Origin of the sequence: Bradyrhizobium nanningense, assembly GCF_004114535.1 — a bacterium.
GTDB lineage: Bacteria > Pseudomonadota > Alphaproteobacteria > Rhizobiales > Xanthobacteraceae > Bradyrhizobium > Bradyrhizobium nanningense.
Map to the genome: position 1 here is coordinate 89,414 of NZ_LBJC01000082.1, position 55,486 is coordinate 144,899.

Here is a 55,486-nt window from a genome sequence, read left to right on the forward strand (position 1 = left end):
TCGGCAGCGGACCGCGCCTCGGTGTAGCACACCTCGGGCATGCCCCAGACCCTGTCGCTGAGGTCGATGAAACGCGCCTTGATCGTGTCGACGCCACGCCAGATGTCGCTGCGGTTATCCATGCTTCGATCCGTGATCCCTTGGTCAAACGAAGCGGCAATGGTTAGCAGCTTCACCGCACGGCGCCTAGCACCTCGCCGGACACCAGCCATGCGGCGCGTGCCGAATCGAGAGGCTCCCGCCGCCTACGCGCGAGGCGTTTCCGTGCCTTTCGAAGATTTCACGCGGCGTTCCCATGAATAGTTGGGAACGAGGCTTTCAAGACGGCCTCCCCCGGCCTAAATTATCCGTGCTTCGCGCCTCGCTCTGCAGCAATCTCGGAGCGATGCACTCAGCCAGGAGAGCTCCATGACCACCCTGACCGAATGGAGAGTGCCGCCGGCGAATCAGCCGCGTGCGAGCGACTACGGTTTCGATCTCGACCGCGCGCTCGCATCCGTCGTCGGCCTGCACGCCATCATCCCGCCGGACGCCTTCAGCGCCGAGACGCTGGGCACCGAACGCGCCGGCAACGGCGTCGTGATCGACGACGGGCTGGTGCTCACGATAGGGTATCTCATCACTGAGGCGGAGTCGGTCTGGCTGCATCGCGCCGACGGACGCGTGGTGGAGGGTCATGCGCTCGGCTTCGATTCCGAGACCGGCTTCGGGCTGGTGCAGGCGCTCGGCCAGCTCGACGTCGAGCCGCTGCCGCTCGGCTCGTCGGCGGCAACCCGGATCGGCGACCGCGTCATCGTCGGCGGCGCTGGCGGCCGCACGCGCTCGGTCGCAAGCCAGATCGTAGCCAAGCAGGAATTCGCCGGCTATTGGGAATATCTGCTGGACGAAGCCGTCTTCACCTATCCCGCACATCCGAACTGGGGCGGCACCGCGCTGCTCAACGAGCGCGGCGAGTTGATCGGCATCGGCTCGCTTCAGCTGGAGCGCGAACGCGACGGCAAGGCCGAGCATGTCAACATGATCGTGCCGATCGACCTGTTGAAGCCGATCCTGGAGGACTTGCGCAGGTTCGGCCGCGTCAACAAGCCGGCGCGGCCCTGGCTCGGGCTCTACTCGACCGAGATCGACAACCGCCTGGTGGTGATCGGGATCTCCGCCAACGGTCCGGCCGCGCGCGCCGAGATCAAGACCGGCGACGTCATCCTCGCCGTCGACGGCGACAAGGTCACGAGCCAGTCCGCCTTTTACAAGAAGATGTGGGCGCTCGGCGCCGCCGGTGTCGACGTGCCTCTGACCGTGCACCACGAAGGCGTCACCTTCGACGTCACGGTGGCCTCGACCGATCGCTTCAAGCTGTTGAAGGCGCCGAAGCTGCACTGACTCTCCGCTGAAGGAAGCCGCGATGAGCGAGGCCGTGATCGACGACATCGTGGCCGTGCTGCCGCCGCTGCTCAATGCGCTGGAAGCGCTCGGCTTCTTCGCCCGGCATCTGCACCCGCCGGCCTTTGCCTCCGTCATGAACAAGATCGGCACGCCGGACGCGGCGCTGCAGGCGGCACGCGCTGCGACCGGGGATTGGCCCGAGCAGTTCGCCGGCTTGCGCGCGCGACTGGATCGCGCCTGCGACGAGACGCTCGCCGCCTTTGCCGGCATCCGTGAGGTCGAACACGGCCATGGCGATCTCGTCGCGGTATTCCGCGCGCTGCGCCACCTGCCGCGCGCGCAGGAGGCGCTCTATCCGCTGGCGATGCAGTTTCCACCGGTCAGCAATTTCTTCCTCAACGCTGCCAATCGCGACAATGCCGACCTGTTGTCGCGGCTCGAAGGCGGCACGGGCGAGCACGCCGGCATCTTCCACGATCACAACGAACCCGGCAGTCGCGGCGGCTTCTCGGTCTATGTGCCCGAATATTACACGCCCGATCGCGCCCTGCCGTTGGTGATGGCTTTGCATGGCGGCAGCGGCAACGGACGCGGCTTTCTGTGGAGCTGGCTGCGCGATGCGCGCAGTCTTGGCGCGATCCTGGTGGCGCCGACCGCGACCGGCCCGACCTGGGCGCTGATGGGCGATGATGCCGATACGCCCAATCTCATCCGCATCCTCGAGACTGTACGCAGCCGCTGGGCCGTCGATGCTTCGCGCATGCTGCTGACCGGCATGAGCGACGGCGGCACCTTCTGTTATGTGAGCGGGCTCGACGGCGCTTCGCCGTTCACTCATCTCGCACCGGTCTCGGCAACCTTCCATCCGCTGATGGCGGAGATGGCGGACGCCACGCGCCTTCGAGGCCTGCCGATCTTCATCACCCACGGCAAGCTCGACTGGATGTTTCCCGTGCAGACCGCGCGCCAGACGCAGGCAGCGCTCGCAGCCGCCGGCGCTGATGTCACCTATCGCGAGATCGATGACCTCAGCCACACCTACCCGCGCGAGATCAACGCGGAGCTGATGCAGTGGCTGAATGCAGGATGAACGCCCCGTCCTTGTCCGCGCCGCACTGCCGGGGAACCATCATATCGGGCCAACGTTATTGCCTGTCACCGGAGGTTTCGCCATGCAGACTTTTTTCGGAATGATCCTGGGCGCGCTGCTGCTCGCGGGTAGCGTCTATGTCTATGACTCGATGCAGACGTCCTCGGTCGCCAATGGCGAGGTCGCGATCACCAATCGCACCATCGTGAACTGGGACGTGGCGAAAGCGGATTGGGATGCGTTGCGCGATCGCGCCCATAAGGACTGGGTCCGGATCTCGTCGAAGTAACCGACGCTCCATCATGAACAAGGCGCCGTCGCGGATCCGCGGCGGCGCCTTTGTGTTGGCTGCGATCAACGCCGCGCGTCAGTTCATCTTGGCCTTGCGGGCATCGGCAATGACCTGCTCGAACTCGGCCATGCTGAGCACGCCCGGCACGCGGTACTTGCCGACGATGAAAGACGGGGTGCCGTTGAAGCCGAAGGCTTCGGCCTGCTCGTTGTTGCGCTTGAGGAGCGCATCGATGTCGCTGCCACGGCCGGCAAGATCGCGCTTCAGCCGGTCGATGTCGACGCCGGCCGCGGCCAGCAGCTCGTTGATGCGCGGCTCGGTCAGGCGCGAGCTGACGCCCATCATCGCGTCATGGGCCTGGTGATACTTGTCCTGGAATTTTGCCGCGAGCGCGGCGCGGGCCGCAGTGACCGAGACCGGCCCGAGGATCGGCCAATCCTTCATCACCAGCCGCACCTTGCCGTCGTCCTGGACGACCTGGCGCAGCTCGGGCTCGAGCTTGCGGCAATAGGGGCAATTGTAATCGGACCATTCGACGATGGTGACGTTGCCATTGGGATTGCCGGCGACGGGCGTGTCGGGATCACGAAGCACCTTGGCTTCGGTCAGCACCTCGTCATCACCCGCGGCTGCCAGTGCCGAGGTGATGCGGCCTGCCGCGAGGGCGCCCGCCCCGATCAGCGTCAGCGCCGCGCGCCGCGTTGGCACAAAGCCCTTATTCCCAGATCCAGCCATATCTCGTCCCGTTTCGGTCCCATCTTCCCGAATACGGTTCGGGACCGGGAATTGTTACTGGTCATATAGAGTGTCGCGGCGGTGATGTCATCGCACCAGCAGCGTGACCGCCAGGGGGACCAGGAACGAGGTCACCAAGGCGTTCAGGCTCATGGCGATACCGGAAAAGACGCCGGCGATCTCGTCGACCTGGAAGGCGCGCGCGGTCCCGATGCCATGGGCGGCAAGGCCGGCCGCAAATCCGCGCGCCCGGTAATCGGTAACGCCGGTGCGGTTCATCAGCGGTGTCACGATGATGGCGCCCATGATGCCGGTGAGGATCACCGCCACCGCCGCCAGCGAGGGATCGGCATGCAGGGATTCGGCGATGCCCATGGCAACGCCGGCGGTGACCGATTTCGGCGCCAGCGACAGCACCACGTCGCGGGGAAGGCCGGCGAGCTCCGCCAACAGCACCACCGACACCACGGCCGTGACCGAGCCCGCAACCAGCGCCACCAGCATCGGGACGATGGAGGCGACCACACGCTTGCGGTTCTCGTACAGCGGCACGGCGAGTGCGACGGTCGCAGGCCCGAGCAGGAAATGCACGAACTGCGCGCCGGCAAAATAGGTCGTGTAGGACGTGCCGGTCAGCAGCAGGAACGCGCCAATGATCCACATCGCATGCAGCACGGGATTGGCCAGCGGATGGCGCCGCGTCGCCAGCGAGACCGCGTCGGTGGCCGCATAGACCAGCAGCGTCACGGTCAGCCAGAGCAGCGGCGACTGCGAGAGGTAGACCCAAAGCGAGAATGGATTGTCGCTCATCGCGCATCCTGTTGCTTCAACAGGCGGCTGACCAGTCGAAAGGCCAGCACGGTCGCGAGCAGCGTGACGACCACGGAGAGCGCGAGCACCAGAACGATGGCGATGCCGTGGGACGCAAGCAGATCGAGCTTCTGCACCACGCCGACGCCCGCCGGCACGAACAGCAGCGAGAGATGGGCCAGCAGACCCTTGCTTGCCGTCTCCACGCCGTCGTTGCCCAGCGGCCCGCGCGCAATCAACGCAACGCGGTCGCGCACGAGAAGCAGGACCAGGAGCAGCAACAGGCCGAGCACGGGGCCCGGCAACGGCAGGCCGAGGCCGCGCACGACGGCTTCGCCGATCAATTGGCACAGCAGGATGAGGCCGAGACTCGCAAGCATGACCGTCGCATGAAGGGATGGGCCGGCAGGCTTGTCAATCGCCGCTATGCGCCGGACGTGCCCGGCGCGGGCGACGTTGCCATGCGCGGAAGCATCGCCATCAACGTCCCGGTCATCGTGGCGATCAGCGTGATCTTGCCCTCATGCTCGGCAAACGCCCTGGCCTCGCAGAAGGTCAGCGTGCGGCCGGGCTTGACGACCTCGGCCTTGAAGACGAAGCGCTCGCCCCGCGCCGGGGCAAGCAGCGTGGTCTTGAATTCGACGGTGAGGATGTCCGCCTCGCGCGGCATCAGGGTGAAGGCGGCAACGCCGCAGGCATTGTCCAGTCCGGCGGTGATGATGCCGGCATGGATAAAACCGTTCTGCTGGGTGAATTCAGGCGAATGCAGCATCGCCAGCTCGACCTCGCCCGGTCCAAGGCGGACGATCACGATGCCGAGCGTACGCATCGCCGGCTGGCCATCGAACATGGCGACGGCCGCCGCCCGATAGCCCGGATTCTTCGGCTCGTACGCAGCCATGGCTCAGAGCTCGGCCGGCTCGGCGAGATGGCTCAAGGCGATCTCGCGGACGGCATCCGCGAACGGCGCCGATTTGCGCTGGCTTCGGTCCATGTGCACACCCGTGATCTCGCAAGTTGCGGCGATCTCGCCGGTCTCGGCGTTCGCCATGTCGTGCCGGAAGCGGATCGACCTGTCGCGGACCTCGAGCAGATGGCTGCGGATCTCGACGATGTCGCCGGCGAGCAGCTCGCGCCTGTAGGTGATGTTCTGCTGGACGGCGGCCATGCCTCGGCCGGAGGACCGTAAGTAGCTCGGCGTCAGCCCGAGGCGGGCGAACAGATTCCAGTTGGCCTCGTCGAACTTGCCGACATACCACATGATGTTCATGTGGCCGACGTGATCGCACTGCCACGGATAGACCGTGCCGCGATAGGTTGCCTCCTGCTCCATCGCCATTTTCTTCCGCCCTGGTTTGTCTTTCGATCTTGATACGGTAGCGTATCAAGTCCGGGAAGGGTTAGCAATACGGCACCGTATCAAGAGTCGGTGAGGCTTCCTTCATGAGCGACGGCAAGGGCGATGTCTGGGTCGAGGCGGGGTTTACCGAGCTCGCCCGCTCGGGGGTCGGGGGCGTCAGGGTCGAGGTGCTCGCCAAGAATCTCGGCGTCACCAAAGGCGGTTTCTACCGCCGCTTCGCCGACCGCGCCGCGCTGCTCGATGCCATGCTGCAACGCTGGCGGGAGGGGCGCTCAGCGTCGATCGCGCAGCAGACGCGCCTCGACGGCGAGGCGCCCCGCGAACGACTGAAGGCGGTGATCCAGCTCTATTCGGAGCGGCTCAATCCGGAAGCCATGGCGATCGAGCTCGCGATCCGCCAATGGGCCCGCTCGGACGAGAACGCCGCGGCGGCGGTGGCGGACGTCGACGCCGCGCGGCTCAAGCACGTGGCCGAGCTCTATCGCGCCACCGGGCTTGCGGCCGAGGAGGCCGACGCTCAGGCCTTCCTGTTCTATTGCTTCATCTTCGGCCAGAGCCTCTTGTTCGTCGAGCGCGGCCCGCGCAAACGGTCGCAACTGGTGGCGAAGTCGGCCGAGAAGCTGTTGGACTAGACAAAAAGGCCGGAGCGTTGCCCCGGCCTTCGCATTAGTTTGGAGCTCAGGCGGCGCCCTTCAGCTTCTTGGTGCATTCGCTGTAATAGCCGCCGCCCTTCTGGATCCACTTCAAGCCGCCATTGCCGTTGGTGGTCTTGTTGGCGTTGTACTGGTCGACGCAGGTGTGCATGCGCGCCTTGCCGGGGGTCTCCTTGGCATATTTCGGATCGACCGCGTTCGGATAGATCGCGGGACCGGCCGGCAGGGTCGGTGCGGCGGCGGGGGCCGCCTCCTTCTTCGCCTGTTTCGGCTCGGCGGGAGCGGCCGGAGCGGAGGGCGCAGCGGCCGGCGTCGCATCCGCGCCGCACTGGGCCTTGCGGAAGTCATTCCACTTCATGGTGCCGAGCGAGCCGTCCTTCTTGGCCGCCTGGTATTTTGCGCTGCACTCCTGCGAGGTCAGCGCCTGCGCTGGCGCCGACGCCGCCAACGCCGCAAATCCCGACAGTGCAATTGCGCACAGCCATTTTGATTGAATGGTCATTCTAGGTCTCCTCCTTGATCTTCTCCCGACGGGGAAGCGAAAATAACAATTGCTATCCTAGCGTGCCGGCCATTTGCGACAAGAAAGCGACGGCGCCTGCCGCCAAAATATAGTGAGCGCCTTGTCCGGATTATTCATGTCGCGTTCAGCAATGCGAGCCGACGTTCGCAACCCCGTGCAATTCTCGCAAGATGAGTGCAACACCATGACCCTCGCCTCTCGCCTCGCCGCCGTCGCCCTCGCCTCCCTGCTCGCCACCGGCGCTACCTTCGCGCAGACCGCCGCGCCGGCCGCCAAGACCGACACTGCTGCCACCACCGACAAGAAGGCAACGAAGGAGCGCACGGCCGAGTCGATCGAATGCTCCAAGCAGGCGGACGCCAAGGGGCTGAAGGGCAAGGAGCGCAAGAAATTCCGCCGGGAGTGCAAGAAGGAAGCGAAGGCCGGCACCGCCGCGCCCGCCGCCCCTGCCGCCGACAAGAAGTAATCCCGGCGCGATCCTCCGCACGCGTCAGGGAGAGGCGCACGCATTGCGGCATGACGAGCCTGCAATTGTGCGTCTCTCGCTGATTTGCGATAAGGTGGCGTGAAGCAAACCGCCGCCTCCCTACCGTTCGAATGGCCGAGCCGTGCCAGGCTCTTGAGCACGGCGGAGACGCTCGTCATCGGCACCGCCGGAGGCCTGGTGTTTCTCCTCGCCGGCCTTCCCGGCGGGCTGATCTCGGGCGCGATGATCGCGGTCGGGATTGCTGCCATCGCCGGCCGCCAATTGTCGCTGCCGCCGCTGCTGACCCAGACCGTGCTGGTGCTGCTCGGCATTTCGCTGGGCTCGGTGGTCTCGCGCCATCTGCTGCAGCAGGTCAGTGCCTATCCCCTCACCATCGGCCTGCTTGCGCTCGCGACCTTCTGCTCGACCTTCGGCTCCAGCTATTACCTCCAGCGCGTCCATGGCTGGGACCGCACCTCGGCCTTCCTCGCCGGCAGCCCCGGCGCGCTGTCGCAGATCACGATTCTGGCCGTCGAACGCGGCGCCGACCTGCCGGGCATCGCGGTGGTGCAGACCATGCGCGTCATCATCCTCACCGCAGCGCTGCCGATGGTGCTCGCGATCGCCGGCGTGGCCCCCTCCGCCGCGCCGTCGCTGACGACGACGATTGCCTCGCCGCTCGACCTCGTGGAGCTGGTCGCGGCTTCGCTGGCCATGGCGCTGTTGCTGCGGCTGATCAGGTTTCCGGCGAGCTGGATGTTCGGCGCCATGATCGCCTCCAGCGTGCTGCATGGCGCCGGCTGGGTCGAGGGCGGCCTGCCGAACTGGGTGCGCGGCGTGGCGCTGGTCGGGATCGGCGCATTGATCGGCAGCCGTTTCGCGCGGATGCGGATCAAGACGCTCGCCGGCCACATCAATGCAGCGCTGGGCTCGTTCGCGGTCGCGATCGCCGTCTCTGCCATTTTCGTCGGCATCGTCGCGCTCACCACGCAGGTCAAGTTCTCCGACGTCGTCGTCGCCTTCGCGCCGGGCGCGATGGATGCCATGCTGGCGCTGGCGCTGACGTTGCACATCGACCCGATCTTCGTCGGCGCCCATCATTTGTCGCGTTTCGTGTTCGTGACGATCGCAACGCCAGGCATCGTGCATCTGTTCGGGCGCACGCAAGACGATGTGGATGATTGATCGAGTGCGACTCGCGTCGCGAACTCCGCTCTCGTAGGGTGGACAAAGGCGCATGAGCGCCGTGCCCACCATGCTTCAGCGATGTCACTAAGAATGGTGGGCACGCTGCGCTTTGCCCACCCTACGGCTCCTCACCATGAGGATCAACGCTTCGCCGTCCGCACAAATCCCCACGCGGCGATCGCGGCCATCAGCAGCGAGATCAACACGTTGTAGCCGGCGAGCGAGAGGCCGAGAAAGCGCCACTGCACCTCGTCGCAACGCACCACCTTCACGGTGTCGAGCTTTGAAAAAAGATCGCCGGCATTGCCGAGGTTGACGACGGGACCGGTGCAGTCGGTCGGCCCTTTCCAGACCCCCCATTCGACCCCGGAGTGATAGGTGCCGAGGCCGGCATTGGCGAGCGTCGCCAGCGCAATGATCGCGAGCCCCGCCAACAGCAGCGGCCGCCGCGCGCCGCTTCGCGCCGCAAAAGCCGTGAGCGCACCAAGGGGAATCGCGAGGTAATAGGCGTAGCGCTGTTCGAGGCAGAGCGGACAGGGCAGGATCTCCAGCACGAGCTGGAAGAACCAGGCGCCCGCGATGGTCACGGCCGCGATCAGCGTGACGAGCAGCGAGGCCGTCAGCGCGGGACCGCCGGCAGCCGGCTTGAACGCAGGTATCGCGGCACTCTGGGTCGTCACGGCAGCCTCTTTCCGGTGGGTCGCGTCCTTAGGCTCTAGCCCCGGTCCATGCGGCTGTCGAGAACGGCGGACATCACTTTGGCGCGGGTTGACCCCGCTTTGTCCATGGCTATAGTCCGCCGGCTTCGCGACGCTCCCTTCAAGGGCCGACCGAGGGCCCCTGTGGCGGAACTGGTAGACGCGCTCGACTCAAAATCGAGTTCCGCAAGGAGTGCTGGTTCGATTCCGGCCAGGGGCACCATTCCAACGCTAACGGTCGCCGGGCGCCCGCGAGATACTTGCTGCGACATCAGGCCGGTTCTTCTCCAGCCAGGCCATAGCCTCCGAACCATCGACGACACACTCGAAGGTTTCCCAGGTTGGGTCCTCCAGCGATTCTGATTGCAGGCGCTGCGCGGCATACTCAACGAGGTCATGCAAGCGCGCATATCCTGGTCGGCCCTCGAGGGATTCCGCGATCGCGGCGCTGGACCAGCCTTGTCGGGCCAACTCGACAATGCTTGGCGCGCCAGCCGCACTGAACCATGGTGTGGCATCGAACTCGAGGCAGAGGACGTTGTCGGCGGTATGGCAGGTCGCGTGGATCATTGGGTCCCTTTCCGTCGTGCATCAACCCTTGACCAGGTCCCCCAGCAAATTGGCCGCCACCGTCAGCTTGGCGAGCGTCAGGCCGCTGGCCGCGATTTCCTCGACCGAGCGGCGGATGCGCGTCGCCTCAGGATGAGCCGCAAGCCAGTTGCCGGCGGCCTCTTGGCCGGACTCGCCGTTTGCCAGCATGTTGGCGACCAGTCTTCTTTCCGCGGCCGCGATCTGGTCGACGGCGCGATCGATCGCGAGACGTTCATAATTGTCGTTTACCGGCACGCTGCGCGCGGCGGCGATGATCCGATCGAGCCTGAAATCTGCCTCGGCGGCGAAGAAGGTCGTGGCGGCGTCACCGATGGCCCGGCTGGCGCCCTCCGCGACGGTGACGATATCCGGTGCGGAGACGAGCACGTCGAGATCGGCGAGCTCTGCGGCAAGTCCTGCTGGGACGCCGGCACCGATCAGATCCTGCCGCCGCTTGGTGCGCCCAGCCTGCAAGTCCTGCGGCAGGGTCTTGTCGAGCCCGGCGGCGACCTCCCGAATTCCGGGACCGAAGTGCGCGATCACGGCGTCCAGACCGGCCTTGAAATCAGCATTGCGCACGTACCACACCATGCGTGAGAGCAGGAGATCCTGGATCGTCGCGTAGAGGCCGAGTTGCAATTGCCCGTCGATGTGGGTGTCGAGTGCATCGATCGCGGCATTGAGCCGCTGAAGGCCGTAGGATTCATCGACCGCGACGAAGGCCATGACGATGGTGGCGACATCGGCATCGGTCTCGTCGGCCAGGCGCACGACACAGGCCGGGCCGCCCCGGTTGATCACGGCATTGGCGAGACTGGTGGCGATGATCTCCCGCCGCAACCGATGCAACTGCACCGCGGTAGGGAATTTCTCCTGCACCTGGCGCGGAAAATACTGGAATAGTTCGCGGGCGAGATAGGGATCGTCAGGCACGCCGGTCGCGAGCAGGTCGTCGTAGAGCGTCAGCTTGGCGTAAGCGAGCAACACGGCAAGCTCGGGCCGTGTCAGGAGCTGGCCGCGCCTGGTGCGCTCGGTGATCGCCGCATCGTCGGGCAAGAACTCCACGGCGCGGCTGAGCAGGCCGCGCTGCTCGAGCGATTGCATCAGGCGGGTGAGGGAGCCGGTCTCGGCCACGCCCTTCCGTTCGGCCAGCGAGAGCGCCAGCGTCTGAAGATAATTGTTGCGCAGCACGAGTGCGCCAACCTCCTCGGTCATCGCGGCGAGCAGGCTGTTACGGTCGCCAGGACTGAGGTGTCCCTCGCGCTCGGGGCGCGCCAGCGCGATCTTGATGTTGACCTCGACGTCGGACGTGTTCACGCCGGCCGAATTGTCGATGGCGTCGGTGTTGAGCTTGACGCCCTTCTGCGCCGCCTCGATACGGCCGCGCTGGGTGACGCCGAGATTGGCGCCTTCGCCGATCACCCGCGCACGGACATCGGCGCCCGCGATGCGGATCGGATCGTTGGCGCGGTCGCCGGCCTGATCATCGCTTTCCGAGGACGCGCGAATATAGGTGCCGATGCCGCCAAACCACAGGAGGTCCACGCGGGCCTTGAGGATCGCTGTCATCACCTCGAACGGCGTGGCCTGCGGCTTGTCGAGATCAAGCAGTGCGCGCACTTCCGGTGCAAGCGGGATCGCCTTGAGCGAGCGCGAGAACACGCCACCGCCTTGCGAGATCAGGGACTTGTCATAGTCCTGCCAGCTCGATCGCAGCAGGCCGAACAGGCGCTTGCGTTCGGCGAGGCTGATCGCCGGTTCAGGCGATGGATCGATGAAGATGTCGCGGTGATCGAACGCCGCGACGAGCTTCGTCGCCGGCGAGAGCAGCATGCCGTTACCGAAGACATCGCCCGACATGTCGCCGACGCCGGCAACCGTGAACGGCTTGGTCTGGATGTCGGTGCCAAACTCGCGGAAGTGACGCTTGACCGCCTCCCATGCGCCTCGTGCCGTGATTCCCATCTTCTTGTGGTCGTAGCCCTGGCTGCCGCCGGAGGCGAAGGCATCGCCGAGCCAATGGTGCTTCTCGGTCGAGATCGCGTTGGCGATGTCGGAGAAGGTGGCGGTGCCCTTGTCGGCTGCGACGACCAGGTAGGGGTCGTCACCGTCATGCCGCACGGTCGCGTCGGGCGGCACTATGGTGTCGCGGTCAAGATTGTCAGTGAGTTCGAGCAGCGTGCGAACGAAGATACGATAGGCTTCGGTACCTTCCGCCATGAAGTGGTCGCGACTCGAGGGCGACGGCAGGCGCTTGGGCACGAAGCCGCCCTTCGCGCCGACCGGCACGATCACGGCGTTCTTCACCTGTTGTGCCTTCACGAGGCCCAGGATCTCGGTACGGAAATCCTGCGGCCGGTCGGACCAGCGCAGACCGCCGCGCGCGACCTTGCCGAAGCGCAGATGAATGCCTTCGACGCGGGGCGAGTAGACGAAAATCTCGTACAGTGGTCGCGGAGCCGGCAGGGCCTCGATCTTGCGCGCGTCGAACTTGAAGGAGATCACCGGATGCGGGTGCCCGTCCTGACCGACCTGCCACAAATTGGTGCGGATGGTTGCCTGCACCAGATTGGTGAAGCGGCGCAGGATGCGGTCTTCATCGAGCGAGGCGACGGAATTGAGCTGCTCCTCGATCTCGGCGACGAGGGCCATCTCGCGCGACGAGCGCTCCGCAATCGTGAGTCCAAGGCGCGGATCGAGGCGGCCCTGGAACAGGGCAACGATGTTGGCGGTAATCGCGGCATTCTTGCGCAGTGTCTCCCACATATAGTCCTGGGTGAACGGAGCGCGGATCTGATGGAGGTAGCGCGACAGCGCGCGGATCGTCGATACTTCCCGCCAGCTCAGGGCTGTGCGCAGGATCAGTGCGTTGAATCCGTCGGATTCGGCGCGATCGCGGACCACCGCCATGATCGAGGCTTCCAGACGACGGTTGAATTCATCGTTGATTGCGATCGGCTTGCCGTCGCTGGTCTCGATTGTCATATCGTGCAGCCATGCCGGCGACTGCCAGGTGCGCGGCACGATCTGATAGGTGCGTTCGTTGACCACGTTCAGGCCGTGATTTTCAATCACCGGCACGCGATAGGATAGCGACAGCGGCGCGGCGTCCGAGAAGACCTTCAGGCCGAATCGTCTGGGATCGTCGTCCCCCTCGAGGCGGTAAACCGAAATCGTCACCGGTCTGGCTGAGGAGAGCTTTTCGATGGTGGCGATGTCGGCGATCGCCTGTTCGGCGCTGAATATCTCGGTGTAGCCGGCGGAAAAGGCCTGGGCATAACGGCTTGCGAGCATGCGCGCCCGCATGCCATCTGCAGACGCAGTCAGCGCGACCTTCAACTTGTCGGCCCATGTCTCGGCAATGGCGCTGATCCCGGCTTCGAGGGTCGGGCGTTCGACCACCGGAGTTTTACCTTCATATCGGCCGATGATGTAGTGGACGCGCGCAAGCGAACCTTCCGGGAAGGATACGTAGGAGGCCGACAGGGTCCCCTTGTAGACCTGCGACAGGAAGGCGCCGACGCGCGTGCGCACATCGGTGTCGTATTTGTCGCGCGGAATGAAGCAGAGGATGGAGACGAAGCGATCGAACTTGTCCACGCGTGCCAGCACCCGGACGCGGGGGCGCTCATAGAGGATCAGGATCTCCACGACGAAATTGTAGAGCGTGTCGACGTCGATCTGAAACAGATCGTCGCGCGGATAATCCTCGAGAATATGCGTCAGCGCCTTGCCCGAATGGCTGTTCGGGTCGAAGCCGGCACGCTGCAGCACCTGCACCACTTTGTGGCGGGCATAAGGGATTTGCTTGACCGAGCGGGTATAGGCGCCGGACGTGAACAGACCGACGAGGCGCAATTCCCCTTCGAGCCGGCCGTCGGGTGTGTAGAGCTTGATGCCCACGTAATCCATCCGGATGCGGCGATGAACGCGGCTGGAGACGTTGGCCTTGATGATGATGAGGAGGCTCGGCTCCCGCATGAACTCGCGAATTTCCGACGTCATCACCACCATTTCGCGACCGCGGCGCAGGACCTTCACCTCGGGATCGCGCAGGATGCCGAGGCCCTCACCGGTCGTGATGTCGTCCGACGCATCGCTGTCGGGCGAGAAACGATATTCGCGCACGCCCAGAAAGGTGAAATTGTCCAAGCACAGCCATTGCAGGAACTGGCTGGCTTCGGCGATCTCGTCGATCGGCAGCGGAGGCGGATCGGTCGCGAAGGTCTTGATCGCCCGCTCGATGCGGGCACGCATGGGCTTCCAGTCGGTGACGCAGGCGCGCACGTCATTCAACGTCATGGTCAGCTCATCAACCAGCTTTTGGCGGTCGGCGTCGACGTCCATGCGGGCGATGTGCAGATGAATGAGGCTTTCGCGGGCGCCCTTTGCTCCCTCTGGCAGGGCTTCGCCATGGAAGCGCATCAGCTTGCCTTGCTCGTCGCGCTCTACCGCGATGATCGGATGAGCGACCAGGGTGACCTCGATGCCCTGCTCGGCAAGCTCCGCCAGGGTGGAATCGAACAGGAACGGCATGTTGTCGTTGAGAATTTCGAGCACGGAGATCTCGCGGCCATCCGGCATCATCGGATTGACGATGCGAATATCGGCGTGACCCGCCGTGCGCCGCTGTACGTGTTCCCAGGCCTGCTCGGCCAGGAAGGCCAGCGAAGCGGCGTCGTGGTTGGCGAGATCCTCGCTATTGGTGTGGCCGAACAGGAGTTCGGCGAAAGTCCGGGGCGTGTTGCCTAGCTGCACGCTTCCCGCTGCATCGCGAATGAGGGTCGACCGGGCCTTGTCGTCGCGCCACGCTTCCATAACGTTCTCCATCTCTCGCAGCGTCCGATCGCAATCGCGATCATCTGCTTGCTTTTGGAGTTCATCACTTCGAGCGCCGTCATCTTGACCGCGATCCGGCGCCGCGAAATCTGCCCTCGGCACCTGATCTTACCACTCCGAGCGGTCAAGGCGCGCGGAGTCGTGGCGAAGAGCCCTACGACCGCCGCGTCGTCGGCGCCATGAGAAATCGTAAGTACATTCAATGACATACGAGTTCGCAGTTTTGTTTGGAGTGGCGCACCACGCTTCGCCCTTCGGGCTACGCGTGGCGCGGCCATCCTGGACCGAAGGGCGAAGCGTGTCCGCCGAAACCACGCGGAGCCGAAAAGGCGAAGCGTGTCCGGCGAAGCCTCTTGGCGAAGACGGACTGTCTCATCCAGGCCCGCTCCCCACCCTAGCCACACCCGCATCTCCACTGTATAAACCGGTAGCTTCTTCCGTCATTCGAAGGAGCTCATATGAACGACCTGCACGCGTGGCTTTCGCAGCAGCACCACGGTTTGCGGACCTTCCGGACCTTTCAGCAAAAGCTCGAGACGCTCGGCCGGCGCGATCCCGCCCAGCGCGGCCTGTGCCGCCTGCTCAGCGGCATCATCGGCAGCTATGTCGAGGCCTTTGATGAGGCTCCGCTGCCAGTCGAGGTCGCCGCCGGCGCTTATCACCGCCTGCTGACACTGGTCGAAAGCCTCGATCTGCAGGGCGATGCCTCGCGGCGCCTCGCCGACATCAACCGCGTGGCGACCTGCGACTTGTGGCGATGATTGGCAGGACGGCACTTTCACTTGTCAAATAGCAAGACGCGCTGCCACGCTCTCGCGGCGCCTGACGCCCGAGTCCTGAGCTTCTCTCGACGCCCCTTCCCAGGGAAAGGCGCAGGGAAGGCCGGGCGCCGGCTGGCACCCACGGTCCGCTGTGCGCAAATTGCGCGAAGATAGATGCACAGCGGCATACAGGGCAGCCCGGACATCCCGGCCTTTTCCCTGCGCAATGGTTTGACGGCTTATGGCGCGCTCTCCCCGGGGAGCGATGCACTATTGCCCCCGTCGCCTTGCGGATAATCGGTGCGCGTGCCCGGTCGGGCCGCTTCACCACCGCTAGCCTTGACGCACAGACCCCGGGCGTCAGGACCACACGCTTTTGCCGTACGCGGACCGCACCGGTCGTGTGCGCGCCGCCGATCCCTGCGGCCATCCTTCGAGACGCCCGCCGTTGGCGGGCCCTCAGGATGAGGATCGAGTGCGCGGCTCTGGTTCAACGACACCGATGCTGCTGAGCCTCATCCTAAGGAGACCGCGAAGCGGGCGTCTCGAAGGACGAGGCGTGTGCGCTGGTCGCCCAGCGGGCCATGCGTGGCCGCCCTGCCCGTACTGCCGCGAGGTGTTCGACTTCCTCGCGCCAATCCCTATATCCTGTTTAACCGATCTGATGCAGCGGACAGTTTGATGGCCAGGAGACGCACGACGGATACGGACGCCGACGACCTCCCCCGCTATTTCGTCTGGGTTCGGGGCCTCGAAGGCCCCGAGCCGCAGAAATGGATGGCGATGGATTTCGGCATCGGCGATTGGAAGCGGCCGCTCGTGCTGGCGTATCTGGAGTTGCCGGAAGACGAACGGCGTCTGTCGCTGTCGATGCTGGCCCGGCGCTATCCGCCGCCGCGGGATGACCTTTCGTGAGCCGGACTCAACGATTGGACTTCAATCTATTTGGAAAGCTGATAGGTCGTTTTCGTTGTTGATAGTAATCGTACGTCCGTCATCGAACAGGAAAACAACTTGGCTCCCGGTGGCGGTGGTCACCATCCTATAGTCATCAAGACGATGTCCGACAACGCCAGCGATGGCACCAACATCTACGTGAGGACATTCCCAGCCCTCGCTCGCGACGCTCCATGGGTGAGGCTGATTCTCCGATGGCCGCCAGATTATGACGCCGCAGTCGTAGACGAGCTTGTGCCAAACACCGGCGAAACAGGCGTGAACGACGTTGGCATTTGCTACGAGCTGTCCGTTGTGAGCAAACCCCTCACAGATGAATGCGTCCCAGAGCAACCCAGTTAATTCAGGTGCGCGACCAACGATCTCCATGCCGTCTTCCATTGCCCTTTGCTGCTCCGGGTCGCCTCAAATGGCGGCCTCCTTCTAAATCTCACAGGATCATCCCTGTCGCCTTCCGGTCCAACTCGGACGTCTGGTGAGCTGCCGCGATCAGCCGGTGTCCGAGGCAGAACGGACCTCTTACGCGCCCTGAGTGCAGCGCGAACGACGAGCACGCGCTCCAAATCCGGCGCAACTCACGCCTCTCTCTCGACGCCGACCTGGGACCGTGTCATTCCCGCCCCCATGATTATGGGTGTCACGGCATCTCCTCACAGGCTAAACTTGCTCTTGCGCTGCGGGGGACACGCGGGTGCGGGACCATGATCATGACCGAACAGGGCGAGACGGGTGAGATCATCACCATCCTCCTCGTCGAGGACGACGCGCCGACCTGCTGGCGGCTCCAGGATGCGCTGGTCAAGGCCGGCTACGAGGTGCGCAGCGCCGGCACGCTCGGCGAAGCCCGGTCCGCGCTTGCCGCCGGCGCGCCTCGCGTGCTGCTGACCGATCTGCGGCTGCCCGACGGCCACGGCATCGAGCTGATCCGCGAGATGAGGCAGCGCTTCCCCGACACCGAGATCATGGTGATCTCGGCGCTCGGAGACGAGGAAAGCGTGATCTCGGCGATCACGGTCGGCGCCACCGGGTATCTGCTCAAGGACGCCTTCCCCACCGACATCGCCACCACCGTGCGCGATCTGGTCGCCGGCCATTCGCCGATCTCGGCCTCGATCGCCCGCTTCATCGTGCGCAGAACGCAAGGCGCCGCGCAGAATTCGGCGGAGCCGCCGCCCGGCCCCGTGCTCAACACGGCCAGGCTGACCCCGCGCGAGATCGACATCCTCTGGGGCATCGCCAAGGGCTTCAGCTATGCCGAGATCGCGAGCCATCTCGGCCTGTCCAAGCAGACCGTGCCCGGCCATATCAAGAACATCTATCGCAAGCTCGAGGTGCATACGCGCAGCGAAGCGGTGTTCGAGGCGGTGCAGCAGGGCCTGATCAAGCTGTGAGCGAAATCGCGGCCAAAGTACCTACAAAGGCACCTACGAAGGCAGCGGCCAAACCCGCACGGCGCCGGCTGCTGGCCTCGCGCCTCGTGCCCTATCTGCTGCTCCAGGCCCTGATCGTGATCGTCACCATCCTCGGTCTTCGGCTGCTGCAGCCGAGCGACCCCGATGACTTCGCGTTAAGCGACTTTTCGGCTCGGGAGGACGGCCTGATCCGCCCCGTGACGCTGCCGCATTTCACCTCGTCGCGCTATTCCCTGGCCGACCCGCCGTTCTACACTGGCGCCTTCACGTTCCGGAGCGCCGATGCGGCCTCGGGCTGGTCGGTATATCTGCCGCGCTTCAGCAACGCGGTGGAGGTCGCCGTCAACGGCGTCGTCATGCTCGACTCCCGGCGCGATGCCAATGCCAACCGGCCCGACCGCAACACCCCGCAGATCGCGGCCATTCCCACTTCGCTGCTGCGCGAGGGCGGCAACGAGATCACGGTGCGGCTGTTCGTGTGGGGACCGCTCAAGGGCTTTCTCGACACCGTCTATGTCGGGCCGGATGTCGCCTTGCGCCCGGCCTATGAAACACGCACGCTGCTGTTTGTCACGCTGCCGGTGGTGTTCTCGGCCTGGCAATCGATCCTGGCCGTCATCCTCGCCATCATGTGGCTGATGCGGCGTCATGAGCCGGTCTACGGCGTGCTGGCAGCGGCGATGGTGCTCGGCGTGGTGCAGGCATTCGCGCCCCCGCCGGTGCCGCCGGCCGCCACGTCGCGGCTCGCCGCCGTGCTGCTGGCGTCCGCGCCGATCGAGAGCGCGCTGATCGTCGTGTTCGGCGTGCTGTTCTTCGGCTGGCGCTGGCCACGCTACGGCACGCTGCTGTTCGTGCCTGGCATCGTCGTGTTCGTGGTCGGGCTGATCGGGGGGCCGCCGCTGCCGCGCATCCTTTTCCTGGTGCTCGGCATTCCAACGGTCGGGCTTTGCCTGATCCTGATGGCTTGCATCACGGCAACAGCGGTGGTGCGGCGGCAGGACGCGGCGAGCTTCACGATCGGATGCGCCGTGACCATCGTGCTGGTCTGCTGGATCCAGGACATGCTCACGGTGCTCGAGATCGTGAGCAACGATCGCATCTTCGTCTCGCGCCTGTCCTACTCGGCGATGCTGGTCGCGATCGGCGCCGGGCTGACCTGGCGCTTCGCCCGCGCATTGAACCAGGTCGACAGTTTCGCCGGCCAGCTCGTGACGCGGGTGCGCGAAGCCGAGGAACGCCTGAAGGCGAGCTTTGCCCGCGAGGAGGAGCGCGCCCGCGCCGCCGCGCTCGCCAACGAGCGTACGCGCCTGATGCGCGATCTGCATGACGGCCTCGGCGGCCAGCTCGTCAGCATCGTCGCGCTCTCCGAGCGTGGCCATGAGGGCGCGTCCATCACCGATGCCGCCCGTGCCGCATTGAAGGATCTGCGTCTCGTCATCGATTCCATGGACGACATCGGCGGCGACCTGATGCTCGCTCTCGGCTCCTGGCGCGAGCGCACGACGGCGCAATTGCGGCCGCACGACATCACGCTCGACTGGCGCGTGGCGACGCCGCAAGGCGTGCCGCTGCATCCGGAACTGCGGCCATGGCACGTCATCCAGATCGTGCGCATCCTCGACGAGGCCGTGACCAATGCGGTCAAGCACGCGCAGGCCCGCCGCATCGCGGTCACCATCGACACGTTCGACGCGGGCCAGGGGCCGTACGGCGTGATCAGCGTGACCGACGACGGCCATGGCTTCGCGCCGAGCGGCAACGGCGAGGCCGGACGCAACGGCCAGACCGCCCGCGGCCTGCGCAACATGAGAAACCGCGCCGCGCGCTGCGGCGCCGTGCTCGATCTGAGTTCGGATGCTTCCGGCACGCGCGTGCGGCTGCAATTGCCGCAGCGTTTTCCCGACAGCGACATGGCTGTGGGCTGAAAGACCCCCTCCCCGAACGTGTGGGGCGCACGGAGAGAGGGGACGGGCCGGGAAATCCGCCTGCGGAGGACGGGGGGTGTTCGTCCGCAGGCCCCGTTGGCCCGAAGCGATGCAATCAATTCAATCCAATGGAAATATCAGCGCACGCCGACGCGATTGACCGGGCCGCCGCGATTCATCGGCGTTCCCGCGCGGACGCCGACACCGGGCGCACCGACGCCGGGCGTTGCGACCGCCGCCGCGGCGACCGGCGCTCCCGGCGCCACGACCACTGCTGCCGTCGGCCGCACCACGCAGCCCTTGGGCACGCCGACCGTCTTGCAATAGACCACCGCCTGCGCCGGGCTCGTGCCCAGCGACACCATCGCCGCGCCCGCGAGCGCCATGACCGTCAGCCCTGCGCTCAGCGCTCCAGCTCTCTTCGACATCCTTGCTCTCCTGCTTCCCGTTCGGCGTCCCGATGCAATCACCGGGTTTCGCAGCCGAGGTGCAGCCTGAATGGCAAAAGACGGCGCGCGAATACATGCCATGAAGATGGGGGTAGTGCGGCCGGGAGGGCTTGCCGGTGCCATGAACATGGCATGGACCGGCGCCTCGCCTTTGCGGAATGGTCCGGCCCGATTGATCCCGGTCGGGACCAACGAGGATTCCAAAGAGGTGCTCTATGAAGATTTCGGTTCTTGCCGCGCTGCTGCTCGCCGCCAGCGCCCTGCCCGCTGCCGCGCAATCCGGTCCATCGCCCCAGGAGCAAATGGCCTGCCGCGGCGACGCCAGCAAATTCTGCGCCGAACATATCGGCAAGCCGCCGCAGATGAACGCCTGCCTGCGCGAGAACAAGTCGAAGCTTTCGGACTCCTGCCGCAAGGTCGTCGAATCGCACGGCGGCTAGTCCGTTATCGTTCTATCCAGAAGACGACAATGAGGGCGGCGCATTGCCGCCCTCATGATTCCAGCGCCGCTATTCCTGCATCATCTCGCCGCTGCCGCCGAATTCAGCCGGAAAATCCTTCAGCTTGGGCAGGCCGTCGCGCATCGGCAGCACGGTTTCGGCATAGTTGACGTGAACGCCGGGCGCGAATGCGAGCGTCGGGATGGTGGCGCTGAAGACGTCGACGAGGCCGAGCGGCGGGTGGTTGGTCATGAGATGACCCCCGCACTTCTTGCAATATTTGCGCTGGCTGAGCGGCGTCTTGGCAAAGGTCTCGACATTCTCGGCGCCTTCGCTGACGCGCACCGCTTCCGGTTTCCACAGGCTGAAGGCATTGACCGGACCGCCCGACCACGACCGGCAGGAGCGGCAATGGCAATAGCCCATCGCCTCCGGTGCACCCGTGACCTCGATCGTCACCGCGCCACAGAAGCAGGTTCCGACATGTTTCATTTGGTCGTCTCCGTTTGATGAAGGGGAGAAATCCTCTCCCCGCCCCCGTTCCACGATAGCTCGGGAAGGCGGGATGCGGGGAGAGGTGTCGGGGCGAAGGGGGAGATCACCCCAAGGGGACACAGAGGGGGACGCTGAGGGGACGGACGCGTGCGATCCTCGCGTACCTCACGCGGCGTGGCCGGGCGTCCTCCGTTCGGCGGACGCGCGCGGTGCCGCTCCGAGGCTAGAGTGACCGGCGCCAGGGAATAAGCATCGACACCCGTTGTTTGTACTGCCGGTACTCGTCACCGAAGAGAGCGACGAGGTCGTGTTCCTCCAGCGCGATGCCGACGAAGATGTAGAGCGTGGTGACTGCCGCGAACAACAGATGGCCCGCGGTCATGGTCGGCGCCGCCCAGAACGCAATGATGAAACCGAGATAGATCGGATGACGGACGAAATTGTAGAGCAGCGGCGTCTTGAAGCGCGGCGGCGGCGTCTCCTTCCCGATCAGATGGTTGGTCACCTGATGCAATCCGAACAATTCGAAATGATTGATCAGATAGGTGCTGGTGAACACCAGGACCCAGCCTGCGAAGGACAGCGTGACCAGAGTCACGGCGAGATCCGGATCCTCGACGCTCCATATGACCGCAGGCAATGGACGCCATTGCCAGAACAGGAGAAGCAATGACAGGCTCGCCAGCAGCACGTAGGTGCTTCGCTCGACCGGCTTGGGGACGAACTGCGTCCACCAGGCCTTGAACTGATGGCGCGCCATCACGCTGTGCTGAACGGCGAAGAGCGACATCAAGAGTAGATTGATGATGACGGCTTCAGTCGTCGAGGCCTGGGTTCCAATGTCGATGGTCTTGTCGATAGTCTTGGGCACGACCAGGCCCGTCACGAAGCCGATGGCATAGAGAATGGTGACGAAAAACGCGAGATACGCCGCAATTCCGTACAGAAAGGCGATGAACTTGAAAGTGCGCAAGCCCGCAACCTCCGGGCCGACCGAATGAACCTGATGATCGAGTTGGGTCATGAAACAGCTCCGTTGTGCCAGAACGCCGGCACTTCGTTGGTTGCTTCACCATGCATCCCGGACGGCCCCGAGGCTTTTGGGAACGATTGATTTTCGCCTGAGACGACTTTGATTTTTGCTTGAGACGAACGACGTGCGATTTCGATTTGAAAACAACGTGCTCGACGGCAACCTGCGGGAACTCACCTGCGGCGGGGCGGCCGTGCCGTTGCAGCCGCAAGTATTCGATCTCTTGCTTTATCTCGTCGCGCAACGCGCGCGTGTGGTCAGCAAGGATGACCTGATCAGCCAGATCTGGAGCGACCGGATCATCTCGGATTCGGCGTTGAACAGCCGCATCAACGCCGCGCGCAAGGCGCTCGGTGACGACGGCGCGACGCAGCGGCTGATCAAGACCATTCCGCGCAAGGGCTTTCGCTTCGTCGGCGACGTCCGGGAAGAAACCGCAGCGTCGATCGTGCCGGCCGAAGCCAGGCCCGCTCTCCCGCGCGTGGCGGATCGCCCGGCGGTCGCGGTGCTTGCCTTCGAGAACATGAGCGGCGATCCCGCACAGGACTATTTCGGCGACGGCATCAGCGAGGACATCCTCACCGCGCTGTCGAAGCAGCGCTGGTTCATGGTGATCGCCCGCAACTCGTCCTTCACCTACAAGGGGCGCGCGGTCCACATCAGGCAGATCGCGGAGGAGCTCGGCGTCCGCTACGTGGTCGAAGGCAGCGTGCGCAAGGCGAACAACCGGGTCCGCATCACCGCGCAGCTCAACGATGCCAATTCGGGCAGCCACCTGTGGGCCGAGCGCTATGACCGCGAGCTGGTCGACGTCTTCGCCGTCCAGGACGAGATCACCAACGCGATCGCGGCGGCGATCGAACCGCAGATTCATGCGGCCGAGAGTTTTCGCGCCCACAGCAAAGCGCCGGCGAACCTGGACGCATGGGATCTCTTGATGCGGGCGCTGTCGCATTTTTGGCGCGTGACGAGGTGCGATCACGAGACCGCAACGACGCTGCTCGAACGCGCGATCGCGATCGATCCGAACTACGGCCAGGCGCTGTCGCTGCTAGCGGCCAACCACATGTTCGGCGTGCATCTCGGCTGGGCCGAGCTCGCCGCGGTGGCGCCAATGGCGGAAGCCGCCGCACTGGCCGCGGTGCGCTGCGACCATGAGGATGCCTGGGCGCATGTCGCGCTCGGCAGCGTCTATTTCTCGACGCGCAGGCTTGCGGATGCGCTGTCCGAGTTCGAGCAGGCGCTCGCGCTCAATCCGAACTTCTCGCTGGCGCAGGGCTATTACGCGCTGGCGCTATCCTATGCCGGTCGGCCGAAGGATTCGTTCGAGGCCGCCCAAAGGGCGATCCGGCTGTCACCGCGCGATCCGTCGCTGGCGATCTATCAGGGCATCGCCGGCTATGCGCGCTTCACCGAACGCCGTTACGACGAGGCCATCGCGCTCGCGCGCGAGGCAATCCGCCATCGCGGCGATCTCACCGGCGCCTACCGCGTGCTCGCGGTCTCGGCCGGCATGACGGGCGACGACGTGCTCGCGGAGACAGCGCTGGGCGAGCTGCGCCGCGCCCAGCCGGACATCTCGCTGCACTGGATCGCGACCCAGCTGCCGTGGGCCAATGACGCCGATCGCGCGCATTATCTCGAAGGATTCCGGCGCGCCGGATTGCGCTGAGGCGCGCACGGCGGCGCTACGTTCGCTTGCGGCGCAAATGGACGATGACGTCGAGGCGCGCGATCTCGTGGCCGGGAAGCGCTTCGGGAATCTTGGTGAAGGCGAGGCCGTCGGCAACGTCGATCAGCACGTCCTCGCCTTCGAGATAGAAGTGCGGATGCACCGACGTGTCGGTGTCGAAGAACGACTTCATCCCATCGGCGGCGATGCGGCGCAGCAGGCCAGCCTCGGTAAACTGATTCAACGTGTTGTAAACGGTCGCCAGCGACAGATACGCGCTCGCCGCCATCGCCTCCTCATAGAGACTCTCTGCGGTGACGTGATGGTGGCCGTTCAGGAACAGTAATTGGCCGAGCGCGAGACGCTGGCGCGTCGGGCGCAGGCCGGCATTGCCGAGCAGTTGCAGGCAGTGCTGCACGCCCGCATCCGGCGGTGGCTCGAGGCCGGCGACATCAGGCCCGTTATCGTCAATCGCCGGGATATTGGTGGCCTGGATGTCCATCAATCGTCTCACGCCTCTCACGGCTCCAAGGAAACGGGACGCGGCGTGCCGGGTCCGCCAGTTGCTATCGGATCGCAAGAGCGGCCGCCTGACTTTGATCCAGATCAAATCCGGAAGCCGCTCTGACCTATCGCAAGGCGGCCCGGTCCATTCCCGGCCAAAATTGGTCGGCATCGATGAGGGTCACATGTCCAGGCCGGTTCCCGACAAAGCCGAGGTCGCGCTCGAATATCCCGATAAGTTCTATGTCGGCACTTTCGAGCATGCGTCGCGGTTCGAGGCGCGGCTCGACGGCAACGGCGTTGCGCTGGTGCTGCAGCATCCTGGCCCCGCCGACGAACGCAAATCGGTTCACCTGCACATCAATTTCGGCCTGCTCGCGGGCATCCTGCGTGAGCTCGCCGGCAGCGTCGCCTTCATACCCAAGGACGACATCGCGCATCGCGAGCAGCTCGCAGAGGCGCTCGACGAATTGCGACGGGCGCTGCGCGCCTCCTGACGGCTACTTCGTTTTCGCCGGTACCGGCTTTGGGGCCGGCACCGCCGCCCACTCCTTGTCGGCGCGCGGGCCGTTGAGGTCACCGGTCAGGCCGACAAGCTGGCCGGGCAGCACGTCGAAGGTCTGCTGCCAGGTCTGGGTCTGGCACAGGAATTTTATGAGACAGCCTTTCAGCTTCAAGCGATCGGCGGATTCGCGCCAGATCGACACCGAGTAGAACTTGCCGTCCTCGGCATTATAGATCTCGCCGGCAAACCTTCCCTCCGGCGTCGCTTGCAGACCCATGATGAGCTGGTGGCCGAGCAGCATGCGGGCGCGCTTGTCCGGATCCGGATTCTGGCTGTCGCGGTAAGGCTGGCCGCGCTTGTCGGCCGGCTCCTTCATCCAGACGATGAAGCCGCAGAGGCGGTCGCGCGACGGTCCGCAGCGCTCGAGGCGAATGCGGGCGCGGCCGTCCTCGACCAGCCAGGTGCCGCTCGGATCTGCCGGCGCGACGGCGCCGGCGCGGCCGCCGAACGCCAGCATCACGACCGTGATGGCGATGTGCAGCACGAAGCGAAGGAGAATGTTCATCAGCAGCACCTTTCGTTGAATGGATCGCGGCGTCAGTTCAGCTGCGCCATCAGCGCGTCGGCGCCCTTGTCGAGACCGGCCGTAGCGGCCGCGAGCGCGCCGGCGGTGGCCTTGATGTCGTAGGCAGCTGGATATTGCTTAGTGACGTAGGCCGAGAGCAGTCGCGAGCTCGTCGCGTCGAAGATCTCGACGCCGTAGATGACCGATCCGGTCATCGTCCCTTCGCCGTCGCGCGCGGCCTGCACGCCGTTGTAGATCGCGCCCGCCATGTCGAAGCGCGAGAGCGTGCCGAGCACCGGCGTGTTGGTCACCGCGCCGGTGAGCGTCAGCCTGATCCGCAGCATGTTCGGTCCGCGTTCCCGCACCAGCGCGAAGCGGCCGCGCAGCCGGTCGGCGAAACAGGTTTGCATGTAGGCAGCGAGCGTCGCCTTGTCCTTGCCGGACATGTCGCCGAACTGGTGGTCCTTCCCGCGGTAGACCACGACGGGATCGAGGATCACCTTGTTATAGGCGCGCCAGTCGACCGGCGTGGAATAGCGGTAGGGCACACGGCCAGAGGCGTCCGATTTGTCCGGGGCCAGATAGGCCGAGGATGCCATCTCCGAATAGGGCACCGGAGCGACCGAGGCGCAGCCGCCCAGGCCCGCACAAAGCACCAGCGTTCCCAGACCGCGCACGGCGATCGAGCGATTCATTTCAAACTCCTCTTGCCACTGTCCAGGCGATGGCGACCGCAGCCGCGTCAGGGACCGGACGCGGCTGCGGGGCTCACCATGGCCAGCCCTCGGCTTCGTCCGGGGGCCATGTCGGAAGCCTTGGGGCTGCCTCAGTATCGAGTTTATAAAACCGACTAGGCGGTTTGTAAAGTTCAAAAGTGAAAGCCTGACGCATTTGGCCGCAGGCGCGGCTTTAGGCAGGTCTTGATGCGGTTTCGTTAACGATGAATCAGGCGCGCTTGCGCCGGGTTGCGGCCTTCGCAGCCGGTGCCGTTCCGGATTTGGCGGCGCGCGTTGCATCCGGCTGGGCAAGACCGCTCCATTGTGCGTCGTCGAGCAGGCGTGCGAACAGTCGCTGGTGCTCGCCCTTGCTGAGCGGCGACATGCCGAACAGCGAGCTCAGCAGCAGTCCCATCGCTCCGGCCCAGCGCAGCATCGCAAGATCCGGGTCCGCGGCCTCTTCCCTGATTGCCGCCATCCGCTCCATCTCGCGCTCGCGCGGCAGCGCCATCAGGCGAGGATTCTCCACCATGGCCGCAACCAGCGCCAGCGCAGCGGAATTCGGCGAGGTCGCCGCTTCGCGCAGGGTCGCGAGCTGGGCCGCCAAATTTGGATTCGCGGAGGTCTCGCTCGCCTTCGCCATATAGCGCGTCGAGAACTCCTCGAAATGCGCCATCTGCCGCTCGAGCAACGCCTTCAGCACCGCCTCCTTGGTGCGGAACTGATGCATCACGCCGCCCTTGCTGAGGCCGCTCTCGCGCGCGATTGCATCGAGCGTCAACCGCCCGGGCCCGTCGCGCGCGATGATTGCGATCGCTGCTTCGAGTGCAGCATTGCGGGACCGTTCGGAGCGCGTGGCATTGTCCATCGCGGACTTGTCTGCGTGACCGGAGAATGAATCAAGTGAAAACAGGACGCGCTGTACATTTTTTGTGCGGATAGTGTCGCGACTTTCATCTTGCGGCGCTGAACGAGACTGTGTGAGCCTCGATATCGGATGGGGACTGGGATGGGCCGGCCATAGCTTTGCACGCCATGACGTCGCGAAGCGTTTTCGGCTGGTCACGCTTGAGAAAGATACGACATGCCGAAACGAGTGTTGCTTGGTCTCCTCCTGGCTTGCGGCCTTGCGGCCCCGGCGCTGGCGCAAGAGCCGAAAACGGGAGGCGTGGTCAATGCCGTGATCCAGCCCGAGCCGCCCGGCCTGATGCTGGCACTGGTGCAGAACGGCCCGACCCAGATGGTGTCGGGCAACATCTTCGAGGGGCTGCTGCGCTACAGCCCCAAGCTCGAGCCCCAGCCGGAGCTCGCCGAGAGCTGGAGCGTCAGCGAGGACGCCAAGACCTACACCTTCAAGCTCAGGAAGGGTGTGACCTGGCATGACGGCAAGCCCTTCACCGCCGCGGACGTCTTGTTCTCGATCGAGATGCTGAAGCAGACCCACGCGCGAGCACGTAACAACCTCGCGCAGGTCGACAAGGTCGAGGCGCCCGACGATTACACGGTGGTGTTCACGCTGAAGCAGCCGTTCGGCCCGTTCCTCGGCATCTTCGAGGTCGGCTCGATGCCGATGGTGCCGAAGCATCTCTATGACGGCACCGACTTCAAGACCAATCCCTACAACAACGCGCCCATCGGCACCGGCCCCTTCATGTTTAGGGAGTGGCAGAAGGGTTCGTTCATCCGCCTGGTCAAAAACCCCAACTATTACGAGAAAGGCAAGCCCTATCTCGATGAGATCTACTGGCAGATCATTCCCGACGCCGCGGCGCGATCGGTGGCGTTCGAGACCGGCAAGGTCGACGTCCTGCCCGGCGGCTCGGTCGAGAATTTCGACGTGCCGCGGCTGTCCAAGCTGAAGGACACCTGCGTCACCGGCGCCGGCTGGGAGTTCTTCTCGCCGCTGGCCTGGTTGTGGCTCAACAACCGTCAGGGTCCGCTCGCCGACAAGCGGGTGCGGCAGGCGATCATGTTCGCGATCGACCGCGATTTCGCCAAGGACGTCATCTGGAACGGGCTCGGCAAGGTCGCGACCGGCCCGTCCGCCTCGACCATCAAGTATTACACCGATGACGTGAAGAAATATCCGTACGATCCGGCCAAAGCCAAGGCGCTGCTGAAGGAGGCCGGCTACAAGGGAGAGAAGATCCGTCTGTTGCCGCTCGCCTATGGCGAAACGTGGCAGCGCTGGGGTGAAGCCGTGAAGCAGAACCTCCAGGACGTCGGCCTGAACATCGAGACCATCGCCACCGACGTTGCCGGCGGAAACCAGAAGATCGGCGACTGGGACTACGACATCGCCTTCACCTACCTCTACCAGTATGGCGATCCCGCCCTCGGCGTCGGCCGCAACTACGTCTCCAGCGCCATCGCCAAGGGCCAGGTGTTCAACAACGTCGAAGGTTATTCCAATCCGGAGATCGACAAGCTGTTCGCGGACGGCGCGGTCGCAACCCCCGACTCCGAGCGCAAGGAAATCTACGACAAGGCGCAGAAGATGCTGGTCGAGGACGTGCCGGTGGCCTGGATGCTCGAGCTGCAATTCCCGACCATCACGCGCTGCAAGGTCAAGAACCTGATCACCACGGGGATCGGGGTCAATGACGGCTTCAAGGACGCATGGCTCGACAAGTAGCCGCAAGCTCGCTGCACCTCCCCCGCTCGCGGGGGAGGTCGACGCGCTCGCAGAGCGCGGCGGGAGAGGGTTTCCTCCTCTTGGCGCCCTCTCTGCGGAAATACCCTCTCCCCTGCCCTCTCCCGCAAGCGGGAGAGGGAGCACACCGCGGTTCTGGCTGCGTTCAACCTCATCCGATCGCCATCTAATATGCTCTCCTTCATCACTCAGCGTGTCCTCAAGGGCGTGATCGTCCTGCTCGCGATCGTCGTCCTCAATTTCTTTCTGATCCGGCTTGCGCCCGGCGACCCCGCGGTCGTGATGGCGGGCGAGGCCGGCGCCAGCGACCAGGTCTTCGTCAAGCAGCTCCGTGAAAAGTTCGGTCTCGACAAGCCGCTGCCCGAACAGCTCTTCATCTACGTCAAGGGCGTGATCACCCTCGACCTCGGCTTCTCGTTCCGCCAGCAGGCGCCGGTGGCAAAGCTGATCGGCGAACGGCTGCCGGCAACGCTGCTGTTGACGCTGACCGCGTTCGCGATTTCTCTGATGCTCGGCGTGCTTTTCGGCTCCTTCGCCGCCCGCTTCGCCGGAACCTTTCTCGACACCGCCATCACCGTCTTTGCGCTGATCTTCTACGCCATGCCGATCTTCTGGGTGGCGTTGATGGGCATCCTCTTGTTTTCGGTCACCATGGATTGGCTGCCGAGCTTCGGCTACGAGACGGTCGGCGCCAACCTCACCGGCCCCGGCCACGCGGTCGACGTCGCAAAGCACCTGATCATGCCGGCGATGACGCTCGGCCTGTTCTTCATGGCGACTTACACCCGCATGACGCGTGCTTCGATGCTGGAGGTGAAGCGGCTCGACTTCGTCAAGACCGCGCGGGCCAAGGGCCTTTCGGACGCCGTGATCCAGCGCCGCCACGTGCTGCGCAACGCGCTGCTGCCGGTCGTGACGCTCGCCGGCGTGCATTCCGGCACGCTGATCGGGGGCGCCGTCATCACCGAGACCGTGTTCGCCTGGCCCGGCATCGGGCGCCTGATGTACGACGCCCTGCTCCAGCGCGACTACAATCTGCTGCTCGGCGTGTTCGTGATCTGCTCCGCCATGGTGCTGATCTTCAACCTCATCACCGACCTCGTCTATCGCCTGGTCGATCCGCGCATCGAATTCGCTTCATGAAACAGTTCTGGAAATCGATGCTCGGAAGTCCGAGCGGAATCATCGGGCTCGTCATCCTCCTGCTCGCGGTCGCCGTCGCATTGTTCGGACCGATGCTGTTTCCGAACTCGCCCTGGCGCATGGTGCAGCGGCCGTTCCTGCCGCCCTTCACGCTCGGGACCGTGCCGCTCGGCACCGACGCGCTCGGCCGCGACGTGTTTGCCGGTATGATTTTTGGCGCACGTGTCTCGCTATTGGTCGGTCTCGTCTCGACACTGGTCGCGCTGGTCGTCGGCATTCCCATTGGCGCGATGGCCGGCTATTTCGGCGGCAGGGTCGACGATGCCCTGATGCGTTTCACCGAGTTCTTCCAGACCATCCCGAGCTTCGCGCTCGCGATCGTGCTGGTCGCGATCCTGCAGCCTTCGATCTATTCGATCGTTACGTCGATCGCGCTGGTGAGCTGGCCGCCGGTCGCCCGCCTCGTGCGCGGCGAGGTGCTGTCGCTGCGCACGCGCGAATATGTCCAGGCTGCGATCGTCACCGGGCAGTCGCACAGCTGGATCATCCTGCGCGAGATCCTGCCCAACGCGCTGTCGCCGGTGATCGTGCTGGCCTCGCTGATGGTGGCGACCGCCATCCTCCTGGAATCCTCGCTGTCCTTCCTCGGCCTCGGCGATCCCAATCTGATCTCCTGGGGCTACATGGTCGGCGCCGGCCGCACCGTGATCCGCCAGGCCTGGTGGATCACCGTGTTTCCCGGGATCGCCATCCTGATCTCCGTGCTCGGATTGAACCTGATCGGCGAAGGCCTCAACGACGCGCTCAATCCGCGCCTGTCGCGGGAGGGACGTTGATGATCACCGCCCCGGCCGCCGTCTCGATCAAGGACCTCAAGATCGCGCTGCCCAAGGGCGCCGAGCGGCCATTCGCGGTCGACGGCGTCTCGCTGGACTTGCGCCCCGGCAAGATCGTTTGCGTTGTCGGCGAGTCCGGCTCCGGCAAGTCGATGTGCGCGCATGCGCTGATGGGCTTGTTGCCTGATACGGTGTCTATCGCCTCCGGCGAGATCCAGTTCGAAGGCGGCGATCTGCTCAAGCTCGATGACGCCGGCTGGCGCGATCTGCGCGGCCGGCGGCTGGCGATGATCTTTCAGGAGCCGATGACCGCGCTCAATCCGTTGATGCGGATCGGCGACCAGATGGCGGAGATGTTCGAGGCGCACGGCCTGCTGACGCCGAAGGAGCGGCGCGCGAAGGCGTTGTCGCTGGCGCGCGAGGTCGGCCTGCCCGATCCTGAAAGGATCGTGCGCGCCTATCCGCACCAGCTCTCCGGCGGCCAGCGCCAGCGCGCCATGATCGCGATGGCGCTCGCGCTCGAGCCCGCGGTGCTGGTGGCGGACGAGCCGACCACCGCCCTCGACGTCACCACCCAGGCGCAGATCCTCAAGCTGATCCGCAGCCTCCAGCAGAGCCGCAACATGGCGGTGATGTTCATAACCCACGATTTCGGCGTGGTCGCTGACATCGCCGACCAGGTCGTGGTGCTCCGCCACGGCAAGGTGGTGGAGGAAGGCCCGGCCGCGACCGTCTTCAACGAGCCGCAGCACGACTACACCAAGGCGCTGCTCGCCGCCGTCCCCTCGATGGATCCGCCGGCGCGAAAGCCCCTCGACGATCAGGCCAGGGCGGTCGAGGTGATCGGGCTGGACAAGACCTATGTGACATCAGGCGGCTGGTTTCGCGAGGACCGCCGCGTCGATGCCGCGCGCGCAGTCAATTTTTGCATGCTCAAGGGCGAGACGCTCGGCCTCGTCGGCGAATCCGGGTCCGGAAAATCATCGGTGGCACGCCTGGTGATGCGGCTGATCGAGGCCGACCGCGGCACGGTACGGATCGGCGAGACCGATCTCACCTCACTCTCTGGCAAGGCGCTGCGCGCCGAACGTCATCGCATCCAGATGATCTTCCAGGATCCGTTCGCCTCGCTCAATCCGCGCCGCAAGATCGGGCATATCATCGCCGCCGGCCCGATCGCGGCCGGTATCGATCCGAAAGTCGCGTTCGGTCGTGCCCGCGATCTGCTCAAATTGGTCGGCCTCGATGCCGGTGCACTCGAACGTTATCCGCACGAGTTCTCCGGCGGCCAGCGCCAACGGATCGGCATTGCGCGCGCGCTGGCGCTCGAGCCGGAGATCGTCGTCGCGGATGAAGCCGTCTCCGCACTCGACGTCTCCGTGCAGGCGCAAGTCTTGAGGCTGCTCGAAGACCTCAAGGCACGTCTCGGCCTCTCGATGCTGTTCATCACCCACGACTTGCGCGTCGCGGCCCAAATCTGCGACCGGATCGCGGTGATGCAGCGCGGCGTCATCGTCGAGCTGAAGCCGACGGCACAGCTCTTCGCCGCGCCGGAGCATGCCTATACACGCGAGCTGCTGGCGGCGGTGCCGGGACGGAAAGAGCGCGCTGCCGCGACGTGAAACGTTGCCTGCATCGGATCACCAAACCTCGGGATGGTTCCAAAAACTTGCAGGCCCTCGAAGGTGAAACATATTCGATCCAGCGGCATTTGCTTTCCGAAATGATCCTTGCTGATAAGGCAAGGAGCGAAGCTGAAACCAGCATTCGCTCGCATGGCTGCAAAGAGCCTTGCAGCGAATATGCGTTGGTGAGCGGCTTCTCGACCCAGCACATGAGCGGCGCTGGATGTGTCGAGATGCCCGGGTGCGTTCACGCGTTTTTTATTCCGTCGTGATCGGCCGCGCCGCTTCAACGGCGAAGCCGGCACCATACATCGCGATGGAATGATCGACGTCATCTGATGACGGATGCCAATTGATACGGAGCCAGCATGGGCGAAATTATTCGATTTGTCTCGAAGTCCGAGCGCGAGCGGATGCGTCTCATCCAGGAGGCGCGCGCCATCTACGACAGCATCTTCCCTTCGGCTGATCCGGCCGGCGAAGGTCAGGATAAGACGCCGCTTGGCCGGGCCTTCGTCGGCGACGGGAGCAGCCGGTCGTGATCAAGATCATCGCGGTGCTCTGCAGTCTCGCCTCTCCGACCAATTGTCACGAGCAGCTCGTCACCTCCTCGGATTTCGCCGAGGTCTCGGTGCAGTCGTGCCTGATGGGCGCGCCGCAGCTCGCCGACTGGATGAACCAGCATCCGGCCGAGCGACTGGCAGCATGGCGCTGCGTGATCGGTCAACAGATCCGCCAGGGAATCTAGCTCTTCGTGCCTTGACGGCACACGCTGATCGGCATCGCGCTATCGGGTCGTGTTGCTCCAGGTCGGAACGGAATTGGTCACGCCGACCGACGGCCAATTGTACGATCCGATCGACGGCGCCGTGACCGTGCCGACCGACTGTCCGGACGATCCGTAGGACGCCCTCGGCTGCGCCGCCGGCGAGGCGGCGCCGCCGTAAGTCGGGGCCACCACGCCAGCGCCGTAATGTCTGCTCGCGCGCTGCTTCTTCGCCTCAGCCGCGAACGGCACAAGGAGAAGTCCGGTAGCGATGAAGGCGGCAATGGCGAATTTGATGCCGGTGAATTTGATGCCGGTCATGGCTGATCCCTCCGAAGCTGGCGCCCTTGTCACCATGTGTTCATTCAGCGGACGATTTCCATAGGCACCCGTTCATAACTCCGTGCGCTGGAGGAAGGTGCCCAAGAGCGGACGGCCCGCCTTCGGATGGACCCGAATCAGCGCTAGTGCATTGACCTCACCGACTTCGCGCATTGAGGCGACATGACCGGCCCTGAACTGAAGCAACTCCGCGCCGACCTCTCAGATGCCCTCGAGCGAAAACTCACAGCGGCCGACATGGCAAAGCTCTGCGGATTGCCGGAGAAAGGCGGCAGCGACACCATTCGGCGTTGGGAGGTGAGCGGCCCGACGCCCTCGGCGACCAAGGTGCTGCGCGTGCTCGCGATGGCGAGCGAGCGTTATCCGATCCTGGAGAAGTTCGACATCTTCGATCGCCATGACGTGCGCGAGGAAGACCGCCCCGCAAAGCGCGCGGCGTTCCGCGAGCAGATGCGGGATGAGGCGCGCCGACGTCTTGGTTAACGAAGTGCGCACAGAGGTTACCGCAAGGCTACGAAATTAAGCCTTCCTTCAGCATTTCTTAAGCCGGCATTAAGCACGAAAACTGATTGCAGCCCAATAAGTTAGGTTGGCTGCCGTTGTGCCATGCATGTGACAGCATTTTCGTCAAAAGCGAGCTATCTGCAAAACCAACGCGGCGCGAAAGAGCGCGCCTGCCGGGGACCTTCAAGTGTTGGAGTTTGGACTATGAAGAAGATTCTGTTTGCGACCGTGGCGCTGCTCGCGATGGGCGCGGCTGCGCCGGCCGTCGGCGCCGATCTCGGCAACCGCAACTATTACAAGGCGCCCGCGCCGGCCTATGCCGCGCCGATCTACAACTGGACGGGTTTCTATGTCGGTGGCCATGTCGGCGGCGCGTTCTCCAGCGACAACAATTTCAACGGCCTCTCCACCGGCAACAACGGCAACGGCCGTTTCCTCGGCGGCGTGCAGGTCGGTGCGGACTGGCAGTTCAACCCGAACTTCGTGGTCGGCGTCGAGGGCCAGTATTCCTGGCTCTCCGGCAGCGTCGGTGCGGTGTTTCCGGGCAGCGTCGCCTACACCAACGACCAGCGCGGCCTCGGCTCGATCACCGGCCGCGTCGGCTACACCTGGGGCCCCGGGCTCCTCTATGTGAAGGGCGGCTACGCCTACTCGGACAACAACGAGAAGGTGACGGTCGCCGGCGTGCCGACCGGCTTCGTCATCGATGGCGATCACCGCAACGGCTACACCGTCGGCGTCGGCCTCGAATACATGTTCGCCCCGAACTGGTCGGCCAAGGCCGAGTACCAGTACTACAATTTCGGTGACGCGCATTTCACCGCGCCGGCCGCGCTGGTGCCCGCCGGCAACTTCACTACCGACGACCACACCATCAAGGCGGGCGTCAACTACCGCTTCAACTGGGCCAGCCCGGCCGTGGCGCGCTACTGATCGGTTACCGCAACTTTACCATGACAGAGGGCCGGCGATTTCGCCGGCCCTCTTTTTTCGTCCTGCGGAACGCACGCAACCGTTTGCGGATATTGCGATTTTTTTAACCGGCGGTGCGGATACTGCCGGCCACAAACAGAAGCAAGAACGTTGGGGGAATTTCGATGGCGATCCGTCTGGGCGTTGGCCGTTTGCTTGGTCGATTCACGCCGCGATTCAAAATGCCGACATGGGGCGTGCGGGGCAGCCTGTTTGCGGCGTTCGCGATGATCGCAGGCATGGGCCTCGTGATTGCAGCCGGCGCCGGCCTGGCGCTGCAGAATCTCGGCGGACGCATGACCGAATTGAGCGGACGGGACATTCCGCGCCTTGCCGCCAGCCTGCAATTGTCGGCGCTGAGCGCGAGCCTTGCGGCACAGGGACCGGCGTTGCTTGCGGCGCAAAGCGAGGACGCCCTCAACGAGCGCACCAAGAAGCTCAAGGAATTGCAGGAGCAGACGCAGCAAAAGCTCACCGAGATCATCCAGCTCGGCGGCGACAAGTCCGTCGTCTCCGGACTCGGCGAGACGATGAAGAGCATCAACGAGGCGGCGCAGAGCCTGGCCAAGGCCGCCCGCGAGCGGCTGGATATCGCCGCCCTCCATGACAAGCAATATGACGCGCTGCGCAACGCGCAGAGCGCCTTCGTCGGCGCGGCCAGCCCGGCGATGCTCGACGCGCAGACCCGGGTCAACGCCATCCTCGGCTCGGCCGACCTGTCCGCCGCAGATGCCAGCGACGCCGCGCAGACCGTCGGTCAGCTCGGCAACGTCGTCGCCAGCGGCAATCTCGCGGCTGCCGACATGAGCGCGGCGCTGTCGGCGAACACCAGCGACAAGCTCGACGACATCCAGAAGGAATTCAAGACGGCACAGGGCCGCCTGCGATCCAACCTCGATCTGTTGCCCGACAACCAGGGCAACAAGATGCTGCGCGACACCGCGGAGAAATTGCTGGCGCTCGGCACCGGCAAGACCGGCGTGTTCAATCTGCGTGAGAAGGAGCTCGACTCCGTCGACTACGGCCAGACCATCCTGGACGAGACCCGCAAGCTCAATGTCGGCCTCGGCATCAGCGTGCAGCAGCTCGTCGACGGCGTGCAGAAGGAGACCCATGCCTCGACCTCCCAGGCGCAGCAGGAAACCTCGCTTGCGACGACCGTGATGCTGGCCCTCGGAGCCTTGATGCTGGTCGGCTCGGCGCTGTTCGTCTGGCTCTATGTCGGCCGCAACATTCTGCGCCGCATCCGTGAGCTTCAGCGCGCCATGCAGCTGCTGTCGGCCGGCGACCTCGACACCGAGATCGTCCGCTCGCGGCAGAACGACGAGATCGGCGTGATGAAGGAAACGCTGACCGTGTTCCGCGACAGCATGATCGAAGCCCGGGCGCTCGCCAGCGAGCAGGACAAGGACCGCATCGCCAAGGCCGAGCGGGCCGCGCGCATGGAGGCGAAGATCGCGGAATTCGAGAACACGGTGCGCTCCGCGCTCGACAATCTGGCGCAGTCGGCCAATTCGATGCAATCGACCGCGCAGAGCATGTCCACCACCGCCGACCAGTCCAACGCGCTGGTCAACGCGGTCGCCTCCGCCGCCGAGGAGACCTCGGTCAACGTGCAGACCGTGTCGTCCGGCACCGAGCAGCTGTCGTCCTCGATCGAGGAGATCAGCAGGCAGGTCGTGACCTCGGCCGCGATCGCCAAGAAGGCGGTCGACGAAGCCGGCGCGACCGACGCCACGGTGCAGAGCCTCGCCGACAGCGCGAGCCGCATCAGCGTCGTGGTCGATTTGATCCAGACCATCGCCTCGCAGACCAATCTGCTCGCGCTCAACGCCACCATCGAGGCGGCGCGCGCGGGCGAGGCCGGCCGCGGCTTCGCCGTGGTTGCCTCCGAGGTGAAGAGCCTCGCGAGCCAGACCGCCAAGGCGACGGAGGAAATCCGCACCCAGATCGCCAGCATGCAGGACATCACGACATCGGCGGTCGGCGCCATCCAGGGCATCGGCCGGATCATCGGCGAGATCAACGACGTGACCACGACCATCGCGGCCGCCGTCGAGGAGCAAGGCGCGGCCACCCGCGAGATCGCCCGCAACATCCAGCATGCGGCCGGCGGCACCAGCGAGGTCTCCAGCAACATCGTCGGCGTCTCCACCGCCTCCGCCGAAGCCGGCGTCGCGGCGAGCGAGGTGCTGGGCGCCTCCGACGCGCTGCGGCGCGAAGCCGACATGCTGCGCGGAGAGATCGACGCCTTCCTCAACAATATGCGGGCGGCGTAAGGACGCCAGCAGCATCGGCACTGCGCTTCCTCTCCCGCGTGCGGGAGAGGGTTGGGGTGAGGGTGTCTCCGCAATGGGATAGTCGCGACGTGTCGAGAATATCCCCGTGGGCAGAGAGCCCCACCCGGCGCTCGGGACGATGCTTCGCATCGCCCGGGACGCGCCGACCTTCCCCGCAAGCGGGAGAGGTGATCAAGTTCGGAGCACGAGCGTCCCACATCGCGGAAAAACCTTCCCCGGTATGACGGCCATGCGAGGGCCGCCAAGCTCCCTTTTTCGGCTGGCGCCCCGCGCGCGCTGGGTTTATGCGGGTAGCATGAACGCAAAAACCGACACCGCACAATCCTCGGCCGAGGCCCTGCGCTATCCCTGGGACCAGCATCCCGGCCACGATCAAATCGTCGAGGTCAGACCCGGCGTGTTGTGGGCGCGGCTGAAGCTGCCGTTCCGCCTCAACCACGTGAACATCTACCTGCTCGCCGACGGCGACGGCTACGCGATGGTGGATACCGGCTTCGGCAACGAGGAGACGATCGAGGCCTGGACGAAGCTGTTCGACGGACCGCTGAAGGGCGTCACCATCACGCGCCTGATCGTCACCCACTCCCACCCCGACCATGTCGGACTTGCGGGCTGGGTCGTCGAGCGGTTCAATTGCCCGCTGGTGATGTCGCAGGTCGAGTATCTGCAATCGGTCTATCACCAGAACCGCGGCACCGCGGAGCGGCAGGAAGCGCAGCGGCTGTTCTTCCGCCGCCACGGCATGGACGAGTCGCTCACCGAAAAGCTGCTGGGCCGCGGCCAGGATTATCTCAAGCGCGTCTCGGTGCTGCCGCCCTCCTACCGCCGCATCTCCCATGGCGAGGACGTCGTGATCGGCACGCGCCGCTTCAAGGTGATCACCGGCGGCGGCCACGCGCTCGACCAGGTGATGCTGTATTGCGCCGACGACAAGCTGTTCCTTTCCGCCGACCAGGTGCTGAGCAAGATCTCGCCCAATGTCAGCGTCTGGGCGGTCGAGCCCGACCAGAACTCGCTCGGCGAATATCTGGCCTCGCTCGCCAGCCTCACCACGACGCTGCCCTATGACGTGCTGGTGCTGCCCGGCCACGGCGTACCGTTCTACGGACTGAAGACCCGCATCAAGCAGCTCGCCGACCACCATGAGGAGCGCTGCCGTCTGATCGCGGAAGCCTGCCGCGAGGTGCCGCAGACCTCGCGCGCTTTGGTGCCCGTGGTGTTCAACAAGCACGTGCTCGACGAGCACCAGATGGGCTTCGCCGCCGGCGAGTTGGTCGCTCACGTCAACTACATGATCGTCGAAGGCCGGCTGACCGCGGAGACGAAGGACGGCGTGCTGCAATTCCGGACGACGTAATGTATTCGCCTCTCCCCGCAAGCGGGGCGAGGGAGCAGATCTCACTTCATGTTCGCGATCGCGTGCAGCGCCGCGATGTAGCCGAATGGTCCGAGGCCACAGATCACCCCGGTCGCCACGAACGAGATCTTGGAGTGGCGGTGATATTCGTCGCGGGCGTGGATGTTGGAGATGTGGACTTCCAGCACCGGGCCTTCGAACGTCTTGATTGCGTCCATGATCGCGACCGAGGTGAAGGAGAAGCCGGCCGGATTGATGACGATGGCGTCGGCATCGTGCCTTGCCGACTGGATCAGGTCGACGAGCACGCCTTCATGGTTGGACTGGTGGAAGGCGAGCTTGAGCCCGAGCTTGGCCGCCGCGTCCTCGCAGCTCGCGTTGACCTCCGCGAGCGTCGTCGTGCCATAGATATGCGGCTCGCGGATGCCGAGCATATTGAGGTTGGGACCGTTGAGGATCATGACACGTTTCATCAGGCGTCCTTTCGCATGAGCTTGCCGGGCGCCGATCCGCGCCCATCGGCGCGACCGGCCCAGCCATCATGAACGCAGCGCGCCCCATGGACAAAATGTCCAAGCCAGCTGCAGCGGTCTCCGGCTTCCCCGGGCGCGCCGGCGGGCAAGTGGTAGGCGTTTGATCCACATCAACTATCGCCCGCGAGACGCCGCTATCAATATACCCGCGCGGCTCGCCACAAATGTGTGCTGGCGCATAGACATTGGAGCTGGAAAAGCTCTAAAAACGAGTGGCCGCCGTGGCCGGGTTCCGTTGCAGGTTTTGCCGATGGATTACAACCAGTTCTTCGATTCCGCCCTCGATCGTCTCCACGCCGAGCGGCGCTACCGCGTGTTCGCCGACCTCGAGCGCACGGCCGGCCGATTCCCGCACGCGGTCTGGCACTCGCCCAAGGGCAAGCGCGACGTCGTGATCTGGTGCTCCAACGATTATCTCGGCATGGGCCAGCACCCGAAGGTGGTCGGCGCCATGGTCGAGACCGCGACCCGTGTCGGCACCGGTGCCGGCGGCACCCGCAACATCGCCGGCACGCATCATCCGCTGGTCCAGCTCGAGGCCGAGCTCGCCGATCTCCACGGCAAGGAAGCCGCGCTGCTGTTCACCTCGGGCTATGTCTCGAACCAGACCGGCATCCCGACCATCGCAAAGCTCATTCCGAACTGTCTCATCCTGTCGGACGAGCTCAACCACAATTCGATGATCGAGGGCATCCGCCAGTCGGGCTGCGAGCGGGTCGTGTTCCGCCACAACGATCTGGCGCATCTCGAGGAGCTGTTGAAAGCGGCCGACCCGAACCGGCCGAAGCTGATCGTCTGCGAGAGCCTCTATTCCATGGACGGCGACGTCGCCCCGCTCGCCAAGATCTGCGATCTCGCCGAGAAGTACGGCGCGATGACCTATGTCGACGAGGTCCACGCCGTCGGCATGTACGGCCCGCGCGGCGGCGGCATCGCCGAGCGTGACGGCGTCATGCACCGCATCGACGTTCTCGAAGGCACGCTCGCCAAGGCGTTCGGCTGCCTCGGCGGCTACATCGCCGCCAACGGCCAGATCATCGATGCCGTGCGCTCCTATGCGCCGGGCTTCATCTTCACCACCGCGCTGCCGCCGGCGATCTGCTCGGCCGCGACCGCCGCGATCAAGCATCTGAAGACCTCGAACTGGGAGCGCGAGCGCCACCAGGACCGCGCCGCCCGCGTCAAGGCGATCCTCAACGCCGCCGGCCTGCCGGTGATGTCGAGCGATACCCATATCGTGCCGCTGTTCGTCGGCGATCCCGAGAAATGCAAGCAGGCGTCCGACCTGCTACTCGAGGAGCACGGCATCTACATCCAGCCGATCAACTATCCGACGGTCGCCAAGGGCAGCGAGCGGCTGCGAATCACGCCCTCGCCCTATCACGACGACGGCCTGATCGATCAGCTCGCCGAAGCCCTGCTGCAAGTGTGGGACCGTCTCGGCCTGCCGCTGCGCGAGAAGTCGCTGGCGGCGGAGTAGGCTGTTCGCCTCTCCTTAGAGCCAACTTCTATCGAGCCCGTGGCTGGGCGAGGGTCAGAGAGGGGGGTGCCACACGGGGACTGCCTCGGCGCCCTTCAGGCAACGCGCTTAACGACAACCCCAGTTCCCGCCCCAGCCCGGCATTTCGCTGTCGCCTCCACCCGTCCAACGCGCTAGGTTTGCAGGGAAAATGAGCTTGGGCGCCGCTAGCGCCCTTTCGAGAAGCGCGCTCGCCATGCTGCACGACTGGGGCGTGATCGCCGCCGCCTTCGGCTATATCGGCTTTCTGTTTCTGGTGGCGAGCCATGGCGACCGCCGCTCGCCGGCCGGGCGTGGGCGTGCCTCCGGGCTGATCTATCCGCTGTCGCTGGCGATCTACTGCACCTCCTGGACCTTCTTCGGCTCGGTCGGCTTTGCCACCCGCACCTCGACCGACTTCCTCGCCATCTATGTCGGCCCGATCCTGATGATCGGCCTCGGCGCCGGCGTTCTGCGCCGCGTGATCCAGCTCGCGAAAGCCCACAACATCACCTCGATCGCCGACTTCATCGGAGCCCGCTACGGCAAGAGCCAGGCGGTGGCGGCCACCGTCGCCGGAATCGCGATCATCGGCTCGGTGCCCTACATCGCGCTCCAGCTCAAGGCGGTCGCCTCCTCGCTGGAGACGATCCTGAGCGAAGACCAGGCCTTCTCCCACATCCCGATCGTCGGCGACGTGGCGCTGATGGTGACGCTGGCGATGGCGGCCTTCGCCGTGCTGTTCGGCACCCGGCAGACCGACGCCACCGAGCACCAGCACGGCCTGATGCTGGCGGTTGCGACCGAATCCATCGTCAAGCTGGTCGCCTTCCTCGCCGCCGGCATCTTCGTCACCTTCTGGATGTTCTCGCCGCACGAACTGATCGAGCGCGCCATGAAGACGCCGGAGGCGGTGCGCGCCATCAACTATTCGCCGTCGATCGGCAACTTCCTGACCATGACGCTGCTGTCGCTGTGCGCGATCATGCTGCTGCCGCGCCAGTTCCACGTCAGTGTGGTCGAGAACTCCAGCGATGCCGAGGTCGGCCGCGCGCGCTGGCTGTTTCCGCTCTACCTCGTCGCCATCAATCTGTTCGTGATCCCGATCGCGCTCGCCGGCCTCGTCACCTTCCCATTCGGCGTGGCCGACCCCGATATGTACGTGCTGGCGTTGCCGATGGAGGGAGGTGCGGATCTGCTCAGCGTCGCCGTGTTCGTCGGCGGCCTGTCGGCGGCAACCGCGATGGTGATCGTCGAATGCGTCGCGCTCTCCATCATGGTCTCGAACGACCTCGTGGTGCCCCTGGTGCTGCAGCGACGGCCGGAGGGGCGCACCGGCGGCGCCGATTTCAGCAACTTCCTGCTGCGCTCGCGGCGGCTGGCGATCTTCGCCATCATGGTGATGGCCTATTTCTATTACCGCGCGCTCGGCAACACCCAGCTCGCGGCGATCGGCCTGCTCTCCTTTGCCGCCATCGCCCAGCTTGCACCGAGCTTCTTCGGCGGATTGTTGTGGCGGCGCGCCACCGCGCGCGGCGCGATCGGCGGCATGCTGGTCGGCTTCGCGGTGTGGCTCTACACGCTGTTCATACCGAGCTTCATGGATTCCTCGACATCAGGCATCCTGCTGCTTCAGCACGGCCCGTTCGGCATCGAGGCACTACGGCCGCAGGCGCTGTTCGGCGCCGATCTGCCGCCGCTGATGCACGGCGTCATCTGGTCGCTGTCGCTCAACATCCTGACCTATGTGCTGCTGTCGCTGGCACGAAGGCCCTCATCCATCGAGCTGTTGCAGGCCGATCTGTTCGTGCCCAATACGCTCGCGCCGATCTCCCCGAGTTTCCGCCGCTGGCGCACCACCGTCACCGTGCAGGACATCCAGACCACGGTGGCGCAATATCTCGGACCCGACCGTGCGCGGCATTCCTTCGAGGCATTCTCCGCACGGCGTAATTTGCGGCTGGAGCCCGGAGCCCCCGCCGATTTCGAGCTGTTGCAGCACGCCGAGCACCTGATCGCCTCCTCGATTGGAGCTGCCTCCTCCCGCCTCGTGATGTCGCTGCTGCTGCGCAAGCGCACGGTCTCGGCCAGGGCCGCACTCAAGCTGCTCGACGATTCACACGCGGCGCTGCATTTCAACCGCGAGATCCTGCAGACCGCGCTCAACCACGTGCGCCAGGGCATTGCCGTGTTCGATGCCGACCTGCAGCTGATCTGCTCCAACCGGCAGTTCGGCGATCTCCTCAATGTGCCCCCGCACATCGTCCAGTTCGGCACGCCCCTGCGCGAGATCCTGGAATTCATGGGCGTGAGCGATCCCGACCATCAGGCCGACCGTGAGGCGATGATCGAGCAGCGGCTCATAGCCTACACCACCGACAGCGAGCCGTATCTCGAACGCCTGCCGGAACGCCACATGGTGATCGAAGTGCTCACCAACCGCATGCCCGGCGGCGGCTTCGTCATCACGTTCACCGATGTCACGCCTAGCTTCGAGGCGGCGGAGGCTCTGGAGCGCGCCAACGCGACGCTGGAAAAGCGCGTGCGCGACCGCACGGAGGAGCTGACGCGGCTGAATTCCGAGCTGGCCCTGGCCAAGAGCACGGCCGAAGACGCCAGCATCTCCAAGACCCGCTTCCTCGCCGCCGCGAGCCACGATATTCTCCAGCCGCTGAACGCGGCGCGGCTCTATGTCACGAGCCTGGTCGAGCGCCAGCACAGCGGCGAGGAGACCCGGCTGGTCGAGAACATCGACGAATCGCTGCAGGCGATCGAAGAGATCCTCGGCGCGCTCTTGGACATCTCGCGCCTGGACGCCGGCGCGATGACGACCTCGATCTCGAGCTTCAAGATGGCCGATCTGATGCGCTCGCTGGAGATCGAGTTCGCGCCGATCGCGCGCGCCAAGAACCTAGAGCTCACCTTCGTGCCCTGCTCGCTGCCGGTCGAGTCGGATCGGCTCCTGCTGCGGCGCCTGCTGCAGAACCTGATCTCGAATGCGATCAAATACACCCCGCGCGGCCGCGTACTGGTCGGCTGTCGCCGCCAGGGCCCTTCGCTCAAGATCTGCGTCTACGACACCGGCGTCGGCATCCCGCCGGTCAAGCGCGGCGAGATCTTCAAGGAATTCCACCGCCTTGAGCAGGGCGCGCGGATCGCGCGCGGGCTGGGGCTCGGCCTCTCGATCGTCGAACGGCTGGCGCGGGTGCTCAAGCATGGCATCGCCATCGACGGCAACAGAAGCGGCGGCTCGGTGTTCTCAGTGACGGTGCCGACGGCGAAGGCGATCACCCACACCGCCGCCGTGACCAGCGCGACGCCGCTGGCGCGCACACCGATCTCGGGCGCGCTGATCGTCTGCATCGAGAATGACGCGGCGATCCTCGACGGCATGCGCACGCTGCTGAAAGCGTGGGACGCCGAGGTGATCGCGGTCGCCGATCCCGAAGGCGCGATCGCCGCGATCGAAACCGCCGGCCGCCGCGTCACCGGCCTGTTGGTCGACTACCATCTCGACCGCGGCAACGGCATCGCCGCCATCCGCGAGATCCGCCGCCGCTTCGGCGACGGCATTCCCGCGATCCTGATCACGGCCGACCGCAGCCCCGCCGTGCAAATGGCTGCGCGCGACGAGAAGATCGCCGTGCTCAACAAGCCGGTGAAGCCGGCCTCGCTCCGCGCCCTGCTCGGCCAGTGGCGCACGCAGCAGATGGTGGCGGCGGAGTGAAACGGGCTGCTTGAACGCCACCGGCCTCCGCAACCCAGGTCGCGCATCGCATATGACACTTTGCTCGACCTGAGCGTGCGCCTCGTCCTTCGAGACGACCGCTTCGCGGTCTCCTCAGGATGAGGCTAAGCAGCATCACGGCTCTTTCAATCACAGCCGCGCACTCAATCCTCATCCTGAGGGCCCGCCGAGGCGGGCGTCTCGAAGGACGGCCACAGGCGAAATCGATCCCAGATGCGAGTGCCCCTGGCAAGTCAGGGCGCAAGCCGCGTGAAGACGTAGTCGCGGCTCTTGGCGCGAGCTTCGTGACACGCGAAGCAGGTGCGATGCTGCGCCTCGTCGACCGGCTTGCCATCGACGAAGCGGCCAAAACCCCAGCCGCCGGTCGCGGGATATCTTTTGGAATCCTTGACCATCACCTGGACCGTGGTGGCGGCGCCTGGAATTGTCGCAGATGCAAACTCCGGCGACTGTTTCCGTTTCCAGGCACGCTTGACCAGAATGGTGCCGTCGGGGAACGGGAGCTTGCCGGCTTGATAGGCGTCGATGGCGGTCTGGTTGCCGACCACGGCACGAAGCTCGTCGAGCGGCGCGGCTTCTTCGGCCGGCGCGATCAGCTCCCATTGCTTGTAACCCGGCGGAATGGTGACGCCGAAGATCGGCGAGGCGTCTGCCGTGTTTTGCGCAGGCCCCTCGGCGAGAGCGATCGAGACCAGATAGGGCACGCAAGTCAGCAGAACGACCAGAAGAAGCACGGCCAGCGTGATCACCGTGACGTAGGATCGCTCATTCTTTTCAGGTTCGATGGATGGCATGACGTTTCTTCAAGCTGGGATCGCGAGACATCCCCGGTCCAGCCACGCTGGACCGAGGCACGAATGAACGATCAGGCGCCGTCGGCGTCGATGACGGCCTTGGCAAAGGCCTGCGACGCTTCCTGCGGCAGATTGTGGCCGATGCCGCCGGTGATCAGGCGATGCTCGAACCGGCCCGCGAACTTCTTGGCGAAGGCGCTGACATCGGGGTGCGGCGCGCCGTTGGCGTCGCCTTCCATCGTGATCGTCGGCACCTCGATGACCGGCGCCGCAGCGAGCCTCTTTTCGAGATGCTCGTACTTCGCTTCGCCCTGGGCGAGCCCGAGCCGCCAGCGGTAGTTGTGGATCGTGATCGCGACATGATCCTTGTTGTCGAGCGCCGCTGCGCTTCGATTGAAGGTGGCGTCGTCGAACTTCCACTGCGGCGAGGCGAGCTTCCAGATCAGCTTGGCGAAATCGTGCGTGTACTTCTCGTATCCGGCCCGGCCGCGCTCGGTCGCGAAATAGAACTGATACCACCATTGCAGCTCCGCCTGCGGCGGCAGCGGCATGTTGCCGGCGGCTTGGCTTGAGATCAGATAACCGCTGACCGACACCAGCGCGCGGCAGCGCTCCGGCCACAGCGCGGCGATGATGTCGGCGGTGCGTGCGCCCCAGTCGAAGCCGGCGACGACGGCCTTCTTGATATCGAGCTTGTCCATCAGCGCGATGATGTCGGCGGCCATTGCGGCAGGCTCGCCGTTGCGCGGCGTCTCACTGGAGAGGAAGTGCGTCGAGCCGTAACCGCGCAGATAAGGGATGATCACGCGATAGCCAGCCTTTGCCAGGATCGGCGCGACGTCGACGAAGGCGTGAATGTCGTAGGGCCAGCCGTGCAGCAGGATCGCCACGGGACCGTTCGACGGCCCCGCCTCGGCAAAACCGACGTTGAGGACGCCGGCATCGATCTGCTTGATCGTGCCGAAGGACGCTGTCGATCCGGATGATCCCGGCGCTTCCGTTTCGGCGCGCGCGAGGTCGATCACGCCGAGGCCGACGGCGACGGTTCCGGCGGCGACGCCGAAAAACTTGCGACGATGCTGGTCGATGATCTGCTTCATGGTCGTGCTGCCTCTTGATGGTCGGTGCTGGTGCGTCAGATCAGTGCGACCGTGACGTCGATGTTGCCGCGAACGGCCTTGGAATAGGGACAGGTCTGATGCGCATCATCGATGATGCCGCGTGCGATCTCAGGGTCGAGGCCCGGCAGGCTGACATTGAGGCGTGCCCGGAGCGAATAGGCGCCGTCGTCGAGCACGAGATCGATCTCCGCGTCGATCGCGCATTTCCTGGGAAGGTCGATTTTCCGCTTCCGGGCTGCGATCTCCATCGCGCCTTCGAAGCAGGCCGACCATCCGGCGGCGAACAATTGCTCGGGATTGGTGCCGATGCCTGTGCCGCCCGGTGGCGACAGCTTGACGTCCAGGCGACCGTCGGAGCTGCGCGATATGCCGTCGTGCCGTCCGCCGCTGGTGTGGGTCCTGGCCGTGTAGAGTATCTTTGCCGCCTGGGTCATGAAGCTCTCCTTGCCGTCACGCCACTGACTAGCAGCGGCCGCGACGGCACACCCGTTTGGACTTGTGAGAAGTTGTGAGGTCTTGCCTGGCGCGCCTCACAAAGGCCTGCATCCGCGGTCTGATGCCGATGCAGGAGCAGCCTTGCCGGAGCACGATCATCTGGCTATCGAATGCCTCTCGAAGGGACCAAGATTTCGCCATGACCGAGCCGGCCGGCACTGCGACGGGAACATTGTCGTTCGGGCCATTCTCCGTGACGCCGCATGAAAGGCTGGTGATGCGCGACGGCGTCGCGGTGCCGCTCGGCGCGAAAGCCTTCGACACGCTGGTGGCGCTGATGTCGCGGCCGAACGAGGTCGTCAGCAAATGGGACCTGATGGCGCTGGTGTGGCCCGGCATCACCGTCGAAGAGGCCAATCTGCGCTTTCATGTCGCAGCGCTCCGCAAGGCGCTCGGCGACGGCAAGGACGGCGCCCGCTACATCACGACGCTCTCCGGCCGCGGCTATTGCTTCGTGGCGCCGATTTCGCAAACAAATATCGCCCCAGCGCAGCGCCTCGCGCCTCGGCCGGAATTGCCCCCCGTGAAACTGCCGAACCGGCTGCAGCGGATGGTCGGGCGCGACGATGCGATCGCCGCCGTCTCCGACAAGCTCCTCACCTCGCGCTTCGTCACGATTGTCGGCCCCGGCGGCGTCGGCAAAACCGCGGTCGCCGTGGCGATCGCGCACGACCTGCTCGAATCATTCTCGGATGCCGCGCATTTTGTTGATCTGGCCGCGCTGAGCGATCCCGATCTCGTGATCACCTCGATCCTGCTGATGCTTGGCCTGCCGGCCCAGACCGACGATCCCCTGCCCGCACTGCTCGCGCATGTCAGCGACAAGCGGATGCTGCTGATCCTGGACAATTGCGAGCACGTCATCGCGGCGGCCGCACCACTGGCCGCGGAGATCTTCCATGCGGCGCCGCACGTCCATATCCTCGCGACCAGCCGCGAAGCCCTGCGCGTCGAGGGCGAGCAAGTCTATCGATTGGCCCCGCTCGCCGTTCCGCCCGACAATTCCGGGCTGACGATCGCCGCAGCGCAGACCTATCCCGCGCTTCAACTGTTCCTCGAACGCGCCACAGCCAGCGGCGCGCAGATCACGCTCGACGACGCAAATGCCACGATCATCGCGAGGATCTGCCGCAAGCTCGATGGCATGGCGCTGGCGATCGAGCTCGCCGCCGGCCGGGTCGAAGCCTACGGCCTGGAGCAGACCGCCGCGCTGCTCGACGAGCGCCTCAATCTGCTCTGGCAAGGCCAGCGAACGGCGCCACCCCGGCAGAAGACATTGCAGGCCACGCTCGATTGGAGCTACGGATTGCTGTCGGATCTCGAACGCCTGGTGCTGCGCAGGCTTGCGGTCTTCGCCGGGCATTTCACCATCGATGCAGCGCTCGAGGTCGTGCCGGACCAGTGCGTCGATCATGCCCGTCTGTTCGACGCCGTCGACGGTCTCGTTGCCAAATCGATGGTCGCGCCGCGACCGATCGGCGCCATGATGCGCTACCGTCTGCTCGACACGACGCGCGCCTATCTGCTCGAGATCGAACCTGATGACGCGGCGCTCGCCGCCCGCCATGCGATCTACTACCAGCGACGGCTGGAACAGGTCGGCATGACGTGGGCCACGGTGCCGAGCGCGGACGAACGGGCGGCTCACTTCTCGGCGCTTCACAATGTGCGCGCCGCGCTCAACTGGTGCTTCGGCGCGGACGGCGATCTCGGCATCGGCATTGCGCTCGTCGCCGCCGCGGCGCCGATCTTCCTGGCGATGTCCTTGCTGATCGAATGCCGGCGCTGGTCGGAACGGGCGCTGCTGGCGATGGCGCCCTCTTCGCGCGGCAGCGCCGAGGAAATGCACATCCAGGCCGCGCTCGGACTGACCTTGATGTTCACGCGCGGCGGCAGCGAAGCGGCGCGCGGCGCCCTGAGCCGGAGCCTTGCGATCGCCGACGCGCGCGGCGACGACCTCAACCAGCTCCAGCTGCTGGGCCGGATGCATATCTTTCACGAGCGGATGGGAGAGTTCGACGCCGCGCTTGGCTATGCGCAGCAGAGCCTCGCGGTCGCGAGATTGTTGGGCGACCCCGCCTCGATCGCCCTCGCCCACTCCCTCCTCGGCGTCTCGCTGCATCTGGCAGGCAGGCATCGTGACGCGCTTGAGATGCTGGAGATGGCTTGGCAGGGACCGGGCACGGAACGAATCAGCACGGTCTACGGCTTCGATCATCGCAACCGGGCCGGCATCACGCTGGCCCGCGAGCTCTGGCTGCAGGGCCGGCCCGCAGATGCGCTGCAACTGGCGCAGCAGACGGTCACCGAGGCCGCGCAGATGGATCACCCGATCACGCTCTGCATCGCGCTGATCTGGGCGGTCTCGATCGACCTCTGGAGCGGAGACCTCGACGGCGCGGACGAGAACATCGACCGCTTCATCGCGCATGCCAATTCGCGCTCGATGGGGCCCTATCTCGCGGTCGGCCGCGGCGTCAAAGGCGAGCTGGCGATCCGGCGCGGCGATGCCGCCGGTGGCGTCGAGACGATCAGGACTTGCCTGCGCGAGCTCCACGATGCCGGCTACGAGCTGCTCACCACGACGTTCAACATCGCGCTGGTTCAGGGCCTGCTGGCGCTTGGGCAAATCGAACAGAGCGCAGAGCTGATCGACGATGCGCTCCGCCTCGTCGAGCGGAGCGGCGACGATCTCTACATGCCGGAGCTGCTGCGGATGAAGGGCAAGGTCCTATCGCACTTGCCGGAGCCGCGGATCGAGGAAGCAGAGAATTGCCTCATGCAGGCACTGGAACTCAGCCGCGCCGAGGGCGCGAAAGCCTGGGAGCTGCGGGCAGCAACCGATCTGGCACAGCTTCTTGCCGACCGACGCCGCTACGAGGAAGCAAGACTATTGCTCCGATCGGCACTCGCAGGTTTCGTTGCAGGTTCCGAGACTGCAGATATCAGAGCCGCCGATGCGCTCTTGAAGACGCTGTAGCGGAGGCTCACCCCGTCGGCGTGCCCTGCTTCCACTGGCCGCCGGCGATCTTGGCGGCTGCGATCACGGCCTGGGTGCGGCTCTCGACGCCGAGCTTTTGCAGGATCGCCGAGACATGCGCCTTGATGGTGGCCTCGGAGACCCCGAGCTCGTAGGCGATCTGCTTGTTGAGGAGCCCCTCCGACAGCATCATCAGGACCCGGACCTGCTGCGGCGTCAGCGTCACCAGGCGGTCGCGCAGGCGCGTCATGTCGGGATCGCTAGCTGCGGACAGGTCGGTGTCGGCGGGAACCCAGACGTCGCCTTCCATCACCTTAAGGATCGCGTCGCGCAAGGTCTCGACGCCGAACCGCTTCGGAATGAAGCCGGAGGCGCCGAAATCGAGCGAGCGGCGGATCGTGGCATTGTCGTCGGATGCCGAGACGATCACCACCGGGATCGCCGGGTATTGCGCGCGCAGATAGATCAGGCCGGAAAAGCCTGAGATCCCGGGCATCGAGAGGTCGAGCAGGATCAGGTCGACGTCCGAGGTGTGTTCCAGGAGCTTGGTCAGATCCTCGAACGATCCGGCTTCGTCGATTCTGGCCGAAGTCAGAACGCCCGCCACCGCCTGTCGCAGCGCGTCGCGGAACAGGGGATGGTCATCGGCGATGACGAGATGGGTCGAGGGAGCGTTCATCGTTCTCTTGCTGTCGTTCGCAGGCCGGCGGACCGATCCCGGGTGTGGCAATTCTTCCCCGAGCGGCCGTGGCATGCAAGTGCACATTATCCCTTTGCTGCAAAGGGGTTAATCCGGAATTCTCCGCGACTGTGCACCGTTGCCCGATACCGGGCGTCAGCTGCACGTCAGTGCGCAAGGCCGAAAGTCGTATTGGGGCGGGTTTCACGCCGATGTTACCTTGCGGGCAAGACCTGGGTTGATCCGGCATGTCCGGACATCCGGGGCGCGAGGAAACACGTTTCGGGGAGCGACTCAACATGTCGACAATGGCTGTATCTCAAGCAGGCGCAGGAGGGATGACGAAGGACGAACGGTTCGTCATTCTCGCTTCCTCGCTCGGTACCGTCTTCGAATGGTACGATTTTTACCTCTACGGTTCGCTGGCCAGCATCATCGGCACGCAGTTCTTCTCGGCCTATCCGCCGGCAACCCGCGACATCTTCGCGCTGCTTGCGTTCGCAGCCGGCTTCCTGGTGCGTCCGTTCGGTGCGATCGTGTTCGGCCGCATCGGCGACATCGTCGGCCGCAAATACACCTTCCTCGTCACCATCCTGATCATGGGTCTGTCGACCTTCATCGTCGGCCTGCTGCCGAGCGCGGCAAGCATCGGCATCGCGGCTCCGATCATCCTGATCGCGCTGCGCCTCGCCCAGGGCCTGGCGCTCGGCGGTGAGTATGGCGGCGCGGCGACCTATGTCGCGGAGCATGCTCCGAACGGCAAGCGCGGCTACTACACCTCCTTCATCCAGACCACCGCGACGCTCGGCCTGTTCCTGTCGCTGCTGGTGATCCTGTTCACCCGCAGCGCCCTCGGCGAACCAGACTTCGCCGCCTGGGGCTGGCGCATCCCGTTCCTGGTCTCGGTGCTGCTGCTCGGCGTCTCGGTCTGGATCCGGCTCCGCCTCAACGAATCCCCGATCTTCCAGAAGATGAAGGACGAGGGAAAGAGCTCGAAGGCGCCGCTGACCGAAGCCTTCGGCAACTGGCAGAACGGTAAGCTCGTGCTGCTCGCGCTGCTCGGCGGCGTGATGGGCCAGGGCGTGGTCTGGTACACCGGCCAGTTCTACGCGCTGTTCTTCCTGCAATCGATCCTGAAGGTGGACGGATACACCGCCAATCTGCTGATCGCCTGGTCGCTGCTGCTGGGCACCGGCTTCTTCATCGTGTTCGGCATGCTGTCCGATCGTATCGGCCGCAAGCCGATCATCCTCGGCGGCTGCCTGATCGCGGCACTGACCTTCTTCCCGATCTTCAAGATGATCACCACCAACGCCAACCCGGCGCTGGAAAAGGCCATCGAGCAGACCAAGGTCGAGGTGGTGGCCGATCCCAAGGGCTGCGGCGACCTGTTCAATCCGGTCGGCACCCGCGTCTTCAGCGCGCCTTGCGATACCGCACGTGCCTTCCTGTCGCAGTCGTCGGTCAAGTACTCGACCACGTCAGGCGCGGCCGGCTCGGGCGTGAAGGTGATGGTCAACGGCAAGGAAGTGCCGTACGCCAACGCCAAGGACGGCAACCCGGCAGTCCTCGCCGCGGTGCAGGCAGCCGGCTATCCGAAGGCCGGCGACGCCGGAATCGTGAAGATGGCGCATCCGCTCGACATCTTCCGTCCGCAGGTGGCAGCGATCATCGGCCTGCTGTTCGTGCTCGTGGTCTACGTCACCATGGTGTACGGCCCGATCGCGGCGATGCTGGTCGAACTGTTCCCGACCCGCATCCGCTACACCTCGATGTCGCTGCCCTACCACATTGGTAACGGCTGGTTCGGCGGCCTGTTGCCGGCGACCGCCTTTGCCATCGTGGCCTCGACCGGCGACATCTATGCCGGCCTCTGGTACCCGATCATCTTCGCCGCGATTACCGTCGTGATCGGCTTCCTCTTCCTGCCCGAGACCAAGGACGTCGACATCAAGGCGACCTGATCGAAAGCAGCGATCTCAACCAGCACGAACCGGCCGCGGTCTCCGCGGCCGGTTTTGTTTTATGGGAGCCTTTTGTTTTGACGCGTTTTCCTGATGCGAACCGGCGCTCGCAAACGCTCTATTGATTGCTGCCGACGAATTGCAGCACCACCTCGCGCCGGTGCGGGCGCTTGCGATGCTCGATCAGATAGATCGCCTGCCAGGTGCCGAGTGCGAGCCTGCCGTTCAGAACCGGGATCTGAAGCGAGGTCCCGGTCAACATCGTCTTGACGTGCGCCGGCATGTCGTCCGGTCCTTCGGTGTCGTGAGTCCACGCGGCATTCTCCGGCGCCAGCCGGGACAGCGCCGTGGCGAGGTCGACGAGCACGGAAGGATCAGCGTTCTCCTGGATCGTCAGCGAGGCCGAGGTATGGCGGATGAACAGCGTCAACGCACCGTCGCGCGCGTGAACCTCGTTGATGAATCCTGCGGCTTCGCTGGTGAGGTCGGTGAAGCCATGGCCCGATGTCTGCACCGTCAGCAGCGACGATGAGATGGTGGTGGCCTGCACCGTCGATGGCGCCGAGCGGGTCACGGATTTGCCTGATGTCATGAAGGGCCTCTCAACTCGCAAAGCTGCCGTAGGGTGGGCAAAGGCGCGAAGCGCCGTGCCCACGCCTTCCTTCACCGTCGTGGAGACAACGTGGGCACGGCGTAAGAACGCCTTTGCCCACCCTACGGCCTCTCAACGCATGGAGGGACCGTCAAATCTTTCCCGACACGTCCTTTTGCACCCGGTTGGCCATGTCGATCAGCCGCCGCCAGGCCTTTTCCAGAAACGACATCACGCGATCGACGTCCTGGTCGCTCGGCAACGGGATCTCGATCTTGCGCTCGCCCTCGGCACTCCTGGGCTCGGCTTTCTTCAGCGGGTCGGATTTCGGCAGCGCCTCGTCGATCTTGCCCGACACCGTCGGCCCCGCCGCGAGTTGTCCCTTCAGCTTCTCGACCTCGGCCTGGAGCCTGCCGATCTCGGCATCGAGCGCCGTCCGTTCGTCGGGCACTGCATAGCAGGCCCAGCCGGCGCCGTTCTTGCTGCAGGTCGAAACCGTGCCGGTGCGTGTGTCGAGCCGCAGCACGCCCTCGGGGATCGGCGCCATGCTGTAGCGACCGTTTTCGCCGTCGGGCGCGGATTCCGCGGCCACGAGACCGCCGCCGATCGCCATCGCCGCGGCAAATGCCGCCGCCGCAAGCCAGGAAGTTGTGCAGGATGTTGTGGATGACGTCTCGGGTCTCATCACGCTCTCCGCCACGACGTGCAGGTGGCAATCTGGCAAATTCTACACCCCGGCGAGGCGATCCGCCGCCCAAAACCCACACCGACATCAACGATCCCAGCGGCGTCTTCGATCCTGGCAGCGCGGCGAAAGGGCGGTCGCGTCCGCCGATCATGAGGCGAGCTGCTGCGGTGCGGCGTCACGCTGTGTGCAGCGCTGCCGTGCACGCCAATATTGTCAAATAAATCAGTCACATAACCGAAAGCGACGCAATCGTGACTTGGCTTGACTTGATTATAGGCCATCAGTATGGTCCGCGCGGCTTTTGAGGGTGGCGGGCGTAATTTCCATTCAGCCGCGGCGTTTCGGGTCTTCGTTGCATGACACAGGGCACGGGGCACGGCGAGAATGGGGATCGCGATAGATCGTCCGAGGAAGCTGCGCTTTCCGAACGGCTCGGAAGTCTTGATCAGAGGTTGTCCGAATTTCGCGACCGCCGGATCAAGACCGAGCAACCCGCAGGTGACGGTGGAGACGGAGCGGCCAGAGCCTCGGCGATGGCGCTAGGTTTCCGACTATCCTCGGAGTTGATCGCCGGCGTCGTGGTCGGAGCGGGGATTGGCTGGGGTTTCGACCGCTTGCTGTCGACCTCGCCTTTCGGGTTTATCGTGTTCCTGTTGCTGGGCTTCGTCGCCGGCGTAGTGAATGTGGTGAGAACGGCAGGCGCGGGTCAAAACAGGCGCGGTGGATCATAGCCGATCCGCACCATGAGTGTGATCGTGCCGGTCTTGCCGGTACGGGCCGGCCCGGCCGGCAGACCGAGACCCGCCGGCATTGCCCGGCAGACCAAGAGATGCCGCGCTGATGAAAATCGATCCGATCCACCAGTTCAACATCGAGCCTCTCTTCACCCTGGGCCATATCGGCAATCACACGATCGCCTTCACCAATTCGTCCCTCTACATGCTGGTGGCGGTGGCGGTGATCTCGATCCTGATGCTCGCCAGCGGCACGCAGCTGGTTCCCGGGCGCCTGCAGTCGGTCGCCGAGATCTCCTACGAATTCGTCGCCTCGACCATCCGTTCGACGGCCGGCGCGGAAGGCATGAAATTCTTCCCGCTGATCTTCTCGCTGTTCATGTTCATCTGCGTCTCGAACCTGGTCGGCATCATTCCCTACACCTTCACGGTGTCGAGCCATCTGATCGTCACCGCGGCGCTCGCGCTCCTGGTGTTCTTCACGGTGCTGATCTACGGCGTCGCCAAGAACGGCCTGAAATTCTTCTCGATCTTCGTGCCCCACGGTGTCCCCGGCTACATCCTGCCGCTGGTGATGTTCATCGAGGTCCTGTCGTTCTTCCTGCGGCCGGTCTCCCACAGCGTCCGTCTGTTCGCCAACATGCTGGCCGGCCACATCGCGCTGAAGGTGTTCGCGGGCTTCGTTGCCATGCTCGGCTTCTCGCTCGGCGCCCTGGGCTGGGTCGGCGGCGTGCTGCCGCTGGCGCTCACGGTCGCGCTGTACGCCCTCGAGATTCTGGTCGCGTTCCTGCAGGCCTATGTGTTCGCGATCCTGACCTGCATCTACCTCAACGACGCCATTCATCCGGGACACTGAGCGGTCCGGGGAATTTCCACCCAAAACCCAATCTTTCTTCCAAGGAGTCTAAAATGGATCCGGCAGCAGCAAAACTTATCGGCGCGGGCATCGCGTGCATCGGCATGGGCGGTGCGGGCGTCGGCGTCGGCGTGATCTTCGGTAACTACCTCGCCGCAGCCGTTCGCAACCCGTCGGCCGCTCAGGGCCAGTTCGGCAACCTGATCTTCGGCTTCGCCGTGACCGAAGCGCTCGGCATTTTCTC

General features: G+C 64.9%; 57 protein-coding genes and 1 tRNA gene (2 of these 58 cut by a window edge). 32 read left to right on the plus strand and 26 right to left on the minus strand.

Annotation, left to right across the window (positions count from 1 at the left end):
* Positions 1-122 carry the 5' portion of a M20 family metallopeptidase gene (locus XH84_RS38565; RefSeq protein ID WP_164936386.1) on the minus strand. The gene continues 1,297 nt to the left of window position 1, outside the view, so 122 of the gene's 1,419 nt are visible here — the first part of the coding sequence; the start codon lies at positions 120-122; its stop codon lies off the left edge, out of view.
* 286 nt (positions 123-408) lie between these two features.
* Between XH84_RS38565 and XH84_RS38570 the strand changes: the two genes are divergently transcribed.
* The 3 genes from XH84_RS38570 (at position 409) to XH84_RS38580 (ending at position 2,762) form a co-directional block, all read left to right on the plus strand.
* Complete coding sequence (locus tag XH84_RS38570) at positions 409-1,380, plus strand: S1C family serine protease (protein WP_128920402.1); 972 nt, start codon at positions 409-411, stop codon at positions 1,378-1,380.
* 22 nt (positions 1,381-1,402) lie between these two features.
* On the plus strand, positions 1,403-2,473 hold the full coding sequence (locus tag XH84_RS38575) for an alpha/beta hydrolase (protein ID WP_128920401.1): 1,071 nt from the start codon (positions 1,403-1,405) through the stop codon (positions 2,471-2,473).
* Positions 2,474-2,555: 82 nt separating this feature from the next.
* Positions 2,556-2,762 (plus strand): hypothetical protein, encoded by a 207-nt coding sequence (locus XH84_RS38580; protein ID WP_128920400.1) that lies wholly within the window; start codon positions 2,556-2,558, stop codon positions 2,760-2,762.
* Positions 2,763-2,840: 78 nt separating this feature from the next.
* Here XH84_RS38580 and XH84_RS38585 read toward each other — a convergent pair whose 3' ends face one another.
* The 5 genes from XH84_RS38585 to XH84_RS38605 all read right to left on the minus strand — a co-directional run bounded on the left by XH84_RS38585 (position 2,841) and on the right by XH84_RS38605 (position 5,643).
* Positions 2,841-3,500, minus strand: coding sequence for a DsbA family protein (locus tag XH84_RS38585; RefSeq protein WP_128920399.1), 660 nt, complete (start codon positions 3,498-3,500; stop codon positions 2,841-2,843).
* Between the two features lie 87 nt (positions 3,501-3,587).
* On the minus strand, positions 3,588-4,310 hold the full coding sequence (locus XH84_RS38590; protein ID WP_128920398.1) for an LrgB family protein: 723 nt from the start codon (positions 4,308-4,310) through the stop codon (positions 3,588-3,590).
* Positions 4,307-4,690 (minus strand): CidA/LrgA family protein, encoded by a 384-nt coding sequence (locus XH84_RS38595; RefSeq protein WP_128920397.1) that lies wholly within the window; start codon positions 4,688-4,690, stop codon positions 4,307-4,309. The genes XH84_RS38590 and XH84_RS38595 overlap by 4 nt, the downstream gene beginning before the upstream one ends.
* A gap of 44 nt (positions 4,691-4,734) precedes the next feature.
* On the minus strand, positions 4,735-5,211 hold the full coding sequence (locus tag XH84_RS38600; protein WP_128920396.1) for a PaaI family thioesterase: 477 nt from the start codon (positions 5,209-5,211) through the stop codon (positions 4,735-4,737).
* Between the two features lie 3 nt (positions 5,212-5,214).
* A complete protein-coding gene (locus XH84_RS38605; protein WP_128920395.1) occupies positions 5,215-5,643 on the minus strand; it encodes an acyl-CoA thioesterase in 429 nt (142 codons plus the stop codon).
* Positions 5,644-5,753: 110 nt separating this feature from the next.
* Between XH84_RS38605 and XH84_RS38610 the strand changes: the two genes are divergently transcribed.
* Positions 5,754-6,302 carry a TetR/AcrR family transcriptional regulator gene (locus XH84_RS38610; RefSeq protein ID WP_128920394.1) on the plus strand — a complete coding sequence of 183 codons (549 nt, stop codon included), beginning with the start codon at positions 5,754-5,756 and terminating at the stop codon, positions 6,300-6,302.
* A gap of 46 nt (positions 6,303-6,348) precedes the next feature.
* Here the strand turns inward: XH84_RS38610 and XH84_RS38615 are convergent, their stop codons facing one another.
* Entirely contained in the window at positions 6,349-6,825 is a 477-nt protein-coding gene (locus tag XH84_RS38615; protein ID WP_128920393.1) for a hypothetical protein, read from the minus strand.
* A gap of 205 nt (positions 6,826-7,030) precedes the next feature.
* Between XH84_RS38615 and XH84_RS38620 the strand changes: the two genes are divergently transcribed.
* The gene (locus tag XH84_RS38620; RefSeq protein ID WP_128920392.1) at positions 7,031-7,312 is read left to right on the plus strand and encodes a PsiF family protein; all 282 of its coding nucleotides are present in this window, start codon (positions 7,031-7,033) and stop codon (positions 7,310-7,312) included.
* A 99-nt stretch (positions 7,313-7,411) separates the two neighbouring features.
* Complete coding sequence (locus tag XH84_RS38625; protein ID WP_128920391.1) at positions 7,412-8,497, plus strand: AbrB family transcriptional regulator; 1,086 nt, start codon at positions 7,412-7,414, stop codon at positions 8,495-8,497.
* Positions 8,498-8,640: 143 nt separating this feature from the next.
* Here the strand turns inward: XH84_RS38625 and XH84_RS38630 are convergent, their stop codons facing one another.
* Entirely contained in the window at positions 8,641-9,180 is a 540-nt protein-coding gene (locus XH84_RS38630; RefSeq protein ID WP_128920390.1) for a disulfide bond formation protein B, read from the minus strand.
* A 156-nt stretch (positions 9,181-9,336) separates the two neighbouring features.
* Between XH84_RS38630 and XH84_RS38635 the strand changes: the two genes are divergently transcribed.
* Positions 9,337-9,421, plus strand: a tRNA-Leu gene (locus tag XH84_RS38635).
* Between the two features lie 8 nt (positions 9,422-9,429).
* Here XH84_RS38635 and XH84_RS38640 read toward each other — a convergent pair.
* Both XH84_RS38640 and XH84_RS38645 read right to left on the minus strand, forming a co-directional pair.
* A complete protein-coding gene (locus tag XH84_RS38640) occupies positions 9,430-9,768 on the minus strand; it encodes a hypothetical protein (protein WP_128920389.1) in 339 nt (112 codons plus the stop codon).
* Between the two features lie 21 nt (positions 9,769-9,789).
* Positions 9,790-14,619 (minus strand): NAD-glutamate dehydrogenase, encoded by a 4,830-nt coding sequence (locus XH84_RS38645; protein WP_128920388.1) that lies wholly within the window; start codon positions 14,617-14,619, stop codon positions 9,790-9,792.
* A gap of 467 nt (positions 14,620-15,086) precedes the next feature.
* On the opposite strand from XH84_RS38645, the gene XH84_RS38650 reads away from it, so the two are divergent.
* Complete coding sequence (locus XH84_RS38650; RefSeq protein ID WP_128920387.1) at positions 15,087-15,389, plus strand: hypothetical protein; 303 nt, start codon at positions 15,087-15,089, stop codon at positions 15,387-15,389.
* Between the two features lie 681 nt (positions 15,390-16,070).
* On the plus strand, positions 16,071-16,304 hold the full coding sequence (locus XH84_RS38660; protein WP_128920386.1) for a hypothetical protein: 234 nt from the start codon (positions 16,071-16,073) through the stop codon (positions 16,302-16,304).
* A gap of 21 nt (positions 16,305-16,325) precedes the next feature.
* On the opposite strand, the gene XH84_RS38665 is transcribed toward XH84_RS38660, so the two are convergent.
* Positions 16,326-16,727, minus strand: a complete 402-nt coding sequence (locus XH84_RS38665) for a hypothetical protein (RefSeq protein ID WP_128920385.1) — start codon at positions 16,725-16,727, stop codon at positions 16,326-16,328.
* Between the two features lie 326 nt (positions 16,728-17,053).
* On the opposite strand from XH84_RS38665, the gene XH84_RS38670 reads away from it, so the two are divergent.
* Together XH84_RS38670 and XH84_RS38675 are read left to right on the plus strand one after the other, a co-directional pair.
* On the plus strand, positions 17,054-17,737 hold the full coding sequence (locus XH84_RS38670) for a response regulator transcription factor (protein WP_164936392.1): 684 nt from the start codon (positions 17,054-17,056) through the stop codon (positions 17,735-17,737).
* A complete protein-coding gene (locus XH84_RS38675) occupies positions 17,734-19,683 on the plus strand; it encodes a sensor histidine kinase (RefSeq protein ID WP_430642023.1) in 1,950 nt (649 codons plus the stop codon). Before XH84_RS38670 ends, XH84_RS38675 begins: the two co-directional genes overlap by 4 nt.
* A 137-nt stretch (positions 19,684-19,820) precedes the next feature.
* Here XH84_RS38675 and XH84_RS38680 read toward each other — a convergent pair whose 3' ends face one another.
* Positions 19,821-20,111, minus strand: coding sequence for a hypothetical protein (locus XH84_RS38680; RefSeq protein WP_097657269.1), 291 nt, complete (start codon positions 20,109-20,111; stop codon positions 19,821-19,823).
* A 236-nt stretch (positions 20,112-20,347) separates the two neighbouring features.
* Here XH84_RS38680 and XH84_RS38685 point away from each other — a divergent pair, with 236 nt between their 5' ends.
* Positions 20,348-20,572, plus strand: coding sequence for a cysteine rich repeat-containing protein (locus tag XH84_RS38685; protein ID WP_128920383.1), 225 nt, complete (start codon positions 20,348-20,350; stop codon positions 20,570-20,572).
* A gap of 69 nt (positions 20,573-20,641) precedes the next feature.
* Here the strand turns inward: XH84_RS38685 and XH84_RS38690 are convergent, their stop codons facing one another.
* On the minus strand, positions 20,642-21,064 hold the full coding sequence (locus XH84_RS38690; RefSeq protein ID WP_128920382.1) for a GFA family protein: 423 nt from the start codon (positions 21,062-21,064) through the stop codon (positions 20,642-20,644).
* Positions 21,065-21,290: 226 nt separating this feature from the next.
* Complete coding sequence (gene mddA / locus XH84_RS38695; protein ID WP_128920381.1) at positions 21,291-22,091, minus strand: methanethiol S-methyltransferase; 801 nt, start codon at positions 22,089-22,091, stop codon at positions 21,291-21,293.
* 133 nt (positions 22,092-22,224) lie between these two features.
* Here mddA and XH84_RS38700 point away from each other — a divergent pair, with 133 nt between their 5' ends.
* Positions 22,225-23,772, plus strand: a complete 1,548-nt coding sequence (locus tag XH84_RS38700; RefSeq protein ID WP_128948689.1) for a winged helix-turn-helix domain-containing tetratricopeptide repeat protein — start codon at positions 22,225-22,227, stop codon at positions 23,770-23,772.
* 16 nt (positions 23,773-23,788) lie between these two features.
* On the opposite strand, the gene irr is transcribed toward XH84_RS38700, so the two are convergent.
* Positions 23,789-24,274: a Fur family transcriptional regulator Irr gene (irr, locus tag XH84_RS38705; RefSeq protein ID WP_128920379.1), complete on the minus strand. Its 486-nt coding sequence runs from the start codon at positions 24,272-24,274 to the stop codon at positions 23,789-23,791.
* A 187-nt stretch (positions 24,275-24,461) separates the two neighbouring features.
* Between irr and XH84_RS38710 the strand changes: the two genes are divergently transcribed.
* The gene (locus XH84_RS38710; protein ID WP_128920378.1) at positions 24,462-24,773 is read left to right on the plus strand and encodes a hypothetical protein; all 312 of its coding nucleotides are present in this window, start codon (positions 24,462-24,464) and stop codon (positions 24,771-24,773) included.
* A 3-nt stretch (positions 24,774-24,776) separates the two neighbouring features.
* Here the strand turns inward: XH84_RS38710 and XH84_RS38715 are convergent, their stop codons facing one another.
* The 3 genes from XH84_RS38715 to XH84_RS38725 form a co-directional block, all read right to left on the minus strand.
* Positions 24,777-25,346, minus strand: a complete 570-nt coding sequence (locus XH84_RS38715) for a DUF2147 domain-containing protein (protein WP_128920377.1) — start codon at positions 25,344-25,346, stop codon at positions 24,777-24,779.
* A gap of 32 nt (positions 25,347-25,378) precedes the next feature.
* Complete coding sequence (locus XH84_RS38720; RefSeq protein WP_128920376.1) at positions 25,379-26,041, minus strand: DUF3313 domain-containing protein; 663 nt, start codon at positions 26,039-26,041, stop codon at positions 25,379-25,381.
* Positions 26,042-26,291: 250 nt separating this feature from the next.
* On the minus strand, positions 26,292-26,930 hold the full coding sequence (locus XH84_RS38725) for a TetR/AcrR family transcriptional regulator (RefSeq protein WP_128920375.1): 639 nt from the start codon (positions 26,928-26,930) through the stop codon (positions 26,292-26,294).
* A 216-nt stretch (positions 26,931-27,146) separates the two neighbouring features.
* On the opposite strand from XH84_RS38725, the gene XH84_RS38730 reads away from it, so the two are divergent.
* The 7 genes from XH84_RS38730 (at position 27,147) to XH84_RS38755 (ending at position 33,067) form a co-directional block, all read left to right on the plus strand.
* Entirely contained in the window at positions 27,147-28,697 is a 1,551-nt protein-coding gene (locus XH84_RS38730) for an ABC transporter substrate-binding protein (RefSeq protein WP_128920374.1), read from the plus strand.
* Between the two features lie 189 nt (positions 28,698-28,886).
* Positions 28,887-29,858, plus strand: coding sequence for an ABC transporter permease (locus XH84_RS38735; protein ID WP_128920373.1), 972 nt, complete (start codon positions 28,887-28,889; stop codon positions 29,856-29,858).
* Entirely contained in the window at positions 29,855-30,694 is an 840-nt protein-coding gene (locus XH84_RS38740) for an ABC transporter permease (RefSeq protein WP_128920372.1), read from the plus strand. Before XH84_RS38735 ends, XH84_RS38740 begins: the two co-directional genes overlap by 4 nt.
* A gap of 2 nt (positions 30,695-30,696) precedes the next feature.
* The gene (locus tag XH84_RS38745) at positions 30,697-32,316 is read left to right on the plus strand and encodes an ABC transporter ATP-binding protein (protein ID WP_164936391.1); all 1,620 of its coding nucleotides are present in this window, start codon (positions 30,697-30,699) and stop codon (positions 32,314-32,316) included.
* Positions 32,317-32,363: 47 nt separating this feature from the next.
* On the plus strand, positions 32,364-32,591 hold the full coding sequence (locus tag XH84_RS38750; protein WP_128920370.1) for a hypothetical protein: 228 nt from the start codon (positions 32,364-32,366) through the stop codon (positions 32,589-32,591).
* A 96-nt stretch (positions 32,592-32,687) separates the two neighbouring features.
* The gene (locus tag XH84_RS40275) at positions 32,688-32,861 is read left to right on the plus strand and encodes a hypothetical protein (RefSeq protein WP_164936385.1); all 174 of its coding nucleotides are present in this window, start codon (positions 32,688-32,690) and stop codon (positions 32,859-32,861) included.
* Entirely contained in the window at positions 32,858-33,067 is a 210-nt protein-coding gene (locus XH84_RS38755; protein ID WP_128920369.1) for a hypothetical protein, read from the plus strand. Before XH84_RS40275 ends, XH84_RS38755 begins: the two co-directional genes overlap by 4 nt.
* A gap of 39 nt (positions 33,068-33,106) precedes the next feature.
* Here XH84_RS38755 and XH84_RS38760 read toward each other — a convergent pair whose 3' ends face one another.
* A complete protein-coding gene (locus XH84_RS38760; RefSeq protein WP_128920368.1) occupies positions 33,107-33,406 on the minus strand; it encodes a hypothetical protein in 300 nt (99 codons plus the stop codon).
* Between the two features lie 183 nt (positions 33,407-33,589).
* Between XH84_RS38760 and XH84_RS38765 the strand changes: the two genes are divergently transcribed.
* The 4 genes from XH84_RS38765 to XH84_RS38780 all read left to right on the plus strand — a co-directional run bounded on the left by XH84_RS38765 (position 33,590) and on the right by XH84_RS38780 (position 38,560).
* Entirely contained in the window at positions 33,590-33,910 is a 321-nt protein-coding gene (locus XH84_RS38765) for a hypothetical protein (protein WP_128920367.1), read from the plus strand.
* Between the two features lie 225 nt (positions 33,911-34,135).
* Positions 34,136-34,864 carry an outer membrane protein gene (locus XH84_RS38770; RefSeq protein WP_128920366.1) on the plus strand — a complete coding sequence of 243 codons (729 nt, stop codon included), beginning with the start codon at positions 34,136-34,138 and terminating at the stop codon, positions 34,862-34,864.
* A gap of 164 nt (positions 34,865-35,028) precedes the next feature.
* The gene (locus XH84_RS38775) at positions 35,029-37,182 is read left to right on the plus strand and encodes a methyl-accepting chemotaxis protein (RefSeq protein WP_128920365.1); all 2,154 of its coding nucleotides are present in this window, start codon (positions 35,029-35,031) and stop codon (positions 37,180-37,182) included.
* Positions 37,183-37,498: 316 nt separating this feature from the next.
* Positions 37,499-38,560: an MBL fold metallo-hydrolase gene (locus tag XH84_RS38780; protein ID WP_128920364.1), complete on the plus strand. Its 1,062-nt coding sequence runs from the start codon at positions 37,499-37,501 to the stop codon at positions 38,558-38,560.
* A gap of 41 nt (positions 38,561-38,601) precedes the next feature.
* Here the strand turns inward: XH84_RS38780 and aroQ are convergent, their stop codons facing one another.
* Entirely contained in the window at positions 38,602-39,033 is a 432-nt protein-coding gene (gene aroQ / locus XH84_RS38785; protein ID WP_128920363.1) for a type II 3-dehydroquinate dehydratase, read from the minus strand.
* 310 nt (positions 39,034-39,343) lie between these two features.
* On the opposite strand from aroQ, the gene hemA reads away from it, so the two are divergent.
* Both hemA and XH84_RS38795 read left to right on the plus strand, forming a co-directional pair.
* Complete coding sequence (hemA, locus tag XH84_RS38790; RefSeq protein WP_128920362.1) at positions 39,344-40,573, plus strand: 5-aminolevulinate synthase; 1,230 nt, start codon at positions 39,344-39,346, stop codon at positions 40,571-40,573.
* Between the two features lie 235 nt (positions 40,574-40,808).
* On the plus strand, positions 40,809-44,318 hold the full coding sequence (locus XH84_RS38795) for a PAS domain-containing hybrid sensor histidine kinase/response regulator (protein WP_128920361.1): 3,510 nt from the start codon (positions 40,809-40,811) through the stop codon (positions 44,316-44,318).
* Between the two features lie 254 nt (positions 44,319-44,572).
* Here the strand turns inward: XH84_RS38795 and XH84_RS38800 are convergent, their stop codons facing one another.
* The 3 genes from XH84_RS38800 to XH84_RS38810 all read right to left on the minus strand — a co-directional run bounded on the left by XH84_RS38800 (position 44,573) and on the right by XH84_RS38810 (position 46,688).
* Positions 44,573-45,133: a cytochrome P460 family protein gene (locus XH84_RS38800; protein WP_128920360.1), complete on the minus strand. Its 561-nt coding sequence runs from the start codon at positions 45,131-45,133 to the stop codon at positions 44,573-44,575.
* A gap of 71 nt (positions 45,134-45,204) precedes the next feature.
* A complete protein-coding gene (locus XH84_RS38805; RefSeq protein WP_128920359.1) occupies positions 45,205-46,233 on the minus strand; it encodes an alpha/beta fold hydrolase in 1,029 nt (342 codons plus the stop codon).
* Positions 46,234-46,268: 35 nt separating this feature from the next.
* On the minus strand, positions 46,269-46,688 hold the full coding sequence (locus XH84_RS38810) for an organic hydroperoxide resistance protein (protein WP_128920358.1): 420 nt from the start codon (positions 46,686-46,688) through the stop codon (positions 46,269-46,271).
* A gap of 200 nt (positions 46,689-46,888) precedes the next feature.
* On the opposite strand from XH84_RS38810, the gene XH84_RS38815 reads away from it, so the two are divergent.
* The gene (locus XH84_RS38815; protein WP_128920357.1) at positions 46,889-49,729 is read left to right on the plus strand and encodes an ATP-binding protein; all 2,841 of its coding nucleotides are present in this window, start codon (positions 46,889-46,891) and stop codon (positions 49,727-49,729) included.
* Positions 49,730-49,736: 7 nt separating this feature from the next.
* On the opposite strand, the gene XH84_RS38820 is transcribed toward XH84_RS38815, so the two are convergent.
* Entirely contained in the window at positions 49,737-50,408 is a 672-nt protein-coding gene (locus tag XH84_RS38820) for a response regulator (RefSeq protein ID WP_128920356.1), read from the minus strand.
* A gap of 338 nt (positions 50,409-50,746) precedes the next feature.
* Here XH84_RS38820 and XH84_RS38825 point away from each other — a divergent pair, with 338 nt between their 5' ends.
* A complete protein-coding gene (locus tag XH84_RS38825; protein WP_206734146.1) occupies positions 50,747-52,372 on the plus strand; it encodes an MFS transporter in 1,626 nt (541 codons plus the stop codon).
* Between the two features lie 118 nt (positions 52,373-52,490).
* Here XH84_RS38825 and XH84_RS38830 read toward each other — a convergent pair whose 3' ends face one another.
* Both XH84_RS38830 and XH84_RS38835 read right to left on the minus strand, forming a co-directional pair.
* A complete protein-coding gene (locus XH84_RS38830; RefSeq protein ID WP_164936384.1) occupies positions 52,491-52,964 on the minus strand; it encodes a secondary thiamine-phosphate synthase enzyme YjbQ in 474 nt (157 codons plus the stop codon).
* Between the two features lie 151 nt (positions 52,965-53,115).
* Positions 53,116-53,649, minus strand: a complete 534-nt coding sequence (locus XH84_RS38835; protein WP_128920353.1) for a hypothetical protein — start codon at positions 53,647-53,649, stop codon at positions 53,116-53,118.
* A 359-nt stretch (positions 53,650-54,008) separates the two neighbouring features.
* On the opposite strand from XH84_RS38835, the gene XH84_RS38845 reads away from it, so the two are divergent.
* The 3 genes from XH84_RS38845 to XH84_RS38855 all read left to right on the plus strand — a co-directional run.
* A complete protein-coding gene (locus XH84_RS38845) occupies positions 54,009-54,383 on the plus strand; it encodes an AtpZ/AtpI family protein (RefSeq protein ID WP_128920352.1) in 375 nt (124 codons plus the stop codon).
* A gap of 109 nt (positions 54,384-54,492) precedes the next feature.
* Positions 54,493-55,242 carry a F0F1 ATP synthase subunit A gene (locus tag XH84_RS38850; RefSeq protein WP_028139850.1) on the plus strand — a complete coding sequence of 250 codons (750 nt, stop codon included), beginning with the start codon at positions 54,493-54,495 and terminating at the stop codon, positions 55,240-55,242.
* A gap of 53 nt (positions 55,243-55,295) precedes the next feature.
* Positions 55,296-55,486: the 5' portion of a F0F1 ATP synthase subunit C gene (locus XH84_RS38855; protein WP_007599451.1), read on the plus strand. Its footprint extends 40 nt past the window's final position; 191 of the gene's 231 nt are visible here — the first part of the coding sequence; it begins with the start codon at positions 55,296-55,298; its stop codon lies beyond the right edge, outside the window.

Coding starts and splice junctions, on each gene's coding strand:
- XH84_RS38580 (WP_128920400.1), top strand. CDS start 2,556: ATGCAGACTTTTTTCGGAATGATCCTGGGCGCGCTGCTGCTCGCGGGT.
- XH84_RS38590 (WP_128920398.1), bottom strand. CDS start 4,310: ATGAGCGACAATCCATTCTCGCTTTGGGTCTACCTCTCGCAGTCGCCG.
- XH84_RS38615 (WP_128920393.1), bottom strand. CDS start 6,825: ATGACCATTCAATCAAAATGGCTGTGCGCAATTGCACTGTCGGGATTT.
- XH84_RS38620 (WP_128920392.1), top strand. CDS start 7,031: ATGACCCTCGCCTCTCGCCTCGCCGCCGTCGCCCTCGCCTCCCTGCTC.
- XH84_RS38710 (WP_128920378.1), top strand. CDS start 24,462: ATGTCCAGGCCGGTTCCCGACAAAGCCGAGGTCGCGCTCGAATATCCC.
- XH84_RS38670 (WP_164936392.1), top strand. CDS start 17,054: ATGACCGAACAGGGCGAGACGGGTGAGATCATCACCATCCTCCTCGTC.
- XH84_RS38715 (WP_128920377.1), bottom strand. CDS start 25,346: ATGAACATTCTCCTTCGCTTCGTGCTGCACATCGCCATCACGGTCGTG.
- XH84_RS38690 (WP_128920382.1), bottom strand. CDS start 21,064: ATGAAACATGTCGGAACCTGCTTCTGTGGCGCGGTGACGATCGAGGTC.
- XH84_RS38820 (WP_128920356.1), bottom strand. CDS start 50,408: ATGAACGCTCCCTCGACCCATCTCGTCATCGCCGATGACCATCCCCTG.
- XH84_RS38775 (WP_128920365.1), top strand. CDS start 35,029: ATGGCGATCCGTCTGGGCGTTGGCCGTTTGCTTGGTCGATTCACGCCG.
- XH84_RS38770 (WP_128920366.1), top strand. CDS start 34,136: ATGAAGAAGATTCTGTTTGCGACCGTGGCGCTGCTCGCGATGGGCGCG.
- XH84_RS38595 (WP_128920397.1), bottom strand. CDS start 4,690: ATGCTTGCGAGTCTCGGCCTCATCCTGCTGTGCCAATTGATCGGCGAA.
- XH84_RS38760 (WP_128920368.1), bottom strand. CDS start 33,406: ATGACCGGCATCAAATTCACCGGCATCAAATTCGCCATTGCCGCCTTC.
- XH84_RS38660 (WP_128920386.1), top strand. CDS start 16,071: ATGGCCAGGAGACGCACGACGGATACGGACGCCGACGACCTCCCCCGC.
- XH84_RS38570 (WP_128920402.1), top strand. CDS start 409: ATGACCACCCTGACCGAATGGAGAGTGCCGCCGGCGAATCAGCCGCGT.
- aroQ (WP_128920363.1), bottom strand. CDS start 39,033: ATGAAACGTGTCATGATCCTCAACGGTCCCAACCTCAATATGCTCGGC.
- XH84_RS38650 (WP_128920387.1), top strand. CDS start 15,087: ATGAACGACCTGCACGCGTGGCTTTCGCAGCAGCACCACGGTTTGCGG.
- XH84_RS38740 (WP_128920372.1), top strand. CDS start 29,855: ATGAAACAGTTCTGGAAATCGATGCTCGGAAGTCCGAGCGGAATCATC.
- XH84_RS38685 (WP_128920383.1), top strand. CDS start 20,348: ATGAAGATTTCGGTTCTTGCCGCGCTGCTGCTCGCCGCCAGCGCCCTG.
- XH84_RS38610 (WP_128920394.1), top strand. CDS start 5,754: ATGAGCGACGGCAAGGGCGATGTCTGGGTCGAGGCGGGGTTTACCGAG.
- XH84_RS38640 (WP_128920389.1), bottom strand. CDS start 9,768: ATGATCCACGCGACCTGCCATACCGCCGACAACGTCCTCTGCCTCGAG.
- XH84_RS38810 (WP_128920358.1), bottom strand. CDS start 46,688: ATGACCCAGGCGGCAAAGATACTCTACACGGCCAGGACCCACACCAGC.
- XH84_RS38825 (WP_206734146.1), top strand. CDS start 50,747: ATGACGAAGGACGAACGGTTCGTCATTCTCGCTTCCTCGCTCGGTACC.
- XH84_RS38720 (WP_128920376.1), bottom strand. CDS start 26,041: ATGAATCGCTCGATCGCCGTGCGCGGTCTGGGAACGCTGGTGCTTTGT.
- XH84_RS38780 (WP_128920364.1), top strand. CDS start 37,499: ATGAACGCAAAAACCGACACCGCACAATCCTCGGCCGAGGCCCTGCGC.
- XH84_RS38585 (WP_128920399.1), bottom strand. CDS start 3,500: ATGGCTGGATCTGGGAATAAGGGCTTTGTGCCAACGCGGCGCGCGGCG.
- XH84_RS38645 (WP_128920388.1), bottom strand. CDS start 14,619: ATGGAGAACGTTATGGAAGCGTGGCGCGACGACAAGGCCCGGTCGACC.
- XH84_RS38665 (WP_128920385.1), bottom strand. CDS start 16,727: ATGGAAGACGGCATGGAGATCGTTGGTCGCGCACCTGAATTAACTGGG.
- XH84_RS38735 (WP_128920373.1), top strand. CDS start 28,887: ATGCTCTCCTTCATCACTCAGCGTGTCCTCAAGGGCGTGATCGTCCTG.
- XH84_RS38795 (WP_128920361.1), top strand. CDS start 40,809: ATGCTGCACGACTGGGGCGTGATCGCCGCCGCCTTCGGCTATATCGGC.
- XH84_RS38805 (WP_128920359.1), bottom strand. CDS start 46,233: ATGAAGCAGATCATCGACCAGCATCGTCGCAAGTTTTTCGGCGTCGCC.
- XH84_RS38800 (WP_128920360.1), bottom strand. CDS start 45,133: ATGCCATCCATCGAACCTGAAAAGAATGAGCGATCCTACGTCACGGTG.
- XH84_RS40275 (WP_164936385.1), top strand. CDS start 32,688: ATGGGCGAAATTATTCGATTTGTCTCGAAGTCCGAGCGCGAGCGGATG.
- mddA (WP_128920381.1), bottom strand. CDS start 22,091: ATGACCCAACTCGATCATCAGGTTCATTCGGTCGGCCCGGAGGTTGCG.
- XH84_RS38765 (WP_128920367.1), top strand. CDS start 33,590: ATGACCGGCCCTGAACTGAAGCAACTCCGCGCCGACCTCTCAGATGCC.
- XH84_RS38605 (WP_128920395.1), bottom strand. CDS start 5,643: ATGGAGCAGGAGGCAACCTATCGCGGCACGGTCTATCCGTGGCAGTGC.
- XH84_RS38845 (WP_128920352.1), top strand. CDS start 54,009: ATGACACAGGGCACGGGGCACGGCGAGAATGGGGATCGCGATAGATCG.
- XH84_RS38575 (WP_128920401.1), top strand. CDS start 1,403: ATGAGCGAGGCCGTGATCGACGACATCGTGGCCGTGCTGCCGCCGCTG.
- hemA (WP_128920362.1), top strand. CDS start 39,344: ATGGATTACAACCAGTTCTTCGATTCCGCCCTCGATCGTCTCCACGCC.
- XH84_RS38835 (WP_128920353.1), bottom strand. CDS start 53,649: ATGAGACCCGAGACGTCATCCACAACATCCTGCACAACTTCCTGGCTT.
- XH84_RS38680 (WP_097657269.1), bottom strand. CDS start 20,111: ATGTCGAAGAGAGCTGGAGCGCTGAGCGCAGGGCTGACGGTCATGGCG.
- XH84_RS38850 (WP_028139850.1), top strand. CDS start 54,493: ATGAAAATCGATCCGATCCACCAGTTCAACATCGAGCCTCTCTTCACC.
- XH84_RS38600 (WP_128920396.1), bottom strand. CDS start 5,211: ATGGCTGCGTACGAGCCGAAGAATCCGGGCTATCGGGCGGCGGCCGTC.
- XH84_RS38830 (WP_164936384.1), bottom strand. CDS start 52,964: ATGACATCAGGCAAATCCGTGACCCGCTCGGCGCCATCGACGGTGCAG.
- XH84_RS38730 (WP_128920374.1), top strand. CDS start 27,147: ATGCCGAAACGAGTGTTGCTTGGTCTCCTCCTGGCTTGCGGCCTTGCG.
- XH84_RS38725 (WP_128920375.1), bottom strand. CDS start 26,930: ATGGACAATGCCACGCGCTCCGAACGGTCCCGCAATGCTGCACTCGAA.
- XH84_RS38815 (WP_128920357.1), top strand. CDS start 46,889: ATGACCGAGCCGGCCGGCACTGCGACGGGAACATTGTCGTTCGGGCCA.
- irr (WP_128920379.1), bottom strand. CDS start 24,274: ATGGACATCCAGGCCACCAATATCCCGGCGATTGACGATAACGGGCCT.